Genomic DNA, 45,869 nt, shown 5'->3' with positions numbered 1-45,869 from the left:
TTCGGCGCGCGTCGGCGGTGTCGGCGTGCCGATCGCGGCTGGACCGGATGATTCGGTCGCCGGCATGGGGCTGTTCGTGTTCGGGAGTTGGCACCCCGGTGGCTGTCCGATGGCGTTCGCCGACGGTCATGTCGACGTGCTCGGCGCCGAGACCGACACCGACCTGCTCGGCCGGCTGTGCAACCGCCACGACGGTCAGGCCCGGTGAGCGTGCGCCCATGACCGGCCTGACGACACGCGCCGTGTGGCTGGGCCTGCTCGTCGCCGTGGTCGGCTGCGGTTCCGCCGATCGCCTCTGGCCGGCTGCAGGACGGGTGACGTTCGCCGACGGCACGCCGCTGGCGGGGGGCGTGATCGAATGCCGGCCGGCGAACGGTCCGGGACCGACGGCGCGCGGTGCGATCGCTGCCGACGGCCGGTTCTCTCTGGAGACCTCCGGCCGGCCCGGCGCCCGCGCCGGCAGCTACCGGGTGGTCGTTTTGCCGCCGCTGGTGGTGGGCCACGCCCCCCACGGCGCCGGCGTGGCAACGCGGTTCGGTGGGTTCGACTCGTCCGGACTTGGGCTCGAGGTGCCGCCCGGCGGAACCACGGCGCTGACGGTGGTCGTCGAGGCGGGGCGGTAGCGATCGTGCGGTCGCCTCGGCCGCAAGGCCGTCTGCCCCGGCTGCGGCTCGCCCCGGTTGGTCACGCTGTCCACGGCGGGTATCTTCCGGCGTCCCCATGGCCCGGACAGGCGGCCGGCCGTGGTGCCCCGATCGCCCCGGCGCCCTCGATCCCGCGCCGGCACCCCTGTGACTCCGCCGCCATGGACCTCCGGGCCTACCGTACCGACGGCTTCTGGGACGAGCTGTTCGACGAGCAGCTCCGCCCCCGCCCCGGTGCCGAGCAGCTCGTCCGCCGGCTCGCCAGCTTCTCACACGGCGAGCTCGCCGCCCGGCAACGCGCCGCCGACAAGATGCTGCTGACGATGGGCATCACGTTCAACGTCTACGGCCACGAGGCCGGGACGGAGAAGATCTGGCCGTTCGACATCGTGCCGCGGGTGATCGACGCGGTGGAGTGGGAGCGCATCGAACGTGGGCTGAAGCAGCGGATCCACGCCCTCAACTGTTTCATCGACGACCTCTACCACCGGCGCCGCATCCTCCACGACCGGGTCGTGCCGGAGTGGCTGATCGACTCGGCGAAGTCGTTCCGCGGCCCGTGCGCCGGGCTCACCCCGCCGCGCGGGGTGTGGTGCCACATCACCGGCACCGATCTCGTCCGCGGAGGCGACGGGGTGATGTACGTGCTCGAGGACAACCTCCGGACGCCGTCGGGGGTGTCGTACGTCCTCGAGAACCGCGAGGTGATGAAGCGCACCTTCCCGCAGCTGTTCGACGGGCAGCGGATCAGCCCGGTGGAGAACTACCCGGAGAAGCTGCTGGCGATGCTCGAATACGTCGCGCCCTCGCAGGCGCGCGATCCGACCGTCGTCGTCCTCACCCCGGGGATCTACAACTCGGCCTACTTCGAGCACAGTTTCCTCGCCCGGCAGATGGGCGTGGAGCTCGTCCAGGGATCGGATCTGGTGGTGGTCGACCGCGTCGTCCACATGCGCACGACCCGCGGGCTCGAACGAGTCGACGTGATCTACCGGCGGATCGACGACGACTTCCTCGACCCGCGGGTGTTCCGCCCCGATTCGCTCGTCGGCGTCCCCGGCCTGATGGAGGCCTACCGCGCCGGCAACGTCGCGCTGGTCAACGCCCCTGGCACGGGGATCGCCGACGACAAGGCGGTCTACGCCTACGTACCGAAGATCATCCGCTACTACCTCGGTGAGGACGCGATCCTCCCCAACGTCCCCACCTGGGTGTGCGGCGAGGAGGCGCAGTGCGCTCACGTCGTCGAACACCTGGCCGAGATGGTGGTCAAGCCGGCCAACGAATCGGGGGGCTACGGCCTGGTGATCGGCCCCCGGGCATCGGCCGCCGAGCTCGCCGAGTGCCGCGCGCGGATCCTGGCCAACCCGCGGAACTTCGTCGCCCAGCCGATGGTGGCGCTGTCGCGCGTGCCGACCGTGGTCGGTGACACTCTCGAAGGGCGGCACGTCGACCTTCGCCCGTTCATCCTCTACGGCGAGGAGATCTTCGTCCTCCCCGGCGGTCTGACGCGCGTGGCCCTGGTCGAGGGGTCGCTGGTCGTCAATTCCTCGCAGGGGGGCGGCAGCAAGGACACGTGGGTGGTCCACGGACCGGCCAGTCCCGCCGAGGCGTCGTCCACCACGGGGGGCGGGTAACCGATGCTCTCACGCGTCGCCGACAGCATCTACTGGATGAACCGGCAGATCGAGCGCGCCGAGAACGTCGCCCGGGCGACCGAGACGACGCTCGATCTGGCGCTCGAGGGGACGGTCGATCCGGGGAGGCTGTGGAACGCCCTGATCTGTGCCTTCGGCGACCAGGCCGGGTTCGCCGCCCGGCACGGCGCGGCCGATCAGTCCCGGGTCTTCGAGTTCCTCGCCTTCGACGCCGGCAATCCCAACTCGATCGATCGCTGCCTCCAGGCGGCGCGGGAAAACGCCCGGACGATCCGCGACCTGATCTCCTCGGCGATGTGGGAGGAGATCAACAAGTGCTACCTGATGGTCCGCGCCGCGGCCGAGGCGCACGACCGTGGCGGCAACCAGCGGGAGTTCCTCGACGAGGTCAAGCGCGCGAGCCAACTGATCACCGGGGTCACCGACGCGACGATGTCGCACGGCGAGGCCTGGCATTTCGCGCGGATGGGGCGGCTGGTGGAGCGGGCCGACAAGACCAGCCGTGTTCTCGACGTCGAGCATTTTTTCGGCCCGGTGGCCGTCGACGGCCGCGACGCGGTCCAGTGGTCGGCGGTGCTGGAGAGCGCCAGCGCCCTGGAGATGTACCGCAAGCAGTACGGCGCCGTGTCGCGGCGCAACGTCGCCGAGTTCCTCGTCCTCGATCGCCACTTTCCGCGGGCAATGCACTTCTGCCTGATCAAGGGGGAGGAGTCGCTGCTGGCGGTCACCGGAGGGATCAAGGGAAGCTACAGCACGCCCGCCGAGCAGCGTCTCGGCCGGCTCCGCGCCGAACTCGACTACGCCCACATCGACGAGATCCTCGCCGGCGCCGGCGGGCTGCACGACTGGATCGACGGCTTCCAGACCGATCTCAACGCCACCAGCGACGCGATCCACGCCACCTTCTTCGCGACGCCGCCGGGCGGTTGACGCACCGCGACCGTCCCGCACCTCAGCCCTCGCGCGAGTGCAGCCCGCACTCGGTCTTGGCCGTGCCGCTCCACCGGCCGGCGCGTTCGTCCTCGCCGTCGAGGACCGCACGCGTGCACGGTGCGCAGCCGATGCTCACGTAGCCGCGGTCGTGGAGGGGGTTGTAGGGGATGTCCTCGCGGACGATCAGCTCCCAGACGCGTGACTTGGTCCAGTTGGCCAGTGGCGAGACCTTGACGACGCCGAACTTCCTGTCCCAGCCGACGATCGGCGCCGCCTGACGATCGGTGCTCTGGTCGCGGCGGATGCCGCTCATCCAGGCATCGAACGACGTCAGCACGCGGCGGATCACCGCCAGCTTGCGGTCGCCGCAGCAGCGGTCGGGGGCGGTGCGGTAGAGGGGGCCGCCGTGGAGCCGCTCGTATTCGGCGACGGTCGTCGCCGGGCGCTCGAGGGCGACCTCGATCCCGTAGCGGCGCGCCAGCCGGTCGCGGAGCGCGAGTGTCTCGGGAAATTGGTACCCGGTCTCGAGATTGAAGACGTGCGTCCGCGGCGCGACCTGGGCCAGCCAATGGATGATCACGCAGCCTTCGGGGCCGAACGCGGTGGCCATCGTGAGCCGCGTCCCGAAGCGCTCGGCGGCCCAACGGATGATCTCCGGTGGCTCGGCCGCCTCGAGGCTGCGGGTCGCCTCGGCCAGTTCCTCGAGCAGTCCGGGCTGCGGCTGCCGGGGAGTGTCGGCGGGATCGGCATCGGCCATCGGGGGAGCGTCCACACGTCGCGGGCCGGCAGGCACGGCGGCCGGCCCGGCAGGTGCGGCCCGGCACCCACAGCCCAAGCTAGTTGCTTCCCGCCGGCGTTGCGACTCCGGTTCTCGGCGGCTTCCGGCGGGCGGGGCCGACGGGGGTTTTCCCGGGGCCCGCCGGCGGGGAAGCTACCGGCCGGTCGAGGCCGTCGGCGAGACGGCCCGCGGGGTGCACGCCGGGGAACCGGCGGCCGGACGGCTGGCACGGCGACGGGAGAATTCCATGGCTCGCAAGGTGGCGCTGGCGATCGATCTCGGCGCGTCGGGCGGCCGGGTCGTGTCGGGCGCGTTCGACGGCAGGCTCCTCGAGCTCGAGGAGATCCACCGCTTCGACAACGGCCCGGTCGCGTTCGGCGGGCAGTTGGTCTGGGACATGGTCCGCCTCTGGCAGGAGGTCGTCACCGGCCTACGGGCCGCGGCGGACCGCCACGGCGGCAGCGTCGCGACGATCGGCGCCGACACCTGGGGGGTCGACTACTCGTTCCTCGCGCCGGCCGGGGAGCTGCTCGCCAATCCGGTCTGTTATCGCGACCCGCGCACCGTGGGGATGTTGGCCGTAGCCGAAAGGACCGTGCCGCGCGAGGAGATCTTCGCCGCCACCGGCCTGCAGTTCATGGAGATCAACACCCTCTACCAGCTCCTCGCCCTCCATGCGGCACGGTCTGACGTCCTTGCCGCCGCCGGCCGGCTGGTGATGATTCCGGACATCGTCCATTGGCTGCTCACCGGCACGGCCTCCAACGAGCGGACAAACGCGACGACGACGCAGTGCTTCGACCCGCAGGCTGGCGACTGGGCACGCGAGATGCTCGGGCGCTTCGGCCTGCCCGGGAGGATCTTCCATCCGGTCTTCGAGCCCGGCACCGACCTCGGTCCGCTGCGCGGCACGGTCGCTGACGAAACTGGCCTCGACGCCGTGCGGGTCGTCCTCCCCGGTACCCACGACACCGCCAGCGCCGTCGCGGCTGTGCCGGCGACCGACCCGCCGTCGAGCCGCCCCGACTGGTGCTACGTCAGCCTCGGCACCTGGGCGCTGGTCGGCGTCGAACTCGACCGGCCGATGGTCACGCCCGCCTGCCGCGAGCTGAACTTCACCAACGAGGGGGGCGTCGGCGGGACGACGCGGCTGCTGAAAAACGTCTGCGGGCTGTGGCTCGTGCAGCAGTGCCGGGAGGCGTGGAAGCGGGCCGGCACGGAGTGGAGCTGGGACCAGCTCACGGCGCTGGCCGGCGAGGCGCCGGCCCTGGTGACGCTCGTCGATCCCGACCATCCCGCGCTGATGGCCCCCGCCGACATGCCCGAGGCGATCCGTCGGGTGGCGCGCGAGAGCGGCCAGCCGGTGCCGGAGTCGACGGCGGCGGTGGTGCGCTGCGCCCTGGAGAGCGTGGCGGCGGCGATCCGCCGCCGTCTGGCCGAGGTCGAGCGACTCGTGGGACGCCGCCCGGGCAGGATCCACGTCGTTGGCGGCGGCGTGAAAAACCGGCTGCTGTGCCAATGGATCGCCGACGCCACCGACCGGGAGGTCCTCGCCGGGCCTGTCGAGGCGACGGCGATCGGCAACGTGCTGGTGCAGCTGCTCGCCACCGACGGGATCGTCGACCTGCGGGCGGTCCGCGCCGTGGTCCGTGACAGCTTCGAGATCGAGCGCTACCAGCCGCGCCACGCACGGGCCTGGAACGACCGGCTCGCGGCCGGTTGACCGCGGTGCGTCAGGCGACCTGCATCTGCCGCGCCGGCCGCTTCCGCACGGTGCCGTGCTCGACCTCGAGGATCGTGTCGGCGAGGGCCAGCGTGCTGGCCCGGTGGGTGATCATGATCACCGTGCGGTTAAAGACGTAGGCGGCCAGGGCCGCGTGGATGAGGCGCTCGCTCTCGACGTCGATCTGGCTGGTGGCCTCGTCGAGAACGAGGATCTCGGCGTCGCGGAGGAACGCCCGTGCCAGGGCGATCCGCTGGCGCTGGCCGCCCGAGAGGCGGAAGCCGTTGGGGCCGACCATCGTCCGGTAGCCATCGGGGAAGTCGGCGATGAACTCGTGGGCGTGGGCGCGCTTGGCGGCCTCGACGATCTCCCCCTCGGTGGCATCCCAGCGGCCGTAGCGGATGTTGTAGAGGATCGACTCGTTGAACAGCTCGGTCTGCTGGGTGACCAGCGCGATCCGCCCGCGGAGGTCGGCCAGCGCCAGGTCGGTGAGGGGCACGTCGTCGATGAGGACACGTCCCGCGGTCGGATCGTAGAACCGGCAGATGAGGTTGATCAGCGTGCTCTTGCCACCGCCGTTGGGCCCGACGATCGCCACCCGCTCGCCGAACGGGATCGAGATGTTCACGCCGGCGAGGACGGTGTCGATCTGGTCGTAGCTGAACGAGACGTTCTCGAGGCGGATCTCGCGGTGGGGGCGGGGGAGCTGCCGCGGGCTGGCCGGCTCGGCGAGCCGCGACGGCGTGTCGAGCAGCGGATAGAGCGACTGGGCTCCGACGATCCCGACGTTGACCCCGGTGAACACGCCCGACAGCTTGCGCACCGGGTCGCTGGCTCCGATCAGCATCCCGAAGAAGACCATGATCCCCGGCACGGTCATCGGCCGCTCGGTCATCGGGATCCCGAAGATCTCGGTCTGCTGGTTGATCACCAGCCACGCGCCGACGGCGATGCTCGTCGCCACCATGCCGATGCCGAGAATCTCGGTGATCGGATTGGCCAGCGCGAAATAGAACGTGTGCCACATCCCGGCGCGCATCACGTCGCGGGTGCAGGCACGGAACTTGTCGCGCTCGAAGCCCTCCATCGTGTAGGCCTGGACGGTGAGGACGTTGTTGAGAGCCTCGAGGAGGACGTGGTGGAACCCCATCGACCGCGACAGGATCCGCTTCGAGACGCCGCGGATCCGCCGGTTGAGCCAGACCATCAGGAAGCCCACCAGAGGGGCGAGCGTGAGGCACGCCAGGGTGAGCTGCCAGGAGATGCAGAACGCCCCGGCGAGGCAGGCGATGATCTTCAGCGGCTCGGTGATCGCCCCGCCGAACACGCTGGTGATGCCACTGGCGAGCATGTCGGAGGTGCCGGTCACCTGTGCCATGAATCCGGCCGAACCGTTGCGCATGAACTGCGTGCGGTCAAGGGCCAGCGCCTTGTCGAATACCTTGAGGCGGATGTCGCGGCTGATGTTCATCGCCACCCAGGCGACCAGCAGCGTCGAGGTCATCAGCAGGGCGTGCTTGACGAACGTGCTGACGACGACGAACGAAACCACCCACAGCACCGTGGTGAACGGATCGACGGGGAGGAAGCGGTCGAGCCAGGGGGCGAGGTGCATTGAGCTCGCGACCACCGCCTCGTCGCTGCGGACTGCCAAGGCGAATCGCTCGCGCTGCCGGCGCAGCTCGGCGGCTTCGGCTGGCTCGGTGGCGATCCGGGCGTCGAGCGCGGCGACCGCCGCACTCGACCGTTCGATGCCCTCGCGGGTGGTCGCGATCCGCTTGGCGTTCCAGGACTGGAGCGAGTCGCCGTTGAGCGTGACTTCGATGATCGGGAACAGAGCCGCGATGTTCGCCCCCCAGAGGCTGGCGACTCCCGCCGAGCAGAGGAACGAGGCGATGAGGAACGGCCACATCCGACCGGCATCGCGCAAGGCGCGCACGAACGTTCCCATCGGCGGTTTGGTCCCCGGACGTGGCGGAGTGGTGTCCACGAGAGAATCGGTCCGCAGCGGCCCGAACCGCACGGCGGGCCGCCGTCGGACCGGAAGGGAAAACTGGGGCGAACAGTCAAACAGGGCTGCCGGGCCAAACGAGCGGACGTCTGCGGCCGGCAGGCCGTTGCGGCGGGGGAGACTAGAGCGGAGAAGGACGGCGGACAAGGTCAGCCAGAGGCGGCCGACTCGTCGCGGTCGGCCCGGTTTACCCCGCTTCCCCGGTCGTGTGACCGACGCGTCGGAAGGTCGGTTCCGTCGTCGCTCCGCACTACCGCCTTCCGATGTGGAGCTCGGCCGCCAGCAGCGTGTTGGCCAGGAGCATCGCCACCGTCAACGGGCCGACACCCCCGGGCACCGGCGTGATCGCCCCGGCGACCGCGGCGACGGCGGGGAAGTCGACGTCGCCGACGAGACGTGATCCGGTCGGCGTTTCGACGCGATTGATGCCGACGTCGATCACCGTCGCACCGGGCTTGACCATCTCGGCGGTGATCAGGCCGGGCCTCCCGACTGCAGCGACGAGGATGTCGGCGGTGCGGCAGTGCTCGGTGAGGTCGGTGGTGTGGCTGTGGCAGATCGTCACCGTGGCGTCGCCCCCCGGCCCTCGCGATGCCAGGAGCAGGGCGAGCGGCTTGCCGACGATGTCGCTGCGGCCGACGATCACGGCACGACGGCCGGCGGTGGCGATCCCGGCATCGACGAGGAGCCGCTGGACCCCGGCTGCGGTGCAGGGGATGAACCGGGGGCGCCCCTGCGACAGCAGCCCGGCGTTTTCCGGGTGGAAGCCGTCCACGTCGCGGTCGGCAGGAACCGCGTCGAGGACCGCGAGGGTGTCGACGTGGCGCGGCAGCGGCAATTGGACGAGGATTCCGTCCACCGGGCCGTGGCTGCCGCGGGCGATCCCGGAGACGAGCGCGACCAGCGCGGCGGTGTCGGCGGACCCGGCGACACCGACGACGTCGGCGTCGATCCCGACGCGCGCCGCGGCCCGGGCCTTGGCGGCGACGTACGAGGCGCTGGCCGCGATCTCACCGACGAGCACGACAACCAGCCTCGGCGCCCGCCCCGCGGCCGTGATGAACGCTGCCACCTCGTCGCTCAGCGACTCCTCGATCGCGCCGGCCAGTGCCTTGCCGTCGAGGATTCGGGCGGGCATCACTCGGCTCCGATCCAGCGGCGGTAGCGGGCATCGACGGCAGCCGTCGTGGCGTCACCGTCGTGGAGGATGACCAGATAGCGGAACGTGAGGGACTTCCCGGCGGGGATCGTGTGGTCGCCGCTCCCCTTCTCGGCGCCGCTGAAATCGTGGGCGCCGAACGGGTTGGCGGCGAACAGGCCGTAGTCGCGCGCGTGCCACCAGGTGGGATGGCGCAGGTTCGTGGGGTGGTCGAACATCGCGATCCCGACGACGCGGCCGTCGATCGTCCCCGAGTAGTCGACCCACCGGGCGCGCTTTCCCCAGGCGGCGGCGTTCTCCTGCCCCTCGGAGTTGACAATCCTCCCCGCCGCCCCCTGCGAGCCATTGGCGTCCTTCGGTTGCAGCTCCGTGGCGACGCGGATCGCCATCGTGCCCTCCTTGGTGTCGCCGAGCGTCACCGAACCGTGGTCGGCGCGGAGCGTGACCGTGATCTCGATCGACCGCGACGTCTCGTCGGCGGCGAACACGTAGCTCCGCTCGTCGGAGCAGACCGCGGCCCCGTCGGGACCAAACCAGTCGTTGACCGAACTGACGGTGACCGGCTGATCGCCACCGCTGCTGGCCCCGAGCTCACGCGCCACGATGCGGGGAATCGGGTCGGCGCCGGCCGGCGGCGGCCAGGGACCCTTTGCCTTGCCCCAGAAGTCGATGCCGTTGACGGCGCCATGCGTGAACCAAAGGGATTCGTGGTGCGGATGGTCGTGGGCCTCGCCGGCGACACCCTCCTCGAGCGGCCAGGCGCGGGAAAGGCGCTCGCCGTGGGGGCCGACGAGCGGGAACAGGACCGGTTTGGCACGGCCTCCGCTGTGGTATTCGGCCACCGGCTCGCCGTCGGCGAGGATCCGGAACCCGTCGGGTTTCGGTTCGTTTTCGGGGATCGCCACGAAGGTCATCGTCGCCCGGCGGACGGGGAGGCGGGCTTCGGCGGCCGGCGACGGGCCGGCGAGGGAGAGGGTGACGAGGGCGGCGACGGCGGCGCTCGGGAGGCGGGGCAGGGTGTGCGTCATGGGTCGGTGCTCCCGGAGTCGTCGGTCGCGGGAGCCGCGCCACGGCTCTCCTCTTCGATCATGAACTGCATCCGCAGCTGGTGCTGGACCTCGTCGAGCAGCCGGCGCTCGTCGGGGGTGAGGTTGCCGGTGGTCTTCTCCTCGAGCACGGCGAGCATGTCGATGAAGTGGCGGGCCGCGCCGAGGTTCTTCATCGCCTGCCTGGTGATCGGATTGGGGATCCTGCCCAGCGCCATCAGCGCCTGTGTGAACAACGAGTGGACGAGGAACTCGAAGCTCGCCGGCGGTGCGCCGCGGTCGGTGGCATCAGGGTCCACGGTGGTCTCCATGCTCGAGGTTGGGCAAGGCAGGGCTCGGGTGATCACCCGTGATGACGCATGATCAGGACTCGGCCACCCAGGCGCTGCCGGCATGGCGCTCGACCGCGGCGGCGACGAGCCCGGCGAACAGCGGGTGGGCGGCGGTCGGCTTGCTCTTGAACTCGGGGTGGAACTGCACGGCGACGAACCAGGGGTGGTCGGCGAGCTCGACGATCTCCACCAGCCCCCCATCAGGGCTCGTGCCGGCGATCACCAGCCCCGCCTCCTCGAGGACGGAGCGGTATTTCATGTTGAACTCGTAGCGGTGCCGGTGGCGTTCGGTGATCCGCGTCCGCCCGTAGGCGGCGGCGGAGCGCGAACCCTCGGCCAGTTCCGCCGGTTGCGCGCCGAGCCTCATCGTGCCCCCCTTGTCGGTCACCGACCGCTGCTCGTCCATCAGGCAGATCACCGGATGGGGTGTGGAGCGGTTGAATTCGGTCGAGTGGGCGTCGGTCAGGCCGGCGCCGTTGCGGGCCAGCTCGATCACGGCGCACTGCATCCCCAGGCAGATGCCGAGAAACGGCAGACGCCGGCGCCGGGCGAAGCCGATCGCCTCGACCTTGCCTTCGATCCCGCGCTCGCCGAAGCCGCCGGGGACGACGAGCCCGTCGAACCCGGCGAGGAGCCGCTCCGCCCCCTCGCGCTCGATGTCCTCGCTCTTGATCGGCTGGACACGGACCTGCGTGCGGTGGGCGATGCCGCCGTGGTCGAGGGCCTCGTAGATGCTCTTGTAGGCGTCGCGGTGCTCGGCGTACTTGCCGACCAGGGCGATCGACACCTCGTGTTCCGGATTGCGGAGCCGGTGGAGGATCTCGTGCCACTCGTCGAGATCGGCAGGGGGCGCCTGGCGGCCGAACCGGCGCAGGACGAGGTCGTCGATCCGGTTGGACTGGAGCGACAGCGGGACCTCGTAGATCGAGAAATCCTTGTCGCGCTCCTCGATCACGGCGTCGAGGGGAACGTTGCAGAACAGCGCGATCTTCTCACGGTCGGAGGTGTCGAGGGGGCGCTCGGTGCGGCAGACGAGGACGTCGGGCTGGATCCCGATCTGCCGGAGGATCCCCACCGAATGCTGCGTCGGCTTGGTCTTCAGCTCCCCCGCCGCCTTGAGGTAAGGCACGAGCGTGAGGTGGATGAACATGCAGTTTTCGCGCCCGACCTCGAGCGGAATCTGGCGGATCGCCTCGAGGAACGGCAGGCTCTCGATGTCGCCGACGGTTCCGCCGATCTCGGTGATCACCAGATCGGTGTCGGGGCCGGCCAGCGCCTTGATCACCTCCTTGATCTCGTTGGTGATGTGGGGGATGACCTGGACCGTCTTCCCGAGGAACTCCCCGCGACGCTCCTTGTTGATCACCGACAGGTAGATCTGCCCGGTGGTGTAGTTGCAGGCCCGGGTCAGGGGCGTCGAGGTGAAACGCTCGTAGTGGCCGAGGTCGAGGTCGGTCTCGCTGCCGTCGTCGAGAACGTAGACCTCGCCGTGCTGGTAGGGGCTCATCGTCCCCGGATCGACGTTGATGTAGGGGTCGAGTTTCTGCATCCGCACCCGCAGGCCCCGTGATTCCAGGAGCATGCCGATGCTGGCGCTGGTGAGCCCCTTGCCGAGGGAGCTGACGACCCCGCCGGTCACGAACAGATGCCGCGTCATGCCTGGGCTCTCCTCCTCGCCTCCCTGCGTGCCGCGGTCGCTGCCGCGGTGGCCGCCCATCGACCGCCCGATTGAACCAGTGGCTTCCAGGGTGGTCAATCGCCCGCCCGCGCCCGCCGCGGTGTAGAGTGGGAGGATGACGATCCTGCCCGACGACATCACCGCCGCCCCGCCGCAGGCGACCGGGAACCTCCGGATCCGCAGCCTCGAGCCGCTGGTGCCACCGAGCCGGCTGGCGGCCCTCCTGCCGCTCGACAATGCCGCCACGGAGACGATCCTGGCGGGCCGGCGGGCGGTGGAACGCGTCCTCGCCGGCGCGGACCGGCGGCTGATCGCCGTGGTCGGTCCCTGCTCGATCCACGATCCCGAAGCCGCCCGCGACTATGCCCGGCGCCTGGCCGACATCGCCGGCCGGATCGCCGACCGGGTCCTCGTGGTGATGCGCGTCTACTTCGAGAAACCGCGGACCACCGTGGGCTGGAAGGGGCTGATCAACGACCCGCACCTCGACGATTCGTTCGACGTCGCCGCCGGGCTGCGCCTGGCCCGCGGGCTGCTCATCGAGATCGCCCGCCTCGGCCTGCCGACGGCGACCGAGTTTCTCGAGCCGATCACGCCGCAGTACATCGCTGACACGATCGTGCTCGGGGCGATCGGCGCCCGTACGACCGAGTCGCCGACGCACCGGCAGATGGCCAGTGGCCTGTCGATGCCCGTCGGCTTCAAGAACTCGACCGACGGGTCGCTCCAGGCCGCCGTCGACGCGATGCAGTCGGCCCGGGCACCGCACAGCTTCCTCGGCATCGACAACCAGGGGGGGACGTGCGTCGTCTCGACGCTCGGCAACCCCTGGGGGGTGCTGATGCTCCGCGGCGGCCGGTCGGGGTCGAACTACGCCCCCGAGTTCCTCCACGAGGCGCGCACGCGGCTCGAGGCGGTCGGGCTGCCGGCGCGGATGATCGTCGACTGCAGCCATGCCAATTCCGGGAAGGACCATCGCCGGCAGTCGATCGTGTGGCGCGACGTCCTCGCCCAACGCGTCGCCGGCGACCGCTCGATCGTCGGGATGATGCTCGAGAGCAACATCCACCCCGGCAGCCAGCCGGTGTCTGCCGATCGCGGGCGCCTCGCCTACGGCGTGTCGATCACCGACGGCTGCATCGGCTGGGACGAGACGGCGCTGCTCCTCGGCGAGGCCCATGCCGGCCTCGGGTCGGCCTCGTGACCGTGGTGTGATCGTCCCCGGTGGCGCGTTCGACACCACCCCACCGGCTGACTGCCGACCGTGCGGATCAGGCGGGCGATGACGGTCGCGGTCAGTTTGCCGGGCCACGATTGCGGGGCTAGTCTCGACCTGAGGCGGAGAAGGCGGGGTGCTCGCGGCCGTGCGCGGGACCGGTTCCCTCTCCCCATGGTCCCCGCCCGACGCTTCCGCCATGACCAAGCCGGATGATTCGCCGGCCTTCGCCGCCGAAGCGGGGGAGCTGATCGGAAAGATCGGTCTGGAACTGGCCTTCGTCACCCCCGGGCAAGCGGCCTCGGCCGCAGTCCTCGACGACCTGTTCGCCGAATTGCTCGTCCTGCTCCCTGCCACGGCCCCGGCGGCACTGGTCGACGGCGTGACCGCCGCCGCCGAGCGCCTCGCCTCGGTCGCCGGCGGGGGCCAGCGTCCCTCGGCGGCGACGATCGCCCTGCTTGGCGACTGGCTGCCATGGTGCGAGGAGGCGATCGCCTCATGGAGCGCGGGGCGCACGATCACCCCCTGGGCTCCGCCCACTGCGGACGCGGGCGCTGCGGTGCCGGCCGAACCGGTCGCCGCGCGGCCGCCGGTGTCTCCCGCTCCCTCTCCGCCGCCTGTCGCGCCCCCGGCCGCCCTCCCCGACCTGCCCGAGATGGCGGTCGACGTCGTGCCGCCTGACGCCGACCCCGACCTCCTGCCGCTGTTTTGCGCCGAGGCAGAGGATCTGCTCCGCGAGATCGAGCAGGGTGTGCTGGTGCTGGAGACCGATCCGACCGATGGCGCGCAGCTCGCCGCGCTGTTCCGCGCGTTTCACACGTTCAAGGGGAACGCCGGGGTGATGAAGCTCGGCGTGATCCAGCAGCTCACGCACGAGCTCGAGTCGCTTCTTGACGGTGCCCGGCGTGGGCAGCTCGTCCTCGGCCGCGAGGCGATCGGCGTGATCCTCGCCGGGGCGGATGTCCTCGAGCGGTTCGTCGCCGAACTGGGGGCCCAGGCCGCGGGGAGCCGTCCCCGCGGGGCACTGTCGCTCCCCGTTCCGGCGGTCATCGAGGGGGCGCGGCTGGCGATGCTCGCCGCCCCGTCGGCTCCGTCGGCCGCTCCCGCCGTGGCGGCCGTGCCGCAGGTTGCCGCAGCCGTCGCGCCGCAGCCTGCCGCGGCCGTCGCGCGCGGCGGCGCGGCTCCGCCACCTGCGGCCACTGCCGTGCCGGCCGTGCCCGCGCCCGCGGTCGTCGTGCCGGAGCCGCAACCCGCTGCGGCACCAGCTCCCGGGCGCGCCGCGTCCCGCGCTGCCGGCGGGGCGATCGTCCGCGTCGACACCCACAAGCTCGACAGCCTCATCGATCTGGTCGGCGAGCTGGTCATCGCCCAGTCGATGGTCGTGCAGCATCCCGACATGGTGGCATCGGGTGACTCCGACCTGTCGCGTGCCGTGGGCCAGCTCCGCGGCATCACCTCCGACCTCCGCCGGACGGCGATGGCCCTGCGGATGGTGCCGATCAGGGCGACGTTTCAGAAGATGGCGCGCCTCGTCCGGGATCTGGCCGTGCAGCAGGGCAAGGAGATCCAGCTCGTGCTCGAGGGGGAGGATACGGAGCTCGACCGCACCGTCGTCGACGACCTCTCCGATCCACTCGTCCACATGATCCGCAACTCCGCCGATCACGGGATCGAACCGCCTGAGGAGCGCGCCCGCGCCGGCAAGCAGCGCTGCGGGACGATCACGCTCCAGGCGTTTCACCAAGGGGGCTACATCGTCATCCGGATCGCCGACGACGGCCGCGGACTGTCCCCCGAGCGGATCCGGCGCAAGGCGGAGGAGCGGGGCATCGTGTCCTCGACCGCGGCCCTCGACCGCCGCGAGATCCTCGAGCTGATCTTCGCCCCTGGTTTCTCCACCGCCGAGACGGTCACCGACCTGTCGGGGCGCGGCGTCGGAATGGACGTGGTGCGGCGGACGATCGCCGGCCTGCGCGGGAAGATCGAGATCGATTCCTCGGTCGGCTCCGGGACGACGTTCACGCTCTCGGTACCGCTGACACTGGCGATCATCGAGGGGCTGCTCGTCGGTGTCGCCGGGGAGCGCTACGTGATCCCCACGCTGTCGGTGCGCGAGAGTTTCCGGCTCCAGCCCGGCATGGTGAGCACGGTCCATGGCCGCGGCGAAATGGTCATGGTCCACGGCCGGCTGATGCCGCTGTTGCGGCTGCGTGGCCGCCTCGGCACCGCAGCCGAGGCGACAGCGTCGCGCGCGGCCGGCGCGGACGACGGGGTGGTCGTCGTCGTCGAAGCGGGGGCAGACGTCCGCTGCCTTCTCGTCGACGAACTGATCGGCAAGCAGGAGGTCGTGATCAAGGACCTCGGGGAGATCTTCCGTGACCGCACCGACTTCGCCGGCGCGGCGATCCTCGGCAACGGTCGGGTGGGGTTGATCCTCGACGTGGCGGCGCTGGTGCAGCTCCGGGGACGGCAGGGGGAGGCGGCCGCCTGAACCGCGGCCGGGAATCATGACCGACAGGGAACCGGATGCCCAGGCGGCTGCCGCGCCGGGGAAGTACCTCACCTTCACGCTCGGCGACGAGTCGTACGGGATCACCGTCGCTGTCGTCCGGGCGATCATCAAGCTCTGCCCGATCACGCCGGTCGCCGGCATGCCGCCGTACGTCAAGGGGGTGATCAACCTCCGCGGCAAGGTGATCCCCGTCGTCGACCTGCGGACGCGCTTCGGCCTACCGCCGCGGGCCGACGACGAACGGACGCTGGTGATCGTCACCGCCCTGCCGACCCTCTCCGGAGGCGCGCGGTTGCACGGCGTGATCGTCGACCGCGTCGACGAGTTGGCGACGTTCACCGCCGCCGACATCGAGCCGACTCCCGACTTCGGCGGAGCCATCGACATCCGCTTCATCCAGGGCATGGCAAAGTCCGGCGACCGGGTCACGGCGCTGGTCGACCTGGAGGGCATCGCCGCGGCCGAGATCGCCGCCCCGGGCCCCGAGCCGATCGCCCCGCGTGCCACGCCCGCATCCCCCGCCTGACACCCTCCTCCCACCCCGCTGGAACGTCGCCATGATCACCTGGACCATCCCCCGCCGCCTCGCCGCCGCGTTCACCGTGCTCGTGCTGCTGACGCTCCTCCTCGGCCTGGCCGGGCTGTGGCGCTTCGTCACCCTCGCCGACCGGATCACGAGCCCGAAGGATGGTCTCGCCGCCAACATCATCCCGTCGATCGCGACCCTCAACGAGATCAGCACGCTGACTACGAGGGTCCGTCGCGTGGCGCAGCGGAGCATCGGGTTCGAGAAGGGCTCGGCGGAATTCCAGGCGGAGGTCGCGGCACTCGACAAGGCCCGGGCCGACGGCGACGCCTTGTGCGGAAAGTACGAGGCGATGATCTCCGACGACCGGGATCGGGAACTGTTCACGAAGGCCGCGAGCGCCCGCAGCAAGCTGCTCGCCGAGGTCGATGCGATGATGGAGTTGATCAGGGAAGGCAAGGCGAGCGACGCCGGTTCGGCTCTCATCACCAAGGTCGACCCGGTCCTCGAGCGGCTCCTCGATGCTTATCGTGAATCTTCCGAATACAACAAGTCGTTCGCTGAGCGTGTCGCCAGCGACGCGACCGCTGCCGTGCGGCAGGGCTACTGGCTGCTCGGGTCGGGGATGGCGCTTTCCGCCTTGCTCGGCGCACTCTTGGGATGGCTGAGCAGCCGCGGGGTCAGCCAGGCGCTCGGGGGCGTGAGCGCGTCGCTCGAGAAGGGGGCGGCCCAGACGAGTGCCGCCGCCGGACAGCTCTCGTCGGCCAGCCAGGAGCTCGCCGCCGGCGCCAGTGAGCAGGGGGCGAGCGTCACCGAGACCAGCGCCGCACTCGAGGAGATGTCGGCGATGATCCGCAGCACCGCGGGCAACGCCGAGAAGGCGAAGGCCTTCGCCGGCCAGGCGCGGGCCGCCGCCGAGACGGGGGTGCGGACGATGGCGGAGATGACCGCGGCGATGCGCGCCATCGAGCAGTCGAGTGCCGACGTCGCCAAGATCGTGAAGAACATCGACGAGATCGCCTTCCAGACCAACATCCTCGCCCTCAACGCCGCCGTCGAGGCGGCCCGCGCCGGTGAGGCCGGGGCCGGGTTCGCGGTCGTCGCCGACGAGGTCCGCTCGCTCGCCCAGCGCAGCGCCGCGGCGGCCAAGGAGACGGCGTCGCGGATCGAGACGGCGATCGCCAACAGCCGCCAGGGCTCGGCCAACTCGGCCCGGGTCGGCGAGTCGCTCGAGGAGATCGTGGACAAGGTCCGCTCGGCCGACGGGCTGGTCGCCGAGATCGCCACCGCGGCGCGCGAGCAGGCCCAGGGGATCGACCAGGTGACGCTGGCGATGACCCAGATGGACAAGGTCACGCGCGACACCGCCGCGACCGCCGCCGAGAGCGCGGGTGCCGCCGAGGAGCTATCCGGGCAGGCCCGGGGCCTCGAGGACACGATCCGCTTCCTCCGCTCGCTGATCCGCGCCGACGTGGTCTCCCGGGCCCCGGCCGCACCGGCGGCCCGCAGCCTCGCCACTGCGCCCGCGGCTCACGGACGGGCGCGACTGTCTCCACTTCCACGACAACTGCCGGCGCCGCGGATCCCGATGCCGAGCGATAACCGCGCCGCCGTCGACGCCGAGGATCGGCACTTCACCGAGTTTTGACCGTCGCAGTGCCCCGGTGGGGGTTCCGGTGCGCGCGGAAGCGCGCCGTTCCGCCGGCCGGTGCGTAGGATCGCTACGGAGGCACGACGGTGGCGAGGAAGGATTCCGCGACGATGGTCGGACCGGTTGAAATCCTGCTGACGCCGGAGGCGTTCGCCTGGCTCTCCGAGCTGATCTACCGGCGCAGCCGGATCTGCCTCGGCGAGGACAAACGCGTGCTCCTCGCCAGCCGCCTCGGGCAGCGGCTCCAATCGCTCGGCCTGGCGACCTACGAGGACTACTGCCACCTGCTGGCGGCCGCCGGTGACGACGAGGTGGCGGAGTTGATCGACCTCGTGTCGACCAACCACACCCGGTTCTTCCGTGAACCGGTCCACTTCGAGCTGCTCCGCGGGATCCTCCCCGACCTCGCCCGAAGGGCGCTCGGCGCGGGGCGGTCGCTGTCGCTGTGGAGTGCGGCCGCCTCGTCGGGTGAGGAGGCCTACTCGATGGCGATCGTCCTCGCCGAATCGGCGGCGGAGCGCCCGGCGGTGGGATGGACGATCGAGGCCTCCGACATCTCACGGCGGATGCTCGACCGCTGCCGGATGGGGATCTACGAGCTCAAGCGACTCCAACTTCCGGACGGTGCCTGGCGCGGCCGCTACTTCCTCCGCGGGTTCGGCGAACGGGAGGGATTGGCGCGCGTCAAGCCGGCACTGCGCCGCCGGCTCTCGGTCCGTCAGGTGAACCTGTTCCAGGACCGCTATCCCGTTCCCCCGGGACAGGACGTGATCTTCTGCCGCAACGTGATGATCTATTTCGATCAGCCGTCGCGGGCCGCGCTGCTCACCCGGCTCACCGAGCAGCTCGCTCCCGGGGGGTACCTGTTCGTCGGGCACACCGAGAGCCTCACCGGGATTCCCCACACGCTCGAATCCTGCGGGCCGAGCGTCTACCGGAGGCCCGGGTGACCCGGTCGGCATCGATGCCCACTGCCCCTCCCCAGCCACCGGCGCGGATCAAGGTGCTCGTCGTCGATGACTCGGCGCTCGTCCGCGAGGCGATCAGCGCGGCGTTGTCGCGCGATCCGGCGATCGACGTCGTCGGTACCGCTTGCGATCCCTACGTCGCCCGCGAGAAGATCCTCCGCCTCGATCCCGACGTGATCACGCTCGACATCGAGATGCCACGGATGGACGGGCTGACGTTCCTGCGGATCCTCATGAAGCACCACCCGCTGCCCGTGGTGGTGGTCAGTTCGCTGGCCCAGCAGGGGTCACAGGTGGCGCTGGAGGCGCTCGAAGCCGGCGCCGTCGACGTGCTCGCCAAGCCGAACGGCACGATGTCGGTCGGTGATCTGGCCGGCCGCCTCGCCTACCATGTCAAGGCCGCGGCGGCGGCGGGGAGCGGCCTGGCGGCCCGGCGCCGTCGTTCCACCGGCGACGCCGCGGCGCTGCCGCCGGCGACGGCCTCTGTCTCCGCCAACGATCCGCGGCAGTTGGTCGTGATCGGTGCCTCGACCGGTGGCGTCGAGGCGCTGCGGCAGGTCCTCCCCCGGCTGCCCACCGGGTTGCCACCGATCGCCGTCGTCCAGCACATCTCGGCGACCTTCTCCGCGGCGGTCGCGGCCCGCCTCGACGAATTGGCGGCCATCCGGGTCGTCGAGGCGGTCGACGGCATGCGGCTCGAGCCCGGCTCGTGCGTCATCTCCCCCGGCGACGTCCATCTGGCCGTGACCTGGCAGGGGGATGCCCACCGCGTGAAGCTCGTCCACAGCCCGCCGATCCACCACTGCCGTCCCGCGGTCGACGTGCTGTTTCGCGCCGCGGCCGAAGCCGGCGGCGCGCACGTCGTCGGCGTGCTCCTCACCGGCATGGGAAGCGACGGCGCGCTGGGGATGGAGGCGATCCGGCGTGCCGGTGGGCGGACGATCGCCGAGGCCGAGAGCAGTTGTGTCGTATTCGGCATGCCCCGGGCCGCGATCGAGCGCGGGGTCGTCGATGCGGTCCATCCGCTCCGCGAGATTCCCGCCGCGATCGTCCGTGCGGTCGGGGCGCGGGCGTGGCCATCGGCCGCGGCCCGGGGCTGAAACTGCCGTCGCGTCGCGGCGCGGTTTTTCCTACCCTCGCCCAACCGCTTTTCCCCGCGAGGCATTCCCATGTTTCCTTCCGTCCCGCCCCGCTGCCGGCCGCTCGGGCCAGTCGCCGCCCCGGTGTTGCCCCTGGTCGTCTGCTCCGCCATGGCGCTTGCGATCGTCGCGCTGCCCGCCGCCGGCCAGCAGCCGTTTCCCACGGCCGCGCCGGTCGCCGCCCAGCCGGCCGTGTTTGGCCAGGCCCCGGTCGCCTTCGGGCAGCAGGAGGTGGAGACGGTCGTCGGGGCGCGCAACGCGCTCGAACAGTTCAGCGGCCTGGCGATCGAGTCGATCCCGCCGGCGATGCTGACGGCCGCCGAGGGGGTCGCGATCTTCCCCAACATGATCAAGGGAGGGTTCATCTTCGGCGTCAATTACGGCCGCGGCGTGCTCCTCGTCCGCCGTCCCGACCGCACCTGGAGCGCGCCGGTGATGGTGACGATGGGGGGCGGCAGCGTCGGCTTCCAGGCCGGCGTCCAGGCTGCCGACATCGTGCTCGTGTTCGCCACGCCGCGGAGCCTGCAGGGGATGCTCGCCGGCCAGAAGGTGACGCTCGGCGCCGACGCCTCGATCGCCGCCGGCCCTGTCGGCCGCACGGCCAACGCCGGCACCGACGCCCGGCTCGGGGCGGAGATCTACTCCTATGCCCGCAGCCGGGGGCTGTTCCTCGGTGTCTCGCTCGGCGGCAGTGACCTGTCGGTCGACAACAATGCCAACGCCCAGTTGTACGGTCGCTTCGGCGTCACCACGGCCGACGTCTTCAACGGCAATGGCATCGCCCTCCGCCCCGAAGTCCAGCAGTTGATCACCGACCTCAATGTTCGCTCCCACGCCGTGCCCGTCGCGCCGGCGGCGGCGCCGACCGCTCCGGCGACCGCCACGCCGGTGGCCCCGGGGCCGGCCGCCCCGCTGGTTCCGATCACTTCCGCGCCGGCTCCGGCGACGCTGTCGCCGCCGGTCGCGCCCCCGGTGGTGCCGATCAACCGCTGACGGCGCTCAGGCCGGTCGCGGGCAGGTCGCCTTGAGCCAGCGCCGCCGCAGCCGGCGCTTCACGCTCCGGACCACGGCTGGAATCCGGTCGATCCCGAGGGTCCGCGCCGGCCCGCGCTGCCGGGCGACGGGCACGACCGGCGTGGCGAAAACCCGCGCGAACTGATCGAGGACGCGCTCCAGGTCGACGCACGCGGGCACCCGGTTGCCGCGCAGCCACGGTGTGGCGAGCAAGCGGGCGTGAAGGTCGGGATCGCGGTCGACGGCGATCACCCGCTCGATCAGGTCGTCGAGCGACGGCGAGTCGTGGGCGGAGAGGAAGCTCCGGGTGTCGAAGTCGCGGCCGACGAGTGGATCGCCCCAGTAGATGGGGATCGAGTCGACGAGCATCGGCTCCATCACCTTCTCGGTGGTGTACCCGGGGGTCGACTCGTTCTCGAAGGCGATCGTGAACTTCGACTCGGCGATGAACGCCATCTTGTCGGCGACCCGTCCGCCGACGGTGTTGAACAGCCGCCCGCCCGAGTCGACGGGCCGGTAGCGGCACAGGCGCCGGAAGAAAGCGTTGCGCACCGGGCAGAGCGGGTTGGAGACGACGAACGAGCAGAACCGCGTCTTCGCGGCGACGAGGGCGGCCGGATCCCGATCGGGGCGGTGGACGAGGCGCGAGGGATCGCCGTACAGGCCCCACAACGGGAGCCGGAAGTGGCGCGGGTGGGGTCGCGGATCGAACGAGAACGCCCAGTCGCACTCGGTCCAGTCGGGGGGCTCGTTCTCCCCGGTGTAGAAGATCTTCACGCAGTCGTGGCGGCGATGGTCGTGGCGCGCGCGGCCGATCCGCGAGTAGATCAGCCACTCCGGCCGGTCGACGACCTCGATCGCGAACCGCCGCGACAGCAGCCGCGTGAAGTAGTTGTCGTGGGGATCGAAGTCGTCCCAGAAGCCGCAGAAGCCGATCCGCACGGGGTCCGTCGTGGGAGCTCCGGTGGTAGCCGGAGCCGCCGATTGCCCCGGCCACCGGGCGTCGTCGATACTTTCCCGGTGCTCACCCGCTCGTGCCATCGATGGACCCCATGGAACACCAGCTACCGCCGATCCCCGACGGCGCCGAGGCGTCGTTCTACCGGGTCACGTACCGAAATCGCCTGTCCTTGGCCAACCGCCTCGGTCGGATCGCCTGGGGCATCGTTCACGCGATCCTCTTTCGAACGACCCCCGCGCCGCTGTTCGGGTGGCGGCGGTTCCTCCTGCGGGCCTTCGGTGCCCGTCTTGCCGCCGATGTGCATGTGTATCCGACGGCGCGGATCTGGGCGCCGTGGAACCTGTCTATGGAGCGCGGCAGCTGCCTTGGGCCCGAGGTCTACTGTTACAACGTGGCCCCGGTCCACCTCGGGATCGATGCCACCGTCAGCTACCGCGCTTTCCTGTGCTGCGCCAGCCACGACATCCACGACCCCGACCGTCCACTCATCACCGGACCAATCCATCTGGCACGGGGTGCCTACGTGTTCGCCGACGCGTTCATCGGGATGAACGTCACGCTGCACGAGGGCGCGGTCGCGGCGGCCCGCGCCGTCGTCGTCAAGGACGTGGCGGCGTTCGAGATCGTCGGCGGCAATCCGGCCCGGGTGATCGGCACGCGACGACTCCCCCCGCCGGGCTGACTTGCGACCGGGGCAGATCCCCCGCGGTCTCGCGACCGGTCTTTCCGGCCGGAGGTCAGGGCCGAGGTCGGCTTGACACGACCCCGGCGAGCGGGAGATCCTCGATCGGTCCGAGATGTCGTGGCGCCCTCTCCGTGCTCGAATGTTCTCCCCCGTAGGCCTCCGCAGATGATTCTCGTCACCGGCGGAGCCGGTTTCATCGGCACCAATTTCATTCTCGGGTGGCTCGCCCGGAATGACGAACCGGTCATCAATCTCGATCTGGTCACGTATGCCGGGAATCCGGCGAACCTCACCTCCCTCAATGCCGATCGGCGCTACCGCTTCCAACGCGGCGACATCGCCGATCGGGAATTGGTGTCGGGCCTGCTGCGTGAGTCGGCGCGCGACGGTGACGCGATCCGCGCGATCGTCCATTTCGCCGCGGAGAGCCACGTCGACCGGTCGATCCATGGCCCCGAGGCGTTCGTCCAGACCAACGTGGTCGGGACGTTCCGGTTGCTCGAAGCGGCACGGGCCCACTGGTCGGCGCTGCCCCCCGGCCGGCGCGAGCGGTTCCGGTTCCTCCATGTCTCCACCGACGAGGTCTATGGATCGCTCGCCACCACCGACCCGCCGTTCCGTGAGACCGACCGTTACGAGCCCAACAGCCCCTATTCGGCCAGCAAGGCGGCGTCCGACCACCTCGTGCGCAGCTACCACCACACCTACGGCCTACCCGTGGTGACGACCAACTGCTCGAACAACTACGGTCCCTACCAGTTCCCCGAGAAGCTGATTCCGCTGTGCATCCACAACGCGTTGGCCGGGAAGCCGCTGCCGATCTACGGCGACGGCAGGCAGATCCGCGACTGGCTGTACGTCGAGGATCATTGCCTGGCGATCGAGCGGGTGCTCGAGGCAGGCACCGAGGGGGAGACGTACAACGTCGGCGGCTGGAACGAACAGGCCAACATCGACGTCGTCACCACGATCTGCGGAATTCTCGACGAGGAGCGGCCGCGAGCTGGGAACGCACGACACGCGGACTTGATCACGTTCGTCAAGGATCGGCCGGGGCACGACCGGCGCTACGCGATCGATGCCGGCCGGATCGAGCGCGACCTCGGGTGGCGCCCGCGCGAGACGTTCGCCACGGGCATCCGCAAGACGATCCGCTGGTACCTCGACAACGAGGCGTGGGTCGCGAGCGTCGTCAGCGGAGCCTACCGGGAATGGATCGACCGGCAGTACGGCGCCCCGGGGCGAACGTGACCGGCCTCCGGCCCGGTGGATGAACAATGAAAATCGTGATCCTCGGCAGCCAGGGGCAGGTCGGCGGTGAATTGGGCTCGGCACTCGCGCACCTTGGCAAGATCGTCGCCCTCGGCCGGCACGAGTGCGATCTCTCCGTTCCCGGCCGGGGCGCCGCGGTGATCGCGGAGCAGCGCCCCGATGTCGTCGTCAACGCGGCGGCCTACACGGCGGTGGACCGCGCCGAGGCGGAGCCGGACCTCGCGCACCGGATCAACGCCGATGCGGTGGCCGAAATCGCCACTGCCGTCGGGAGTCGAGGTGGCCTGTTGATTCACTATTCGACCGACTACGTCTTCGATGGCACCAAGCCGGGGCCGTATCGCGAGGACGACCCGACGGCCCCGCTCGGCGTCTACGGGCGGACCAAACTGGCCGGTGAGCGGGCGGTGCTGGCCTCGGGGTGCCGGCACGTCGTGTTCCGCACCAGTTGGGTGCACGCGGCGCGGGGCACGAACTTCATCCGCACGATCCTCCGGCTCGCCGCCGAGCGCGACACCGTTCGCGTGGTCGACGACCAATTCGGCGCCCCCACCGGCGCGCCCCTGATCGCCGCGGTCACGGCGCGGGCGATCGAGCGTTTCGGTGCGGGGTCGGCCGCCACCCCTGGGCTCGTTCACCTCGCGGCTGCCGGAGCGGCGTCGTGGTACGAGGTCGCCCGCTTCGCGCTTGCCGAAGCGGCACGGCGTGGGGCCCGATTGCGGGTGTCGGCCGAGTCGGTCGTGCCGATCGGCAGCGCCGACTACCCCACCGCCGCTCGGCGCCAGGCCAATTCACGTCTCGACACGGAGCGGCTGAGAACCGTGCTCGGCCTCGCGCTTCCACCGTGGGAAGATGGCGTCCGCGAGACCGTGGCGGCGATCGTGGCCGAGGCGGGCCGCGCGGCCGTGGCGTGAGGAGGCGACGGAGATGGAACGCAGGGGCATCATCCTCGCCGGCGGCGCGGGCACGCGTCTCCATCCGCTGACGCGCGTCGTCTCGAAGCAGTTGCTGCCGGTCTACGACAAGCCGATGGTCTACTACCCGCTGGGCGCGCTATTGCTGGCGGGGATCCGCGAGATCCTCCTGATCTCAACCCCCGAGGACACGCCGCGGTTCCGCGAGTTGCTCGGCGACGGCGCCGAGTGGGGGCTGTCGCTCGACTACGCGGTGCAGCCCCGGCCGGAGGGCCTTGCCCAGGCGTTCTTGATCGGCGATGAATTTCTCGCCGGCCGGCCATCGGCCCTCGTCCTCGGCGACAACATTTTCTATGGCCACGATCTCGCCGGCCGGCTCCGGAATGCCGCCGGGCGGAGCCGGGGGGCGAGCGTGTTCGCCTATCCAGTGGCTGATCCGGAGCGGTACGGTGTCGTCGAATTCGATGCCGAGGGCCGGGCAGTGAGCATCGAAGAAAAGCCGACGCGGCCTCGCAGCCGGTATGCGGTGACCGGGCTCTACTTTTACGACGAGCAGGTGGTCGACATCGCCCGGGGCATCCGCCCCTCGGCCCGCGGGGAACTGGAGATCACCGACGTCAACAAGGAGTATCTGTCGCGCGGCGAATTGAACGTCGAGCTCCTCGGCCGTGGCGATGCCTGGCTCGACACCGGCACGTTCGACAGCCTGATCGAGGCCGCGCAGTTCATCCAGACGCTCGAACGCCGGCAGGGGCTGCGGATCTGCTGTCCCGAGGAGATCGTGTGGCGGGCCGGCTGGATCGATGACGGGCAGCTCCGCCGCCTGGCGCGGGCGCTCGGGAAAAGTGGGTACGGCGATTATCTGCTCTCGATCCTCGACGATCCGGAGGTTCGCCGCCCGGGTGGGGTGAATCGATGAACATCGTTCCCACCGCGATCCCCGACGTCCTCGTCATCGAACCACGGGTGTTCGGCGACGATCGTGGGTTCTTCTTCGAGAGCTTCAACCACCGCGCGTTCGCGGCGGCCGTCGGCCGCGACGTGCCATTCGTCCAGGACAACCACAGCCGCAGCGTGGGCGGCGTGCTCCGCGGGTTGCACCTTCAGGACCCGCATCCCCAGGGCAAACTGGTCCGGGTGGCGGTCGGGGCGATCTTCGACGTCGCCGTCGACATCAGGCCCGACTCCCCGTCGTTCAAGCGCTGGGTCGGGGTCGAGCTGTCGGCCACGAACCGCCGGCAGATCTGGGTTCCCCCGGGCTTGGCACACGGATTTTTAGTGATTTCCGACGTCGCCGAGTGTCTCTACAAGACGACCGACTACTACGCGCCGCAGGCCGAGTGGACGCTCGCCTGGGACGATCCTGCGATTGGCATCGAGTGGCCGCTCGCCGGGCCGCCGATCCTCTCCGCCAAGGATGCCGCCGGGCTGTCGCTCGACGTCCTGGTGACCCGCCGTGCTCACGTGACGGCTTCCTCGTAAACCCGTAATGTCTCATCTACCATCCGATCAGCGGCGAACCTCTCGCGGGCGAACGTGATCGAGCGTTCGCGCATACTCTGAAACAGGACCGGGTCGGTGATCAGCGCGCCGATTTTGTCGGCCAAGGCGATCGGGTCATCGAACGGAACGATGAACCCGGTCTCGCCGTCGATGGTGGTGTCCCGGGCCCCGGCAGCGGGAGTCCGCACCTGGACGACGCCGCAGCTCATGCCTTCCGCGACGACCAGCCCGAAGCCCTCTTGGCGGCTAGGCAGGGCACCGACATCCGATGCCCAGAGGATGTCCCGTGGGTTGCTGTGGCCGAGAAGGTGCATACGGTCCGCTACGCCACGTTCAACGGCCCGCGCCATGAGCTCGGCCTTGTACTGGACCTGGTTGTGATGCTCGCCGGCGCACAGGATCTCGATTGGGTATCCGCGCTGCTTCAGCAACCCCGCAGCATCGACGAGAACGTCATGTCCCTTGCGATAAACGTACTGACCGATCAGGCACACCACCCATGAGTCCGGTGGCAAGCCGATTTTTTCCCGGGTGATACGCCGCTCCTCGCCCGTCGGTGGACGACAGAACGTGTTGTCAATTGCGTAGCGGACCAGCCGGATTCGACCGGGGGAAATGCCGATGGTCTGCTGGAGAAAGTCGATCATTTCCGAGCTGATCGCGATCGACCGGCTGCCATAGGCTCGCGGAAAAAAGCGGTTGACGAGCCGCCCGACACGGAGTTTTTCGGGTTCCCCGGAGTCCCCGTGGATACAGGAGACGAGTGGCACCGGGTTCCGTCGCAGGGCGTTGCAGAGACTGTACAAACCGGCCATCTGCCCGGAATTCGCCTGGACGACATCGGGCTGGAGTTCATCGACGATCGAATTGATCAATCTCAAGACTCCGAATGCATCGCGAAGGGCGAATGGATTCCAGAGGCGGCGGTAGGAAGGCAATCCTCCCGAGAGCTGCCGGACAATGAATCCTTCACGTTCGAACCAGTCGCGATCGTAGGTCCCCCCGACACCGAACGCCGCGACGCCGACACGGATTCCCCGGTCAATGAGCCCACGTCCGAGTGTACGCATGTAATGCGACACCCCGTATACGTTGAGATTACCGGATAACTGGAGAACACTGCGAATCATTCAGCCCCCTGTGCGCGGATGAGCGGAGGACCCACTGTCGACGTGAGTGGTCGTTCGCAAACCGAGGCCTTCCAACATGATCGATAGTCCCGTACGTGTCGACTGGGGATGAACGAATCCCGTTTCCAGCAACCGGTCGCACGGAAAGTAACCGGGTTTCGTCGCCGCTTTGACTCGTGGTGACGAGAGTGGAGGGTCGATTCCGGTGAGCCAGCCCACGGCGTCGGCGACCGGCGCTGCGACGCGGGCGACCCATAACGGCACCGACCTCGGCGATGGCGCCCCGGTGAGGTCGGCGACGAGGGCGGCTAATTCAGCGATCGTGTGGCCTTCCTGGTCCGCGACGTTGTACACCGCGCAGCCAAGTCGAGTCGGGGAGGCGACGTGGAGGATCGCCGCCACCAGGTTGTCGCGGGAGACGATCGATTTTCTCGCGGCACCGTTCCCGATCAGGCTCGGCTGACCACGGGCCACGCGACGCGCGAAGTTGACGAGATTGGAGCCCCCGTCCGGACCATAGACCGGCGCTGGACGGAGAATCACGGCACTCCGGCCGGGAACGGAGTCCACCCAGGCCCGCACGGCGGCCTCGGCACGAGCCTTCGAGGCGCCGTACGGCTCGCAGGTTTCCGGGGCGGCTGCTTCAGTGATCGGTCCGGCTGATCGCTTCACTGCCATGACGGAGCTTATGAAAATGAAGCGTTCGATACCGGACCGCGCTGCCCACTCAAGCCAGGCCTCCGTGCCCTGCACGTTGACACGATAAAGATCGTTGGTGTCGTTGCCTCGAGGCCCGGCGGACTGCCGAACCTCGAGGTGGACGATCGCATCGGCCGGCGGGCTAGCCGGCGTCGATCCGAGGAGATCGGCTCGGCTCCGTGCGATCCATCCGCCGGGAACATTCTCCGGTGGACTGCGCCCGATCGCCATCCCGGTGTGGCCGCACCGCGCGGCTGTCGCAAGGAGACAGCGCCCGACGAACCCACTGGCACCGGTGATCACCAGCCGCATCGATGGTACACTCCCTCGATCAGATGGTGGTCCATTCAGGACGCTAATTCCTCGATCCAGCGGGCGAAGGCCGGGTAGATCCGCTCCCGGTCGAACCGACGCGACGCCATCGCCCGTGCGCCGTCGCGGCATCTCTTCATCCATTCCCTATCAAGCGCCAGACGCGTGATCGCATCGGCCAACGACGCCGCGTTCCCCGCGACATAGTCGAGCCCGGCTTCGTATTCCATGATCAGGTCGGACAATTCACCCGGCAGCCCGTTGACGATCGCCAAGCCGGCAGCTGCATAGTCCGCTGCCTTGTACGGGACGGCGACCCGTGACGAGGGCTTCACGAGGACCAACCCGACGTCGCACGAGTCGAGAAGGCGGGCGTAGGCGCGGCGATCGAGAAGGCCGTGCACGACGACCTCCGTCTTCCCACCGATCCGTTCGGCGGACGAGCGGAGGTGATGATCGAGGCTCCCGGTGCCGGCGACGTGAAGCTCGGTCAAGGCGGGGCCCGTCGCGAGCAGCCGCGCTGCGGCGAGGAGGGTGTCGAGGTCCTGGCTACGCTCGAGCGTTCCCGTGTAGACGCAGCGCAGTGGCTCCGGCACCGTCACGGGGCCGCGCTCCTCGTCGGGATGCCGACGGGGAGGCGGCGTGAACTCCTCGACGTACGCCCCGAGGTAGCAGACATGCGTCGCCGTGCCGGGCTCGAGCTCACCACGGACGGCTTCGAGATATGTCGCCGTCGATGAAGAAACCGCATCAGCGGCCGCCAGGATTCGCCGTCGCCGTTTGCGCATCGCGCCGAGCACGATCGGCGCGATCCACCGGACCAGCCACTCCGGTCCGGGCAGGAGGCGTTCGAAGGTCTCCGGCCACAGATCCATCAGGTCGACGACGACGTGTGCGTCGAGCCGCTTGCCGAGATCGAGAGCGGCTTCCGGGCCTTCCAGGGGTGGCAGGCTGGCAAGGATAACGTCGGGGCGCTCGAGGTGACCGGCAGCCATCTCCTCGGCAGCGATCCGCGTGATCTGACGACCGAAGTCGCGATGGCTCCACAGCCTGGCCAGCGACACGTTGCGGCGGTACGGGCGAACCGCGACCGCTCGGATCGAGAAGCCTTCGTCGGCAGCGATCGCCGTGGCGACGACACGCGATGCCTTCCGGCGGTGGCTCCAGGCGGCCGTCCACCAGGTGACATCGTGGCCGCGGCCGGCGAGGACGCGGGCGAGCGTCCAATAGCGGAGGGGTGGAAGACCCTCGCCGGGGACATCGTCGAACGGATTGACCAACCAGATCGACAGCGGCCGGGGCGTCAACTCCGCACGGGTCATGGCGAGAGCGTAGCACAAGCCGAGAGGGGGCACGAGGGGCAGGGCCGCTGCCCGTTCCACGCGCTCGGGACTGGTCCGTCAGTCCCAGTCGCCGAGCCGTTCGACATGGGCCGCAGATCCGTCCCGGAACCAGCCGTCGAGCTGGCTGATGTCCTTGAGCTGTTGGCCGCGGAGTCGGGAGACGACGAAGAACCGACAGGCCACCTCCGGGAGCGCCGTCATGTCGCCCCACAGCTTCTCGAACTGCGTCACGGGCAGGACGTCCTCCTGCCCGTGGCCCCAGCGGCGCTTGACATCTTTGAGCGTGACGTAGGTCGGCATGCGCCCTGCGAGTCGGCGGACGGCCGCTGTCACACGCGGGCCAGAGTCGGCGGTGGCCAGATCGTGCCGTGACAGCCCGAACAGTTCGAGGAGCCGGTCGATGTCGATCCAGGTCGAGAGCGTGTTGTAGTAGCGGAGGCGGAACTCGATCGCTTCGTCGGGCATCGCCAGCCCCTCGACGAGACGGGGGCGGCCGTCGACGCGGGCCAACCCGCCACCCCGATCCTCGATCCGCCGTGGGATGACCTCCACGCCGAGGCACGCGCCGCTGGCGATGTGCCGCCCGAGCAGCGCCGGATCGACGTCGGCACCGACGGTGTCGACGTTGTGGAGGAACAGCCAGCGGAGCTGCGGCCGATCGGCACACAGTTTCGCCAGCGTGCCGTTGAGCAGCATGTTGGGAATCTCGTACCAGTGGCCGACGGGGTGGAGACACTGGTGCGGAAGATTGGCCGTGTAATCACTCCCCTCGCCGGTCTGCCTGGCCCAGGCCGCCAGCGCCGCCTGCTGGCTGTCGCGCAGTTTCTGTTTCTGCTCGTCGAGGCGCTGGTGGGCAAGCTCCGTCCACGCGAACTCGAGGTCGCGCGTCATCGGCACCAAACGCAGGCCGACGGAGCGACCCGGTGAGAGCACCACCGGCAGGCCGGCTGCCGCGATCTGCCCGTGGGTGAGCCAACTGGTCGTGACGACGTGCGGCAGCGGCATGCCGTGGAGACGCCCGGTCCGCCGTGCCTTGGCGACATGGACCTCGAGGAAGCTGCGATGCCGCCCGGCCAGCCGGCAGAACGGATGAAGCGCCTTGACCACGCCGGCCCCCTGGGTCCAGCGGCTCCCGACTCCGGCCGCCAGCGAGACGACCGCCACCTCCCCGCGAGCCAACGCGTCCTGGCCGAGCGCGAGATGATCGCGATCAGGCTCCGGTGAATCCGCGATGTCGACGTCGCCGTCGGCGACGTCCTCGACGGTCACCGATGCCTGGAGCCGGTTGTGCGCCAGGCCGATCCGGCCGGCGATCAGGTCGGCGCGAATTCGCTCGTGCTGAACGTCGTCGAACCCCAACTCCGCGAGGAGCGTGTGGAGGTCGGCCGCAGTTCCGCTGCCGCCACCGTGGGGAAACAAGCGGTCGAAGAGAGCCTGGACGAGCCCGCCGAATGCCTCGTCGTTGCGGCACGCGGTACCGAAGGCCTCGAGCTCGGCTCGGCGCGTCGGTGACAGGCGGGTGTGATCGGAGCGGATGAGGTCGGGAACCGTCAGCGAGTAATACCCGGGCGGCATCAGGCCGGCGGTGCCGTCGCGCCGCAGTTCGCACCACGTGCCGCGATCATTGACGGCGAAATCGTAGACGACCGGTTCCATGGCGAACGGCAGCGCGGCATCGAGATTCCGCTTGGCCGTCGCCATGATTTCGGACAGCGCCGCCTGGGCTTCACACTTGACCCCGGGATCGACGATGAACCCCATCCCGCCCCCCGACATGCCGCCGAGCATCCAGAATCCCCAGAAGCGGTCGTCGAAACGGCGTTGCACCTCGGAGATCAATGTCTCGGTGTAAAGGTTGGTGGCCCAGGGAATGATCGTCTGGATCGGTCCGCGGAAGTTGCGCGTCGTGGCGGCGGCCACCCGGCGGATGTCCCCCGCCGCGACCCCGGCCACGATGTCGTCGAGGATCCGGCCGGCCTCCTGACGCGCCTCCCACTCGGCCTCGGAGCGGAGCAAGTACTTCTCCGTCACCATCTCGAGGATCGGGCCGACGTTTTGCGCCATGCCACCGTGGACGAGGACGAGCGACTCCTGGAGTGCACCGGCGATCGGGACCTGTTGATGGCGCGGGAGAAGACGGCCGCGGCTGGTGCCGAACTCCGGGTCTCCCTCCGCGGCGACCACCCCATGGATCAATTTCGCCGCCGGCCAGACTCCGCCGGAGTCCTGCCAACCGCCGCCGCTGCCGCCGAGCCATTCGCCGAGAATTGCCCGCGCCGCCACCAACCGTCGCTCGGGCTCGGTCAGGCCCCCGTCCAAGGCAGTCACCTGCCCAGTGGCCCGCATGCACACGGCGATCAATCCGGCGAGCAGATTGGTCGATACCGCGAGCCGTGAGCCCTTCGGGATCCCGTTGACGTGGCTGACCAGTTCCACTCCCCGCCCCGGTCCGGCGAGTTGTTCGAGCAACTCGCGCAGGCAGATGCCGGAGCCCTCGACCCCGGGGGGCACGACCCCGGCGGCGATCACCGCCGCCTTGAGCAACCCGAGATAGTCGCGTCCGAATGCGAAGATTTCGGTGATGTCGCTGATCTCGGCGGTCGCGCCGAGATCGACGCTCGTCAGCCGGAGCACGGGGCTGTCGATGACCCGGAACCACGCCTCGACCGGGGGCCGTGGGCAGGGATCGCGGCCGTGCACCGCCAGGTCGATCGAGATGTTGAGGACCCGCGCCCCCTCGGGAAAGTCCATGCCGAGGAAGAAGATGTCGCTCCACCCGGCGTGCGACAGGTCCATTCGCACAGGGGTCGATTCCCTGAGGACCGGAAACGTCCCGTCGGGCCCCGGAGCGAGCAACTCCGGGCGGATACGGAGCGGCTGCTCCCCCGGGTGTCCGATCCGGAACATCCACTGGTTGCCACGCAGGCTTCGCACGCTCCGCCTCACCTGGTCGGCGAGCGTCTGCAGGCCCAGCTCGCGGTACGCCGCCGCCAGGCAACTGGAGAGGGCGTCGGACGGGCCGCTGGTCCGCTGAGCCTCGAGAAACACCCCGATCGCCTCGGAGAACCGCCGCGCGAGCAGGTGCTCGTGACCGGCGTGGGGCACGAGCCCCGCTCCCCGGCCGAGGAGCAGCGGCGGCAGGTGGAAGCGGTGGATGGCGTAGAGGAAGAACAGCGCACGGACGCGGTGGTACAGGTTGGGGCTGGTGCGGCGGAAGTCGTCGAGGGCCTCGGCCTCCGCCAGCAGCGTGGCGAGGTCGGCCGTCGCACACAGGGCATCCACCGACCGGTTACGGATCGCCGGTTCGACGGCGGTGATCGTCGCGACGAGTTGGCTCGATCTCATGGCTGGCGTGCGAGTTGCTCGACGAGGAGGGACAGCACCTCGTCCCGGTCGGCGCCCACCAGCGCCAATGCCAGCTGCGCCGTGAACAGACCGTAGGTCGTGCCGAGGTTGTAGCGGCTGCCATCGACCTCGTACGCCAGGTAACGCTCACGCTCGGCGAGCAGGGCCAGGGCCGGCGACAACTGGCGATGGCCCTCGTCGGCGAGACCGTCGAGGAGCCCGAAGACCGTCGGCGGGAGGACGTGGATCCCGAAGAAACACAGGTAGTGCCCGGCGCGCAGCCCGGGCACGATCAGGTCCTGCTCGGCGCGGGTCGGCGTCGGCTTCTCGATCACCGTGGTGATCTCGTACAGCCGGTGGTCGCCGTGGCGTCTGCGCCCACCGACGGTGCCGAAGAACGGCAGCAGGTGTTCACGGGTCGACTGGACCGCCGAGACGGCGCACCCCTCGGTCCGTGCCACCGCCACGACCTGCTCGGCGCAGCAGCGGTCACCGCGGGCGACCGACAGATGATCGCCGACGAAATGGAGGAACGGCTCGTCGCCGACGAAGCGGCGGGCCCTGCCGATCGCGTCACCGTAGCCGAGCGGTTCGGCCTGCGGGATCAGCTCCAGCCGGCTCGCGGCCGTGCCAGCGGCGCGGCGGTATGCCTCTTCGCTCCCCGGCCGGACGATGACGGCGATCTCGCCGGCCCCGGCAGCGACGGCTTCGCCGATGACGATCGCCAGCGCGGTCTTCACCGTCCCGTCACGATCGACAAGCCGTTGGAGCGGCAGTTCGTGCTGGGCAGCACCGGCGGCAGTGATCACGGTGCGGCGGATGTTCATCGGGAAAGGCCGGGTGCGGAGGCGATGTCAGTCGAGCAACGCGGCCGCGAGCGCCGGTTCGTAGAGTTCGGTGAGGTGGCGAGCCGCGATCGTCTCCCAATCGTATTCCCTGCGCACCCATTCCGCACCCCGCTTCCCCATCGCGGCGAGATCCGCGGATCGAATCGTCGTCGCCACACGGAGGGCTCCAGCGAGCGCCGCTGTCGTCGGTTCGACCCACCAGCCGCAGCCGTGGTCGACGACACCCTGCCACGGTGCCGCCGTCGAGGCCACCACCGGCACTCCGGCCGACAGGGCCTCACCCACCACCAGCGAGAACGCCTCGGACCGAGACGGGAGGACGAAGAGATCCAGGCCAGTGAGGAAATCGCCGAGCTCCTCGCGCGCGACCGATCCGCGGAGCTCGACGAGGTGGTCGATTCCGAGGCTCAGGCACCGGCCGCGGAGCGTGGCCACATAGTCCGGATCGCCCGGCCCCGCCACGACCAGCCGCCAGCCCTCCGGCGCGACGGTCTTCCACGCGTCGAGCAGCGACTCGAGATTCTTGATCGGCAGGATCCGCCCCAGGCAGGCCGCAACGCGGGGAGCCCCCGGTCGGCGCTCGGAGCGGATGACCCCGGCGATCGGCTCGATCCCCAGCGGCAGTAATCGCGCGTGGCAGCCGGGGAACCGTCGTTCGAGCTCCTCGGCCTCGTCGGGTGACGTGGCATGGAGGGTGTCGGCATTGGCGATCATCCGCCGGACCGCGAGAGCCAGTGCGGCCTGCTTTCGCCACGGGCTCTTTCGGAGGGCGTCGCGGCGCAGCATCCCGTGCGGTGACACCGTCACGCCACAGCCGGCGGCTCGGGCGGCCGCCACGGCGGCGATCACGGGCAGCACCCACACTCCATGGGCGTGGACGACAAGCTGCCGGCCGCGCTGCCGTGCAGCGATCGCACGGCGGGCGACGATGTTGCGCACGGCCACCGCCGCCACGGCCTGCCCCTGAGGTGTCCACGAACGGCGAACGGCGTCCACCTCGACTCCCGAGAGGTAGTCCGGCGATACCAACGCGGGCGCCACGAACCGGGAGTATTGTCCGGTGATCGAAACGACGAGCCCGAGTCGCGATAGCCCACCGGCCAGATGGGCGACGCAGACCGGAATGCCGCCGTCGTCGTCGAGGGTGCTGGAGACGAGCACCACCTCAGGCGGGCGGAGGGCCGTGCCGTCACGGGGCTTCATCCCGGGTAGGGCAGGCCGACAGGGTGCGGTGCCATCCCGCGAATCGCCGGTCGGGCAGCGGAAAGCACCGCGTGCCGTGCCGCGCCGGCCGGCGCCTGCTGCTTCACCCAGGTCATTTCTCCGAACACATACGCAGCCGCCACCATGGCCCAGGCGAAGCCGCCCGATCCACCGGTTGAGAAGATCGACACTTCGGTCATCGTCGAACCCATGAACGTCATGAACATCACCAGAGCCGGCGTGTTGCGCTCGACAACGAACGTCAGCAGCAGCGATGCGATGAAGACGACGAAGAAAAACGCCCCGACGACACCGCCTTCCTCGAGAACTGCCGAGGGCAGAAAACCCTTCTCGGCCGGCGCCGTGAACAGCGTCGCGTTCTGGATGAAGAATTGGGTCTTCATGACCTGGAAGCCGATTCCGAATACGGGATTCTCGCGGAAGTTGGCCATGCTCTCTTCCATCTTCCCGACACGGGAAAAGACGACGGAGTTGATGTTCAATTCCAACTCGCCGGTGTCGCTCAACCGGCTGGACTTGTTGATGAACGTCACCAACGCGTTCCCGATCGCGTTATCCACCGCGATGTTGGCGATCACCAGCAGCACGAGTGCTCCGACCCCGACCACGACCGCCGTCGGCCGGCTGATGCTGACACGTCTGATCCATTTGGTGCGAACCGAAGTCGCGAGGAACGGAAAGAGCGTCAGCATCCCAAACGCCACGGAGACAAACGCGGTCCGGGATTTGGACCAGACCATGAACAGCAGCCATGCCGCCAGGAGAGGCCAGACGATCCAGCGGTTTCGATACCTCGTGAAGGTAAACACCATCACGAGCGCGACGACGAACATCGCTGCATAGCTTCCGTGGCAGTTCGGGTGGAGAAACGCGCCCCCGAAATGCGTCGATTGAACACCTTCTCGTACCTGGACGATCCCGCCATTGACGGCGATGGCAACGAGCGCCATCACGGTCGATGCGATGATCAACGAGACGAGCCATTCACCGATATCGAATCGTCTACGAACGAGCACGACCGCACCCGCGAAGACGGCGCTGAAACAGATCCAGAAATTGAGCAGTTTGCTCAACGCGATCAGCGTGTACCACCCGCTGATCACGCTACACATCGCCATGATGAGGCAATAGACGACGAACGAGGTGTAGAATACCTTGGAGAACAACGACGTTCTCAGGGCGATCAGGTCGAATGAAAACCGCGCGAAGGACAGGAGCGGCAGGACCAACCGACACGGCGTCCAGACAAGCGACTTCGGGACCAGCATTTGGTTGGTCATCAGCCCCAACCACATGATGAGCACCGCCTTGAAGGCCAACTCGGGGCTGCGAAAAGTCATTACCACGAGGATCGCGAAGAACACGCCGGCGCCGACGTTGCCGAAGTAATTCAGTAGCAGCATCAGCACGATGACGAGGGCATCCTTCGCGACCCGGCCGAGCGCGAGTGGCGCGCTCTGGCGGCTTGGTACCCTTCCCGGGATTCCACCCGAGGGGTGCAATCGGTTGAGCGGCAGGGGCGGGAGAGCGTGCGGCAAAGGCCCGCGCGGCAGCGTGGGATTGGCGGTCGCGAAGGCGGGAAGCGGATTGAGCATGTTCATCGTGCCAGGAGCGGGAAACCGAAACCCCTTCGGCGTAGTCTACAACGGTCGATTGACCCGCGCCGCGCGAAGTCGTCCGGGTTTGTTGGCTGGGCGAGGACTCATCGTTCGCGAGCTGCCGCGGCAATCCGATCGGCGATGTTGGTCGTGGAGACCCCGGGTACGAACAGCGGGGTCACCACCCGACCCCCGCGGGCCGTCACGATGTCGGCCCCGACCACGGCCGTCGCCGAATAATCCCCCCCCTTGACGAGCACGTCCGGTCCGATCGCGCGGATCAGTTCCAGCGGCGTGTCTTCGTCGAATTCACACACGCACGCGACACTCGACAGGCCCGCGAGCACCGCCTGCCGCGCCGCCGACGGCAGGAACGGCCGGGGTGGTCCCTTGAGCCGGCGGACGGAGGCGTCGGAATTGAGGCCGACGACGAGGAAATCGCACTCCCGAGATGCCGCTTCCAGTAGCGCCACATGCCCGTGATGGAGGATGTCGAAGCAGCCATTGGTGAATCCGATCGTCTTTCCCTCGCTCCGGGCCCGCTGAACCACGCGGAGCAGGTCGGGCTCCGCCAGCACCTTGCCAAGCGACGCGGTCGACTGGCGATCGATCTCGTCCATCACTTCCGACCAAGTGATCCGCGCGGTGCCGATCCGTGACACCTGGAGGCCAGCGGCGACGTTGGCGATGCCACAGGCGCGGTCCAGCTCCAGGCCCTGGGTCATCGCCGCGGCCAGCGTCGCAACGAACGTGTCGCCGGCTCCGGTAACATCGTAAACCTGCTTGGCTTGCGTCGGGATCATCACGACTTTGTCCCCGGAGACGAGCACGAGACCTTGCTCGCCGAGCGTCACCACCACAGCCTCGATCGGCCAGCGGGCGCGGATCTCGCGGGCGGCGCGGATCGCGTCGTCAGGGTCGCGCACTGGGCGGCCGACGACGGTCGCGGCCTCCAGGCGGTTGGGCGTGATGACGGTCGCGCCGGCATACTTCGTGAAAACGGCATCCTTGGGATCGACGACGATCGGCAGGCCGCGGCGGCCCGCTTCTTCGATCACCGCCCTGCAGACCGTCGTGTCGCAAACACCCTTGGCGTAGTCGGAGATGATCACCAGCCGGGTGGTGTCGAGAAACTCCTCGATTCGAGCGATGATCTGGCCGCGAATGTCGGCGCTGGTCAGCGGCAGTTCCTCGTCGAAACGGGCGATCTGCTGATGTGCGGCGAGGAGCCGGTTCTTCGTGGTGGTGGGAATCTCCGGCGTGGCCACTAGACCATCGACAGGCGCGCCGTCGGCTTCGAGGACCGCCCGGAGGCGAGTGGCCGCGGCATCGGTGCCGACGGCACCGACGAGCCGCGGCCGGCATCCCATCGCCGCGACGTTGACCGCCACGTTGGCCGCACCGCCAGGGCGATCGAAGCTGTTTCGCACATGGAGCACGGGGACCGGCGCCTCTGGCGAGATCCGGTCGCACTTCCCCTGGAAGTAGCGATCGAGCATCACATCGCCGACCAGCAGGATCTCCGTCGTGGAGTCGGTGGGCAAGGTTCCTGGCATGGCGATCGGCTTCGAAGTCATGGTCCCGGAATGCGGTCCTGTCAGGTTCGGTGACCGCGCTCAGCGCGGGGTCGACGAGGGTGGAAACATCGTGCGATCGACGAGGTCGCAAATCAGATGCCAGGCGAGTAGTTGCGCCTCCTGAATGCGCGGGGTGTGCGTCGCCGGCACGAGCAGGCAGGCGTCGCACAGTTCGGCCAGTTGGTGGCCGACCGCACCGGTCATCCCGATCGTCGTCGCCCCGGCCGCCCGGCCGTCGGCCAGTGCCTTGAGCACGTTCGGGGAGCGGCCGCTGGTGCTGATCCCGATCACGCAATCCCGCGGCGTGGCATGGGCCCGCACCTGGCGGGCGAAGACGTCGGAGTAGTCGTAGTCGTTGCCGATCGCCGTCAGCAGCGGCCCATTGCAGGTCAGGGCGACGGCCGGGAGCGGACGTCGCTCCATGAGAAACCGGCCGACGAACTCCGCCGCGACATGCTCCGCGTCGGCGGCGCTACCACCGTTGCCGCACAAATAGAGCGTGCCGTGTGCCGACAGGGAGACGACGATACGGTGTGCGATCGCCTCGATCGCTCCGACATGATCGCCGAGGGAGCGCAGGGTGTCGGCTGCGCTGTGGATCTGATTGAGAAGCGACTCATTCATCAGTTGGGCTACCGGAGGTCGGACGTCGCGTGGGGCGTTGACAATAGTTGCCGTACGGCCTCGATCACCGCGGACGGCTCAACGTCGAGAATGCAGTGCGCCTCGCCGGCCGAGCAGGCGCGTTGGCACGGTCGTCGCGCCATCGCCGGTTGAAGGACCCGTCGGGGCACCCCCCAAGGGCCGAACCGGACCGGAGAGTTGGGGTGCGAAGGATCACCATCACCGGGAAACGATGACACCTCCACGCATGGTACCCCGGCCGCGGCGGCCAAGTGAAGCGGACCGCTATCGTTTCCGACGAAAAGAGCCGCCCGGCGCAACAGCGCGACCGTTTGCCCCAGATGGAGGCGACCGGTGAAGTCGTGGCACGTACCGTCGGGCATCAACGCCCGTATTTCGGCCGCCGATTCCCGGTCAGCCGTGGAACCGGCTATGACTACGGACGGGGTATTGCCGTCCGCCACGACGGCGCGACCGACTTCGGCAAACCGACCGGCAGGCCAACGGCGAAAGGCGGCGGCCGCACCTGGGGCGAACACCACCAGTCGCCCACGACTGACGTTGGCGTCGTCGAACAATCGGTCGACGGCGGCGGCGTCCTCGACGGAGTGCCATACGCACGGTTCCCACGAAGCGAGGGCGATCCCGGCAGCCGTCGCCACGGCCCGGTTCGCCAGTACCTCGTGGATGGGCCCGGGTACGGCGACTGGATCAGTAAAGTAGGTCTCGAATCCGGCGCTGTCGCCGGTGCGCCCGGCCGAACCCGTGCCACCGAATCCGATCCGGCGCGGCGCGCCGCTGAACAGCGCGAGAATCGCGGCCCCGTGGGCATCCGTGTTGCGCCGGGGCACGATCGCAACGTCCGGTACGAATGTGCGGAGCCTCGTCGCGGCGATCCACGCCAGGCGGGCGATGCGTCGCGGGTCCACCTGGGAAGCAGGTCCCCAGAACGCGAGCCCGTCCGGCAGCACCGTAACACTGTCGATCAACGGACACGATCGTGCCAGCTCGGCCAGCCCCTGAACCACGGCGAGATGGATCTTCGCGGCCGGATAGGCTTCGCGGAGCGCGACCAGCAGCGGAGTCCCGAGGACGAAATCACCGATGTGATTGGTCTGGAACACCAGAAACGAGCGTGGCGTGCCGGGGAGAACGCGGCGAGTCCATGGCCGGGTCAGCGCGACGTGCACCCGTGGGGAATTGACGATCGCGCGAAGACGCCGGGCGGCGGCGTGGATCATCGACAGGCCGCGGAGTCGTGACGAAAGGGGATCATGGTGGGACGAACGCGCGGCTGGTAATCGGCACGTAGTGGAGGAGCGGTCATCCGCTCACCGTTCGATCGCGGTCGCGGCGCGCGTCGAGGGCTTCATTGATGATCGCGGTGACTTCGGCCGCCCCATACGCACCGTCGTGGGTAGCATCACGCCCAAGGACCAAGGAGGAAGGATAGCCCCATTCTATCCGCTCGTGTTCCGCTGACCGGTAGACACTCGTCAGCACGACCGCCGACGGCACGTCGAAGGCCGCTGCCAAGTGCCATGCCAGATTGGCATTGCACAGCACGAAGTCGGCGTTGGCGATCAGCCCGAACGTTTCGCGCAGGCGGATGCGGCCGGCAAGATTTCGGATCGACGGTGCGGCAGTCGCGATCCGGGTTGCCGAATCGACCGTATCAGTCCCGCCAATGATCGCGAGGGAGACGTCACCCCGATCGTGGAGAGCCTTGGTCACCGCCCGAAAGTCGTCGATCGACCAGCACTTGTAGGGGCTGCTGCTGGCCGGGGCGATGACGACCCGGTACGGCCTGCCAGCCGTCCTGATGCCACTGTCGTTCCACAGGGCAACCCCGCGCTGCAGTTCTTCGGGGGTTAGAAAAATCCGCGGACGTATCGCCGCGGTGGCGTTCAACCCCAGTGTCCGTGCCCGATCGAGCTGCCGCTCGATCATGTGGCGCCTCCCTCTGCCGGTGAACGCACCGGGGGCATCGAACACCGGCCCGACGACCCGCCGGGCGCGAATCCTCAGCAGCATCAGGACGTTGGTGCGTGTCCCGATCGCATCGATGCCAATGCTGAACCGCCTTCGGGCCAGTTCGCGTGCCTCGGGTGAAAACAACAGGAACCGCAATCGTGCCAGGGGAGTCTGGGGCGATACGAAGGCGTTGTCCCATGGCGCAGAGAGCGGGAAAAATTCGTCGACATGGGGGTTATTGGCGACCGTGTCGGCGTTCCAGGGCCCGGCGGCAACGGTGATCTTGGCGTGCGGAAAGCCCCCCCGCAGCGCTTCGAGCAACGGCGTCGTCACCAGCAGGTCACCGATGTGGTTCGCCTGCAGCACGAGGATCGATTCGATGATCGGGTCGCCGTCGAGGGATGGCGGCAGCTGACCTGCGGCGAGAAACGCGATCGCGCGGGCGAGCCGCCAGGGCAGCTGCTGGCGTCGCCGCCGCGTGCCGGCCACGACCATGCCGGACGTCGCGTTACCCGTCACGGGATCTCACCTGGCTTTCCAGGACGGCAGCCCGCGGCACGCCGCCATGAAAGGAAACGCGAGCAGGTACCGTGCCCGCCGTTCCCGCACCTGCAAGGCGAGGGACTGCCAGTACAGCGACCACGCCATCGCCGGGCGCTTTCGATCGACGTAGAAAAGGCTCGCTACCCGGGCCGCTTGGGCGATGTAACGCCGCCGTGGCCCTCGGTTGACCACGCCGCCATAGCCACCGGCTCGCTCCGTGCGGAGCAGATGCCGGATCCCGTCGAACCGATACCGGCTGGTATTGGAGATGCCCTCGGCATGGGTTCGGTACAGGCACAAGGGCGGCGACGATAGCGTGACGAAGCCCGGGAAGGCACCGATCCGCAGCCAGATGTCGACATCCTCGCACGGGGCGGTGGTGAATCCGCCGACGGTTGCAAGCATGTCGCGCCGCATCGTCGTCGCGCTGGGAAGGTGCCATCCGAGGGGCGATCGGAAAAAGGAGTCGTGGCGTGTGAGGGACAGCGGAGGTGGCGTGGCCGACAGCGCGGGCGGATGTCCCGTAAATGCCGTCCAACGGGCGGAGACGATACTCGGCGCGTCAGCGGCGTCGATTGCGGCCTTGAATGTCGCCAGCGTCCAGGGGGGCCAGAGGTCGTCGCTGTCGAGAAAGGCGACGTAGGTGCCCGTGGCGTGCTCGAGCGCGAGATTGCGGGCCGCGCCCGGTCCGGCATTGGCTTGGCGATAGACCTTGATCCGGTCGCCATAGCCGGCAAGAACCGCGAGGGTGTCGTCGGTCGAGCCGTCGTCGGCCACGATGATCTCGTAGTCGCCCTCCTCTTGGGCGAGGACGGAATCGATCGTTGCCGCGATGAACGGTGCGCGGTTATAGCTCGGTATGACGACGGAAAACAGCGGCATGTCGGTTGTCGTGCCGGGCTGCAGGACTCAGGCTTCCCCGGTCCGCTCCGATCGGGAATCACTCAGCGACGAGCGCAACTCGCGGGCTTTGAGCCGCGTCAGGTAATCGTAAAACGCCATCAGCAGGCAGTAGTCGAACCCGGGCCGGCCATCGAGGATCCCGAGCTTGTAGATGTAGAGGTACAGAAACCGGACGACCGGCCGGGCGGGGACTCGATCGGCGACCCATTTGAGGCGCTGCTGGCGGGTTTCCTTCCCGGTGCCTGACGATGCGCCGGGGAGCGACCCGTGTGCGGTGCCGGAGACGATCCGCCGTGCCTCGTCGGACGAGTATTTGTTGTGCCGCGTCACCCAGTCGGTGATGCCGCGGGAGAAGTTGTGGTGGTCGTACGGCTCGCGGATCGTCCCCACCCCGCGCTGGGCCTCGGCGAGGATCTGACCGTGGCCGACCTGGCCGAACCGGGCCTCGCCGCGTTTGAGCAGACGTGCCTGGTAGTAGGGATACATGCTCGCGTGGCGGATCCAGCGCCCCATGAAAAACAGCCGGTTCGCCAGGACGTAGGCGCTGTGCTCGTCGCGGGATGTCACCGTCTCCAGTTCCGCACGGAGCGGCTCGGTAAGGCACTCGTCGGCGTCGAGGTGGAGAATCCAGTCGTGGCGGAAGCCGACCGTGTCGACCGCCCAGTTTCGCTGCGCCGCGAACGAGTCGAACGGCCGCTCCGCGATCCGCACCGGGTAGCGGCGGACGACGTCGAGGGTGCCGTCGGTGCTCCCCGAGTCGAGGACCACGATGTCGGAGCCCGCCGGGAGCGAGTTGAGGCAGCGCGCGACGTTGATCTCCTCGTTCTGGGTGAGGACGAGGATCGAGTAAGGCATGACGGCAGCTACTGTGAGGAGACGGTGTCGCCGACGACCTCGTGGCAGATCGCCTCCACCCGCCGTGCCCACACGCCCGCGGCGTAGCCAGGAGCCACCGCGCGAGCGCGCCGGCCCATCGCCGGCAGCTCGTCGGCGTGGTCGTGGATCCGGCGCAGCGCCGCCGCCAAGGCTGGCGGGTTGGCCGGTGGCACGAGCCAGCCATTGGAATGGGGGTGGAGCAGTTCCACGCCGGCCCCACAGGCCGTCGTGCAGATTGCCGGTAGGCCGGAAGCCAGGGCCTCGGCGAGGACGACACCCCAGGGTTCGTAACGGCTCGGCAGGATGAATGCCCCGTGGTCACGGAGGACGGCCGGCTGATCTCGAGGTTGGACGAAGCCGAGGTCGATCACGCCCTCCGCGCCGGCGACCTGCGGTCCCAGCGCGCCGCGGCCGCAGCAGGTGAGCGACCAGGGAACAGCGACACTCCGGCGGTACGCCGCGTAGGCCTCGAGCAGCACGTCGAGGCCCTTGCTGGCGACATATCTGCCCACGAACAGGAACTTCCGTGGCCAGCCCCCCGGAAGCCGCTCGCGCTCGTCGAGCAGCCCCTCATGGAACAGCCGCTCGTCGTAGGCGTAGACGCCTTTGTGGATCCGTCGCTCAGGAATGCCGATCCGCCGGGCGTGTTCGGCCGCCCGCTCACCGGCCACGAGGACCGCCGCCATTCGCCGAACGTACCGGCGCTTGAAGGGGACGGTGAGTGTCTGCCGCAAGCTGCCGAGCCATGGCGTATCCATCGACATGATGAACGGCACGCGGGCGAGGCCGGGCACGGTGGCCAGCCGTCGATAGGCCGGGAAACCCCAGCCGCACACGAGCACGACGTCAGGGCGCCGTTCCTGCACGAGTCGCTCGACGAGCAGGCCGTCGTCACGTTCGCCGGGGGCGAGGAGGCGATGAGGGATCCCGGCGAGCATTCCACCGTCAAACGCCGTATCGGACGAGGCGTGCTCGTCGGCGTAGGCGATCACCTCAAGATCGATCCCCGGCCGGGCGGACAGCGCCCGCCAGCAGGCCGCCATGTAGCCGGAGATATTGGTCCAACAGATGACGAGTTTCACCGGAGCGACCGGTCGGTCGTGTGAGTACCGACACTCCGACTCAGGTTCGCTCGGCAAAGCATGTCAAGGGCTTGGGCATTAACGGCACTTACGCTACGACAAGCCGCAGTGCCTCGTCGAGGGTGGCCGCCGACTGCACGATACCGGCGGAAACCGGATTCCATGGGCCGACATGCCGTTTGCGTGGAAAGAGGCTACGGGTCGCGAACGACATCCCACGGTGCAGGAATTGCGAGAGCGGAGGGCGTTGCAAGTCATAGTGTGTCAGCCACTGCTCGATCGCTCCCCAACGGACAGCGCCCGGTGGGACGACCGATCCCGGGCGACGTAGTGTGGCGATCGCTGCTGCACGCTCGGCAGGAGTGCAGTGGAGACTGTCGAGTTCGTCAAGGATCCCGATGACGAGCCGTTGCCAATTGACCTGCCATGTGCCGAGCGTAACGGGATGGTGTTCTCGGCATGCCAGCAGCGTCTCCGCGATCGCAGAGGTGATGCAGATCGGCAGCCCACGTTCTTCGAATTCGTCGCGACCGTAGAGGCGGAGAAAGTCGTCGAACACGCTTTGGCCAGTGCTTCGCTGCTGGGAACTGTAGCCGTTCGACCACGGACCGATGTGGGCCACGCACAACACCTCGTCAACGAGCGTGTAGTCGCTGGTCTCAGCGGCCATCACGACACCCGAGCAGACGTCGGGGGAATTCCCCACGAAGAACCGACCCGCGCGTTGCCGGATCCCGTGAACCCTGCTCGAAAGAAACAGGGAATTGTAGATCATCGGCGCGAAATGCAGATGCTGAGATTGGTCAAACCAGGCATCGAGAAGGGGGGCTGTCGGGATCTCTTTTACATCGCCGCTGCAGGCCAAGGTAAACAGCTTTTGCCGCTCGCCGCAGAAGGTCACCTTGCGGTAGTTGACGACGGAAGGTCGCGTCGCGCGAAGCGCCGTCAGCAACCGCTTGATTCCACCAGTGAGAAACACGTCTTTGTCGGAAATGTATCCAACGTATTCCCCCCGAGCAACGTTCAGTCCGCGCTCCCAGTTGTCATGCATGCTGAGTGGTCGATCTGCGGTCTGCACCACCACTCGGCGATCGGATGCAAACGTATCGCGAAGCGAGGGCTTGTCCGAATTCTCCAGAACGATCACCTCCACATCGTCCGTGTGGGACTGGAGAACGGACCGCACCGCGCGGGTTGCCAGTTCGGCTCGATTCCGTGTGGGGACGACGATACTGGTCAGAAGTGCCGGCACGTGGAGAGTCTCCTGGTGTGATCGAAGGTAATGGTGAACCGCGGTCTTCGGGTTGTCGCCGGGTCCCCACGGACGGTCTGGGTAGAGATCAGGGCAATCGCATCTTCTGAGAGCGGCACAAGTATTGCGGTGAGTCGTCGAAAGGCAAGCGGGCGGCGGTGGCCGCACGTCGTTTCGCCTGTGTCACGGAGGACGACTTGTGATTGTTTCAACGAC

At 68.9% G+C, this 45,869-nt stretch carries 38 protein-coding genes and 1 pseudogene; 17 read left to right on the top strand and 22 right to left on the bottom strand.

The genetic code is table 11. From position 1 onward, the window contains the following. From FJ309_12030 to FJ309_12015, 4 genes are all read left to right on the top strand, one after another. Positions 1-208, top strand: a 208-nt coding sequence (locus FJ309_12030) for a prepilin-type cleavage/methylation domain-containing protein (GenBank protein ID MBM3955324.1), incomplete at its 5' end; no start/stop codon positions are given. Positions 209-218: 10 nt separating this feature from the next. Further along, a complete protein-coding gene (locus FJ309_12025; protein ID MBM3955323.1) occupies positions 219-623 on the top strand; it encodes a hypothetical protein in 405 nt (134 codons plus the stop codon). A gap of 182 nt (positions 624-805) precedes the next feature. Then, positions 806-2,281, top strand: a complete 1,476-nt coding sequence (locus FJ309_12020; protein MBM3955322.1) for a circularly permuted type 2 ATP-grasp protein — start codon at positions 806-808, stop codon at positions 2,279-2,281. A 3-nt stretch (positions 2,282-2,284) separates the two neighbouring features. Further along, positions 2,285-3,232, top strand: coding sequence for an alpha-E domain-containing protein (locus FJ309_12015; GenBank protein MBM3955321.1), 948 nt, complete (start codon positions 2,285-2,287; stop codon positions 3,230-3,232). Positions 3,233-3,254: 22 nt separating this feature from the next. On the opposite strand, the gene FJ309_12010 is transcribed toward FJ309_12015, so the two are convergent. Further along, positions 3,255-3,992: a phosphoadenylyl-sulfate reductase gene (locus FJ309_12010; GenBank protein ID MBM3955320.1), complete on the bottom strand. Its 738-nt coding sequence runs from the start codon at positions 3,990-3,992 to the stop codon at positions 3,255-3,257. A 268-nt stretch (positions 3,993-4,260) separates the two neighbouring features. Between FJ309_12010 and FJ309_12005 the strand changes: the two genes are divergently transcribed. After that, positions 4,261-5,736: a rhamnulokinase gene (locus FJ309_12005; protein ID MBM3955319.1), complete on the top strand. Its 1,476-nt coding sequence runs from the start codon at positions 4,261-4,263 to the stop codon at positions 5,734-5,736. A gap of 10 nt (positions 5,737-5,746) precedes the next feature. Here the strand turns inward: FJ309_12005 and FJ309_12000 are convergent, their stop codons facing one another. From FJ309_12000 to FJ309_11980, 5 genes are all read right to left on the bottom strand, one after another. Continuing rightward, the gene (locus tag FJ309_12000) at positions 5,747-7,687 is read right to left on the bottom strand and encodes an ABC transporter ATP-binding protein (GenBank protein ID MBM3955318.1); all 1,941 of its coding nucleotides are present in this window, start codon (positions 7,685-7,687) and stop codon (positions 5,747-5,749) included. Positions 7,688-7,997: 310 nt separating this feature from the next. Then, positions 7,998-8,885, bottom strand: coding sequence for a bifunctional 5,10-methylenetetrahydrofolate dehydrogenase/5,10-methenyltetrahydrofolate cyclohydrolase (locus FJ309_11995; protein MBM3955317.1), 888 nt, complete (start codon positions 8,883-8,885; stop codon positions 7,998-8,000). Continuing rightward, complete coding sequence (locus FJ309_11990) at positions 8,885-9,934, bottom strand: hypothetical protein (GenBank protein ID MBM3955316.1); 1,050 nt, start codon at positions 9,932-9,934, stop codon at positions 8,885-8,887. The genes FJ309_11995 and FJ309_11990 overlap by 1 nt, the downstream gene beginning before the upstream one ends. After that, entirely contained in the window at positions 9,931-10,347 is a 417-nt protein-coding gene (locus tag FJ309_11985; GenBank protein MBM3955315.1) for a DUF1844 domain-containing protein, read from the bottom strand. The genes FJ309_11990 and FJ309_11985 overlap by 4 nt, the downstream gene beginning before the upstream one ends. Then, positions 10,316-11,941, bottom strand: a complete 1,626-nt coding sequence (locus FJ309_11980) for a CTP synthase (protein ID MBM3955314.1) — start codon at positions 11,939-11,941, stop codon at positions 10,316-10,318. The genes FJ309_11985 and FJ309_11980 overlap by 32 nt, the downstream gene beginning before the upstream one ends. 136 nt (positions 11,942-12,077) lie before the next feature. On the opposite strand from FJ309_11980, the gene FJ309_11975 reads away from it, so the two are divergent. The 7 genes and pseudogenes from FJ309_11975 (at position 12,078) to FJ309_11945 (ending at position 20,682) form a co-directional block, all read left to right on the top strand. Continuing rightward, positions 12,078-13,166, top strand: a complete 1,089-nt coding sequence (locus tag FJ309_11975) for a 3-deoxy-7-phosphoheptulonate synthase (GenBank protein MBM3955313.1) — start codon at positions 12,078-12,080, stop codon at positions 13,164-13,166. A gap of 211 nt (positions 13,167-13,377) precedes the next feature. Further along, a complete protein-coding gene (locus FJ309_11970) occupies positions 13,378-15,669 on the top strand; it encodes a chemotaxis protein CheA (protein MBM3955312.1) in 2,292 nt (763 codons plus the stop codon). A 16-nt stretch (positions 15,670-15,685) separates the two neighbouring features. After that, the gene (locus FJ309_11965) at positions 15,686-16,216 is read left to right on the top strand and encodes a purine-binding chemotaxis protein CheW (GenBank protein ID MBM3955311.1); all 531 of its coding nucleotides are present in this window, start codon (positions 15,686-15,688) and stop codon (positions 16,214-16,216) included. 31 nt (positions 16,217-16,247) lie between these two features. Then, on the top strand, positions 16,248-17,864 hold the full coding sequence (locus FJ309_11960; GenBank protein MBM3955310.1) for a hypothetical protein: 1,617 nt from the start codon (positions 16,248-16,250) through the stop codon (positions 17,862-17,864). Between the two features lie 113 nt (positions 17,865-17,977). Further along, on the top strand, positions 17,978-18,817 hold the full coding sequence (locus FJ309_11955) for a protein-glutamate O-methyltransferase CheR (GenBank protein MBM3955309.1): 840 nt from the start codon (positions 17,978-17,980) through the stop codon (positions 18,815-18,817). Between the two features lie 14 nt (positions 18,818-18,831). Further along, a complete protein-coding gene (locus tag FJ309_11950) occupies positions 18,832-19,935 on the top strand; it encodes a chemotaxis response regulator protein-glutamate methylesterase (GenBank protein MBM3955308.1) in 1,104 nt (367 codons plus the stop codon). A gap of 150 nt (positions 19,936-20,085) precedes the next feature. Then, a pseudogene (locus FJ309_11945) lies at positions 20,086-20,682 on the top strand (lipid-binding SYLF domain-containing protein). A gap of 291 nt (positions 20,683-20,973) precedes the next feature. Here FJ309_11945 and FJ309_11940 read toward each other — a convergent pair. Further along, complete coding sequence (locus FJ309_11940) at positions 20,974-22,029, bottom strand: glycosyltransferase (GenBank protein ID MBM3955307.1); 1,056 nt, start codon at positions 22,027-22,029, stop codon at positions 20,974-20,976. A gap of 11 nt (positions 22,030-22,040) precedes the next feature. On the opposite strand from FJ309_11940, the gene FJ309_11935 reads away from it, so the two are divergent. The 5 genes from FJ309_11935 to rfbC all read left to right on the top strand — a co-directional run bounded on the left by FJ309_11935 (position 22,041) and on the right by rfbC (position 26,302). Then, a complete protein-coding gene (locus FJ309_11935) occupies positions 22,041-22,631 on the top strand; it encodes a putative colanic acid biosynthesis acetyltransferase (GenBank protein MBM3955306.1) in 591 nt (196 codons plus the stop codon). A gap of 168 nt (positions 22,632-22,799) precedes the next feature. Next, positions 22,800-23,885, top strand: a complete 1,086-nt coding sequence (gene rfbB / locus FJ309_11930) for a dTDP-glucose 4,6-dehydratase (GenBank protein MBM3955305.1) — start codon at positions 22,800-22,802, stop codon at positions 23,883-23,885. 26 nt (positions 23,886-23,911) lie between these two features. Continuing rightward, on the top strand, positions 23,912-24,820 hold the full coding sequence (rfbD, locus tag FJ309_11925) for a dTDP-4-dehydrorhamnose reductase (protein MBM3955304.1): 909 nt from the start codon (positions 23,912-23,914) through the stop codon (positions 24,818-24,820). Positions 24,821-24,833: 13 nt separating this feature from the next. Further along, complete coding sequence (gene rfbA, locus FJ309_11920) at positions 24,834-25,739, top strand: glucose-1-phosphate thymidylyltransferase RfbA (protein MBM3955303.1); 906 nt, start codon at positions 24,834-24,836, stop codon at positions 25,737-25,739. Next, positions 25,736-26,302 carry a dTDP-4-dehydrorhamnose 3,5-epimerase gene (gene rfbC / locus FJ309_11915; GenBank protein MBM3955302.1) on the top strand — a complete coding sequence of 189 codons (567 nt, stop codon included), beginning with the start codon at positions 25,736-25,738 and terminating at the stop codon, positions 26,300-26,302. The genes rfbA and rfbC overlap by 4 nt, the downstream gene beginning before the upstream one ends. Here rfbC and FJ309_11910 read toward each other — a convergent pair. The 15 genes from FJ309_11910 to FJ309_11840 all read right to left on the bottom strand — a co-directional run bounded on the left by FJ309_11910 (position 26,281) and on the right by FJ309_11840 (position 45,821). Continuing rightward, positions 26,281-27,453 (bottom strand): glycosyltransferase family 4 protein, encoded by a 1,173-nt coding sequence (locus FJ309_11910; protein ID MBM3955301.1) that lies wholly within the window; start codon positions 27,451-27,453, stop codon positions 26,281-26,283. The genes rfbC and FJ309_11910 overlap by 22 nt on opposite strands. Then, positions 27,454-28,608, bottom strand: a complete 1,155-nt coding sequence (locus FJ309_11905) for an NAD-dependent epimerase/dehydratase family protein (GenBank protein ID MBM3955300.1) — start codon at positions 28,606-28,608, stop codon at positions 27,454-27,456. Further along, the gene (locus FJ309_11900) at positions 28,500-29,846 is read right to left on the bottom strand and encodes a glycosyltransferase family 4 protein (GenBank protein ID MBM3955299.1); all 1,347 of its coding nucleotides are present in this window, start codon (positions 29,844-29,846) and stop codon (positions 28,500-28,502) included. Before FJ309_11900 ends, FJ309_11905 begins: the two co-directional genes overlap by 109 nt. Positions 29,847-29,864: 18 nt before the next feature. Continuing rightward, positions 29,865-33,152 carry a UTP--glucose-1-phosphate uridylyltransferase gene (locus tag FJ309_11895; GenBank protein ID MBM3955298.1) on the bottom strand — a complete coding sequence of 1,096 codons (3,288 nt, stop codon included), beginning with the start codon at positions 33,150-33,152 and terminating at the stop codon, positions 29,865-29,867. Next, entirely contained in the window at positions 33,149-33,979 is an 831-nt protein-coding gene (locus FJ309_11890; protein ID MBM3955297.1) for a UTP--glucose-1-phosphate uridylyltransferase, read from the bottom strand. Before FJ309_11890 ends, FJ309_11895 begins: the two co-directional genes overlap by 4 nt. A gap of 27 nt (positions 33,980-34,006) precedes the next feature. Then, positions 34,007-35,203 (bottom strand): glycosyltransferase, encoded by a 1,197-nt coding sequence (locus tag FJ309_11885; protein MBM3955296.1) that lies wholly within the window; start codon positions 35,201-35,203, stop codon positions 34,007-34,009. Then, entirely contained in the window at positions 35,200-36,825 is a 1,626-nt protein-coding gene (locus FJ309_11880; GenBank protein ID MBM3955295.1) for a hypothetical protein, read from the bottom strand. Before FJ309_11880 ends, FJ309_11885 begins: the two co-directional genes overlap by 4 nt. Before the next feature lie 101 nt (positions 36,826-36,926). Continuing rightward, positions 36,927-38,399: a bifunctional heptose 7-phosphate kinase/heptose 1-phosphate adenyltransferase gene (locus FJ309_11875; protein ID MBM3955294.1), complete on the bottom strand. Its 1,473-nt coding sequence runs from the start codon at positions 38,397-38,399 to the stop codon at positions 36,927-36,929. A 39-nt stretch (positions 38,400-38,438) separates the two neighbouring features. After that, the gene (locus tag FJ309_11870; protein ID MBM3955293.1) at positions 38,439-39,023 is read right to left on the bottom strand and encodes an SIS domain-containing protein; all 585 of its coding nucleotides are present in this window, start codon (positions 39,021-39,023) and stop codon (positions 38,439-38,441) included. Positions 39,024-39,031: 8 nt separating this feature from the next. Continuing rightward, the gene (locus tag FJ309_11865; GenBank protein MBM3955292.1) at positions 39,032-40,264 is read right to left on the bottom strand and encodes a glycosyltransferase family 9 protein; all 1,233 of its coding nucleotides are present in this window, start codon (positions 40,262-40,264) and stop codon (positions 39,032-39,034) included. An 82-nt stretch (positions 40,265-40,346) separates the two neighbouring features. Continuing rightward, positions 40,347-41,516 carry a glycosyltransferase family 9 protein gene (locus FJ309_11860; GenBank protein ID MBM3955291.1) on the bottom strand — a complete coding sequence of 390 codons (1,170 nt, stop codon included), beginning with the start codon at positions 41,514-41,516 and terminating at the stop codon, positions 40,347-40,349. Positions 41,517-41,522: 6 nt separating this feature from the next. Then, positions 41,523-42,422: a glycosyltransferase family 2 protein gene (locus FJ309_11855; protein ID MBM3955290.1), complete on the bottom strand. Its 900-nt coding sequence runs from the start codon at positions 42,420-42,422 to the stop codon at positions 41,523-41,525. Positions 42,423-42,449: 27 nt separating this feature from the next. Then, positions 42,450-43,298 (bottom strand): glycosyltransferase family 2 protein, encoded by an 849-nt coding sequence (locus FJ309_11850; protein ID MBM3955289.1) that lies wholly within the window; start codon positions 43,296-43,298, stop codon positions 42,450-42,452. 8 nt (positions 43,299-43,306) lie between these two features. Continuing rightward, positions 43,307-44,401 (bottom strand): glycosyltransferase family 4 protein, encoded by a 1,095-nt coding sequence (locus FJ309_11845; GenBank protein ID MBM3955288.1) that lies wholly within the window; start codon positions 44,399-44,401, stop codon positions 43,307-43,309. Between the two features lie 88 nt (positions 44,402-44,489). Then, a complete protein-coding gene (locus FJ309_11840; GenBank protein ID MBM3955287.1) occupies positions 44,490-45,821 on the bottom strand; it encodes a glycosyltransferase in 1,332 nt (443 codons plus the stop codon). Positions 45,822-45,869: the final 48 nt, after the last annotated feature.

This window comes from Planctomycetota bacterium (genome assembly GCA_016872555.1).
Classification (GTDB): Bacteria; Planctomycetota; Planctomycetia; order Pirellulales; family UBA1268; genus F1-20-MAGs016.
This window is presented reverse-complemented; position numbering and strand designations above follow the sequence as displayed.

Excerpts from the sequence above, each read along its gene's own strand:
- rfbD (MBM3955304.1), top strand. The coding sequence starts at position 23,912 with ATGAAAATCGTGATCCTCGGCAGCCAGGGGCAGGTCGGCGGTGAATTG.
- FJ309_12005 (MBM3955319.1), top strand. The coding sequence starts at position 4,261 with ATGGCTCGCAAGGTGGCGCTGGCGATCGATCTCGGCGCGTCGGGCGGC.
- FJ309_11935 (MBM3955306.1), top strand. The coding sequence starts at position 22,041 with ATGGAACACCAGCTACCGCCGATCCCCGACGGCGCCGAGGCGTCGTTC.
- FJ309_11995 (MBM3955317.1), bottom strand. The coding sequence starts at position 8,885 with ATGCCCGCCCGAATCCTCGACGGCAAGGCACTGGCCGGCGCGATCGAG.
- FJ309_11955 (MBM3955309.1), top strand. The coding sequence starts at position 17,978 with ATGGTCGGACCGGTTGAAATCCTGCTGACGCCGGAGGCGTTCGCCTGG.
- FJ309_11870 (MBM3955293.1), bottom strand. The coding sequence starts at position 39,023 with ATGAATGAGTCGCTTCTCAATCAGATCCACAGCGCAGCCGACACCCTG.
- FJ309_11855 (MBM3955290.1), bottom strand. The coding sequence starts at position 42,422 with ATGCCGCTGTTTTCCGTCGTCATACCGAGCTATAACCGCGCACCGTTC.
- FJ309_11960 (MBM3955310.1), top strand. The coding sequence starts at position 16,248 with ATGATCACCTGGACCATCCCCCGCCGCCTCGCCGCCGCGTTCACCGTG.
- rfbB (MBM3955305.1), top strand. The coding sequence starts at position 22,800 with ATGATTCTCGTCACCGGCGGAGCCGGTTTCATCGGCACCAATTTCATT.
- FJ309_11970 (MBM3955312.1), top strand. The coding sequence starts at position 13,378 with ATGACCAAGCCGGATGATTCGCCGGCCTTCGCCGCCGAAGCGGGGGAG.
- FJ309_11850 (MBM3955289.1), bottom strand. The coding sequence starts at position 43,298 with ATGCCTTACTCGATCCTCGTCCTCACCCAGAACGAGGAGATCAACGTC.
- FJ309_11895 (MBM3955298.1), bottom strand. The coding sequence starts at position 33,152 with ATGAGATCGAGCCAACTCGTCGCGACGATCACCGCCGTCGAACCGGCG.
- FJ309_11885 (MBM3955296.1), bottom strand. The coding sequence starts at position 35,203 with ATGAAGCCCCGTGACGGCACGGCCCTCCGCCCGCCTGAGGTGGTGCTC.
- FJ309_12010 (MBM3955320.1), bottom strand. The coding sequence starts at position 3,992 with ATGGCCGATGCCGATCCCGCCGACACTCCCCGGCAGCCGCAGCCCGGA.
- FJ309_11985 (MBM3955315.1), bottom strand. The coding sequence starts at position 10,347 with ATGCCGGCAGCGCCTGGGTGGCCGAGTCCTGATCATGCGTCATCACGG.
- FJ309_11880 (MBM3955295.1), bottom strand. The coding sequence starts at position 36,825 with ATGAACATGCTCAATCCGCTTCCCGCCTTCGCGACCGCCAATCCCACG.
- FJ309_11905 (MBM3955300.1), bottom strand. The coding sequence starts at position 28,608 with ATGGATGAAGAGATGCCGCGACGGCGCACGGGCGATGGCGTCGCGTCG.
- FJ309_11865 (MBM3955292.1), bottom strand. The coding sequence starts at position 40,264 with ATGATCCACGCCGCCGCCCGGCGTCTTCGCGCGATCGTCAATTCCCCA.
- FJ309_11875 (MBM3955294.1), bottom strand. The coding sequence starts at position 38,399 with ATGACTTCGAAGCCGATCGCCATGCCAGGAACCTTGCCCACCGACTCC.
- FJ309_11950 (MBM3955308.1), top strand. The coding sequence starts at position 18,832 with ATGCCCACTGCCCCTCCCCAGCCACCGGCGCGGATCAAGGTGCTCGTC.
- FJ309_11975 (MBM3955313.1), top strand. The coding sequence starts at position 12,078 with ATGACGATCCTGCCCGACGACATCACCGCCGCCCCGCCGCAGGCGACC.
- FJ309_12000 (MBM3955318.1), bottom strand. The coding sequence starts at position 7,687 with ATGGGAACGTTCGTGCGCGCCTTGCGCGATGCCGGTCGGATGTGGCCG.
- FJ309_11890 (MBM3955297.1), bottom strand. The coding sequence starts at position 33,979 with ATGAACATCCGCCGCACCGTGATCACTGCCGCCGGTGCTGCCCAGCAC.
- FJ309_11910 (MBM3955301.1), bottom strand. The coding sequence starts at position 27,453 with ATGATTCGCAGTGTTCTCCAGTTATCCGGTAATCTCAACGTATACGGG.
- FJ309_11940 (MBM3955307.1), bottom strand. The coding sequence starts at position 22,029 with ATGGCACGAGCGGGTGAGCACCGGGAAAGTATCGACGACGCCCGGTGG.
- rfbC (MBM3955302.1), top strand. The coding sequence starts at position 25,736 with ATGAACATCGTTCCCACCGCGATCCCCGACGTCCTCGTCATCGAACCA.
- FJ309_12015 (MBM3955321.1), top strand. The coding sequence starts at position 2,285 with ATGCTCTCACGCGTCGCCGACAGCATCTACTGGATGAACCGGCAGATC.
- FJ309_12020 (MBM3955322.1), top strand. The coding sequence starts at position 806 with ATGGACCTCCGGGCCTACCGTACCGACGGCTTCTGGGACGAGCTGTTC.
- FJ309_11980 (MBM3955314.1), bottom strand. The coding sequence starts at position 11,941 with ATGACGCGGCATCTGTTCGTGACCGGCGGGGTCGTCAGCTCCCTCGGC.
- FJ309_11990 (MBM3955316.1), bottom strand. The coding sequence starts at position 9,934 with ATGACGCACACCCTGCCCCGCCTCCCGAGCGCCGCCGTCGCCGCCCTC.
- FJ309_11965 (MBM3955311.1), top strand. The coding sequence starts at position 15,686 with ATGACCGACAGGGAACCGGATGCCCAGGCGGCTGCCGCGCCGGGGAAG.
- rfbA (MBM3955303.1), top strand. The coding sequence starts at position 24,834 with ATGGAACGCAGGGGCATCATCCTCGCCGGCGGCGCGGGCACGCGTCTC.
- FJ309_12025 (MBM3955323.1), top strand. The coding sequence starts at position 219 with ATGACCGGCCTGACGACACGCGCCGTGTGGCTGGGCCTGCTCGTCGCC.